Raw genomic sequence first — 54,584 nt, forward strand, 5'->3', positions numbered from 1 at the left:
CTGGGTTTCCATCCAGCTATTCTCACGTCACTGGAGCTAAATAGATACCCCTTATAAAAACACAGCATCCAGGGTGCCACTGGAGCTAAGTGGATACCCCTTATATTTATACAGTTATGTCTCGCACCTTCACGGACAAGTCCGACATCCCCGCGCCGCCCGAAGAGGTCCGCATTCCGCTGCAGGCCATCCGTGGCCGGGGCGCGGCCACGGCCCTGGCTCACCGGTTTGCGCGCGATGTGCGCGAGGCGGCCGACGACGGCTGGGGCCAACTGCCGGGGGGTAACGATGCGGGCGACGATGCATCCGCCGCCCCTGCCGCCACCCGCGTGCATCTCGAAACCGCGCGCAGCGCCATCTGCGCCAACGACTCGCCAGACATCTTTTTTGAACTCTCGGTGAACCCCTACCGGGGCTGCGAACACGGCTGCATCTACTGCTACGCCCGGCCCACGCACAGCTACCTCAACTTCTCGCCGGGGCTGGACTTTGAGACGCAGATCGTGGCCAAACACAACATCGCCAGCGTGCTGCGGCACGAGCTGGCCCAGCCGCGTTATGTGCCGCGCCTGTTGAACATCGGCTCCGCCACCGATTGCTACCAGCCCGTGGAGCGCGAGCTGAAGCTCACCCGCAGCCTCATCGAGGTGATGCGCGACGCGCGCCACCCGTTTTCGCTCATCACCAAATCCAGCGGTGTGGAGCGTGACCTGGATTTGCTGGCTCCGCTCGCAGCGCAACGCCTAGCGGCGGTGTACGTCACCATCACCACGCTCGATGCCACGCTGGCCCGCCGCATGGAGCCCCGCGCCGCAGCGCCCCACCGGCGCCTGCGCACCATCCGCGCGCTGGCCGAGGCGGGTGTGCCCGTGGGCGTGAGCGTGGCGCCACAGATCCCCTTCATCACCGAAGACATGGAACAGGTGCTGGATGCTGCGCGCAACGCGGGCGCGCGCAGCGCCTTCTACACCGTGCTGCGCCTGCCGTGGGAGCTGGATACGCTCTTCCGCGAATGGCTGCAGGTGCACTACCCCCAGCGCGCCGCGCGCGTGATGGCCCGTGTGCAAGACCTGCACCACCTGAGCGACGCCGAGCGCCGCGCGGGCAAAACCTACAACAGCGACTTCGCCACCCGCATGAAAGGCACCGGCCTGTGGGCCGACCTGGTGCGCCAGCGTTTTGCCACCACCTGCCGTAAGCTGGGCCTGAACCGCGAACGCGTGGAGCTGGACCTGGGCCAGTTCCGCCCCGGGCTGCTGCAGGGGCAAAGCAGCCTGTTCTGACCCGGCTGTGTGGCGCAGTGGGTTGTAATTTGAATAAAAAATGGCCGCTTCCGCGCATCCGGTATGCCTCAATAGCTATCTAAATGATAGCAATTGAAGCAGGCTCTGCAAGCGCACGCCAGGGGCCACGTGTGGGCTGTATGCATCGCCCCCTCACACGGCCCACAGGCTTTGCACCACCTGCGTGTACAGCGGAATGCCCAGCACGATGTTGAGCGGAAACGTCAGCCCCAGCGACAGGCTCACATACAGCGACGGGTCGGCCTCAGGGATGGCATAGCGCACCACCGCAGGTACGGCGATGTAAGAGGCACTGGCCGCCAGCACCATCAGCAGCACCGCATCGCCTGCAGGCACCGCCACCAGCCAGGCCAGGCCCAGCGCCAGCGTGGCGTGGGTGATGGGGCCCAGCACCGCATAGGCCAGCAGCCAGGGCGACTGCTGGCGCACCGCAGGCAGGTTCCGTGCGGTCGATAGGCCCATGTCCAGCAAGAACAGGCACAGCATGCCCTTGAACAGATCACCCGAAAACGGCTGCATGGCCGCCTTGCCCGCATCGCCCGTCAGCAGGCCAATCAGCATCGCGCCCAGCAGCAGCAACTGCGTGCCATCGGTGAACGACTCGTGCAGGATCTTGCCCACCGACAGGTGCGGGCCGCCCTTTCCACTGACGTTGCCCGGGCCATGACCGCCCAGCGTGGCGGCGCCCCCGCCTGTCATCGTCACCACGGGCGGGGCGGCGGTGGCCATGGCCACCGCCTGCTGTTTTTGCCGCAGCGCATTGGCCAGCAGCACTGCGAGGATGATGGCGGGCGACTCCATCAGCGCCATCGCCGCCGCCATGTGGCCGCCGTAGGCGATGTGTTGGGACTCCAGGTACTGCGTGGCCGTCACAAACGTCACCGCGCTCACCGATCCATAGGTGGCTGCCACCGCCGCCGCATTGAAGCCCGACAGCACCCGCCGCAAGAGCGCATAGCCCACCAGCGGCACCACGATGGCCAGCAGCACCGCCAGCCCCAGGCTGGTGGCCACGTTGGACGTAAAGCCCGACGCCGCCAGCGCAAACCCGCCCTTGAGGCCCAGTGCCATCAGCAGGTAGATCGACAAGAACTTCGAGATCGCCGCAGGCATCTCCAGGTTGGACCGCACCAGGCCCGCAAACACACCCAGAGCAAAAAACAGGATCGCAGGGTCCAGCAAGCTTTGCATCATTCAACTCCTTGGGCGCCAATGCTATGCAGTGCAGGGTGCAAAGTAAAATCGATTCGAATGCGCTTATCTATAGATAAAAATCTATGAACATCACCTTTCGCCAGCTGCGCCTTTTTCTGGCGCTGGCCGAAACCGGCAGCGTCAGCGCCGCCGCCCGGGTCATGCACGTCACCCAGCCCACCGCCTCCATGCAGCTGCGCGAGGTGTCTCAGGCCGTGGGCCTGCCGCTGTACGAAGTCATCTCGCGCCGCGTGCACCTCACCGAAGCGGGGCATGCCCTGGCCCGCACCGCGCGCGCCATTGCGGGCGAGTGGGATGCGTTTGAGCAGCGGGTGTCTGGCGCCAAGGGCCTCACCAGCGGACGCCTCAAGGTCGCCGTGGTCAGCACCGCCAAATACTTTGTGCCGCGTCTGCTAGACAGCTTCTGCAAGCTGCACCCACAGATCGACATCTCGCTGGAGGTGCTCAACCGCGACCATGTCATCAACCGGCTGCGCAGCAACCTGGACGACCTCTACGTCATGTCCATGCCGCCGGCCGATTTGCCGCTGGAAGACCACATCCTCATGCCCAACCCGCTCGTCGTCATCGCCGCCGCAGGCCACCCACTCGCCGCGAAAAAGCGCGTCAAGTTCACGCAATTGCAGGCCGAGCGCTTCATCCTGCGCGAAAAAGGCTCCGGTACCCGTATGGCCACCGACGCGCACCTGCGCCAGCTGGGCTTTGTTCCCAGCGCCGTACTGGAGCTGGGCAGCAACGAGGCCATCAAGGAATCGGTGGAAGGCCAGCTGGGCGTCTCCATCGTTTCCCGCCACAGCCTCGGCCCCCACCACGAGGGTCTGGCCGTGCTCAACGTGCAAGGCTTCCCCATCCAGTCGCAATGGCACTTGGTCTGGCCCAAGGGCAAGCAGCTGTCACCGATTGCGGAGGTGTTCCGGGGGCACCTGATGGGCGAGGTGAAGGGGTGGATGGAAGGCCGGTGAGGGCGACGCTTCTGGTTTGAATGGCTGATATCGGCCACCCATGACCCCATCACCGACGTGGAGCCCTCTGCACAGCCGCATTCACTGATGGGCGTTGCAAGCCAGGCTTGGGTTCTGGCAGATCGCGGTCCAGCAGGCAGTCGATGAAAGCCGTCAATGCCGGTGAAGGATGGCGCCGATTGGAGTAGTACAGGAACAGGCCGGGCTTTGCCACCGACCAGTCGGCAAGCACCTGCACCAGCCGCCCCTGGGCAATGTGGTTGTCCACCTGCTCACGGTCAAATGCATAGGCAATGCCCAGGCCCTGCACTGCCGCAGCCACGCCCATGTCCGAGTGGTTGGTCACCAGCGGTCCTTCTGCCGCAATATCCATCCGTTTTCCTTTTTTCTCGAACTCCCAGCGGTAGGTCCGGCCATCCATCTGAAGCCGCCAGTTGATGCACGCGTGGCCGTGCAGGTCGGCGGGCGCCTTTGGCGTGCCGCGCTGCGCCAGGTAGTCGGGCGAGGCCACGGCAATCATCTTCACGTCCGGGGTCAGGCGCACGGCGATCATGTCTTTTTCCAGCCGCCCGCCCACGCGGATGCCCGCATCAAAGCGGCCCGCAACGATGTCGCTCAGCCCGTCGTCCACCACGATGTCCAGCACCACATCCGGGTGGGCCTGGTGGAACCGCCCAAGCCGTGGCGCGATGACCTGTGTGGCGGCCATGCCCAGCGTGTTGATGCGCAGCGTGCCCCCCATCTGGCTGGCCGACGCACTGGCTTCGGCCACTGCGTCGGCCATGTCCCGAAATAGCGGTGCCATGCGCGCATACAGCTGCGCCCCGGTGGCCGTGGGCGCCACACTGCGCGTGGTGCGGTTCAGCAATCGCGCGCCCAAGCGGGCTTCCAGCTGGCGAATCGTCTGGCTCAGCGCCGACGGCGACAGCCCCAGGTGCTCCGCCGCGCGCGCAAAGCTCGCGCGCTCGACCACGGCGGCAAAGGCCTTCAGTTCTGCAAAATCCGATCCGCGCATTCTGTATTTTTTTCTACATAGCTTATTCAAATTCTAGGCCATTCACTAATTGGTTCTGCAGGCGCATCCTGACGACTCCACCAACCCAACGACTAGGGGTGACCTGCATAACCCTCGCGAGGCGGTGGTAGCGCGGATCGGGATGGGGCACAAGGCGTCTTTTCTTGCCAATAGCCGCGCTATTGGCAAGAAAAGCAACGCAGTGGACCGCCCGAGACCGCGCTATCACAGACCGCAGGGAGTTGTGCAGGTCATCCCTAAACCAAGGAGATCGTCACCATGACCCCTTTGAGCCTCCCCGACCCCATTGCCGCCTACTTTGCGGCCGACCAACAAAAGAACGCTGAGGCCATTGCCCGGTGCTTCACTGCACAGGCCGTCGTCAAGGACGAGGGCCGCACCCATTCGGGCATCGACGCCATCAAGGCCTGGAAGGCCGCGGCATCGACAAAGTACACGTACACCACCGAACCCTTTGCGCTGCAGCAGAGCGACGGCCACCAGGTCGTCACCAGCCGCGTCGAGGGCAACTTCCCTGGTAGCCCGGTCGATCTGCGCTACCGCTTTCGCCTTGAGCGTGGCCTGATTGCGTCGCTGGAGATCACGGTATGAGCTTCGACCTAAAACTGCGCGGCCAGCGCGCACTCGTCACGGGCGGCACCAAAGGCGTGGGCGCTGCAGTGGTGCAGGCTTTGGTGGACGCCGGTGTGCAGGTGATGGCTACCGCGCGTTCAGCCCCTGCGCACCCGATTGGCGGCGTGCTGTACGTGCCTGCCGACGTCTCCACCGCAGAGGGCGCTGCAGAGGTTGCGCAGGCGGTGCTCACGCACTGGGGCGGCGTGGACATTCTGGTCAACGTGGTGGGCGGCTCCAGCGCGCCTGGCGGGGGTTTTGCGGCGCTGGACGATGCGCAGTGGTTCAACGAACTGAACCAGAACCTGATGCCCGCCGTGCGCCTGGACCGCGCTCTGTTGCCCGCCATGCTGGCTAAGGGCGCGGGCGTCATCGTCCACGTCAGCTCCATCCAGCGCGTGCTGCCGCTGCCCGAGTCCACCACCGCCTACGCCGCTGCCAAGGCGGCCTTGTCCACCTACAGCAAGGCCTTGTCGAAAGAGGTCACGCCACAAGGCGTTCGCGTGCTGAGCGTCTCGCCCGGCTGGGTCGAAACCGAAGCCGCCGTTGCCCTGGCCGAGCGCGTGGCCACCCAGGCGGGCACGGACTACGAAGGCGGCAAGCAGATCATCATGCAGTCGCTGGGCGGCATCCCGCTGGGCCGCCCCGCCAGACCGCAAGAGGTGGCCGACCTGATCACTTTTTTGGTGTCACCGCGTGCGGGAGCGATATCGGGCTCGGAGCATGTGATTGATGGGGGCACGGTGCCGACGGTTTAGAGGCGCAGCAATGCGGCTTGTCACATCAGCCCTCGTGGAACGCCGCGAACTGACACCCGGTTGAGCTGCGGTCCATCTTTACCGCACCCCTGCCAGGCCCCCGCCGCCGACAGCCCGCGTTATGGGGCAGTTGATGACGATATCGGTGACTTCGAGCGAGACCAGGCCTTTTTCTTCGGCAGCCAATAGCTCCTCCTCCGATGTCAGCTCGGGACCGGGATGGGGTCTCGTTCTCGTCACCAGGACGAGGCGCCACAGTGGGCTGTAGCTTCGGTCCGTGTTCGCAGCGCCTACGGGACGTGGTGCAGATTGAAAGACGCTGATCTGTTCGCCCTGCGAGAATTTGTACACACGCTCCAGCACCGAGGGGCGCGCGGCGATGGCGTCGCGCAGGCGAGGCACATGGTTCACACCGGCGGCCTCTGCCATGGCGCCGTCCGAGATGTCTGTCGTGATGTACTCCACCTGTCGCCCGTCAACCCAGGCACGGTGCAGTGGAAGTACCGTTTCTGTCCGTCCGGCATCAAAACGGGGCCCCGCGCATCCGATGAGCAGAACCACGGATGCAATGGCGATGGTGAGACGAATCAAGTGCGACGCTCCTGGTGAGGCTGAACGTTGATCCTGAGCAGCATGTGGTGGCTATCCGACGTGAGTCGGCTCGTGCGACGGATGGGAGTGCTGGCGCATGGTGCTGCCATTTTGCCCAAGCGACCTCTGACACCAAGAAGCAAAAAAACCCCGGCGAACGGAACCAGTCAGTGGGTTGAGGCTGTCGCGTCCCCGTCATAGGGCCTGCCTAAACCAACACATCCCGAATAGCCACGTCCTTGTCAAACTGTGCCTTGGCAAATGGGCACAGCGGGACCACTTTGGTACCCGTAGCCCGCGCCCACAGCACCAGCGCGCCCAGCAACTCGCGCCCGACACCTTGCCCGCTGAGTGATGGATCTACCTCGGTGTGGTCCACGATGACCATCGTGGCGTTGGTGCGGCTGTAGGTCATCTCGGCCAGGCGCTGGCCGCTGTTCTCGATGGTGAAGGCGCCTTTGGCGTCTTGTTCCTGGTGCTGGATGGTGTGCTGCATAGGGTGGGGAATGAAGCAGATGGAATAGGTGCCGGAGTATGGCGCAGCAGGTATTGCCGCCGCTGACCGACTGATGAATGGGTTGCTTCTTCGGTCGGTCGGCCAGTTCAGGTTTGCTGATGCTTTGGGTGCGAAGGCAGCGCCAAGCAGCATGCCGTCTTCCGCTACGCCTGACCAAATGCCTCCGACAGAAACTCTGCCGTGGCGCGGACGCGGGCGGTGCGCTGCAGGTCGGGGTGCATGACTTGCCAGACCTCGTAATCGGTGGCGCGGCGGCGTTGGGGCCAGATGCGGACCAGGCCTTCGCGCTCGCCCATCCACACCGGCATTTCACCCAGGCCAATGCCCGCTGCCACCGCCTTGCGCACCAGCAGGCTGGAGCGCACGGCCATGGCGATGCGGGCTTGGCGGGCGGGCACACCGGCCATGGTCAGAAACGGGCTGTGCTCCAGGTAGGGGCCATAGGCCACCAGGTGGTGGCCGCGCAGTTCGTCGTCGGGCACGGGTTCGCCAAAGCGCTCGATATAGCCCGCGCTGGCAAACAGGCCCACCGGCCATGACACCACGCGGCGCACGACCAGGTCGGGCGTCTCCGGGCGGACGTTGCGAAACGCTATGTCCACCTGCCTGCGGCTGAGGCTGAGCAACTGGGTGGAGACCTCCAGGTCCACACGGATGTGGGGCCAGTGCCGCTGCAGGCGCTCGACGGCGGGCAGCAGCAGGTCGATGGCGATGGAGTCGGTACTGGTGACGCGCACGATGCCGCCGGGGTTTTCGTCCTGGCCTTCGATTTTGGTGCGCAGGTCGAGGGCTGCGCTTTCCATGCGGCGGGCGGCTGCCAGGGCCGTTTCACCTGCCGGCGTGAGCAGGTATCCATCTTTGGCACGCAGGAACAGCTTGGCGCCCAGCTCGGCCTCCAGTGCATTCAGCCGCCGCCCCACGGTGGCTTGGTCAATGCCCAGGCTGCGCGCGGCGGCGCGCAAGGAGGGGGCTCTTGTCAGCGCGAGAAAGACGCGGGTGTCGTCCCAGTTCATGGTGGTATTCATCGGGTGGGAGTGATGCAATTTTGCATCACTACAGAGCGAAATTGCTGCGTTTGAATTGTGTGTTGGCGCTGTAACCTTGCAGGCCTGAATGACATTTTTGAGGAATGCAACCCATGCCCACCGCTTTGAGTGAACAACATCCCGCCACTGTGCAGACCGCCGTACCACCCACCATGCAGGCCATCGTGTTCGACGACTTCGGTGGGCCTGAGGTGCTGGTGGCCCGGGAGGTCCCGACCCCCGAGGTGCGTCCGCAGGACCTGCTGGTGCGCAACGCCTCCATCGGCGTGAACCGCGCTGATCTGTTGCACCGCAAGGGGGCTTACGGTCGCGCCTACTTCGGCGATGCGGACACCATGGGGCTGGAGATCGCGGGCACGGTGGTCGCGGTGGGCCCGTTGGTGCGCGGCTTTGCCGTGGGTGACCGTGTGATGGGCATTGTGGGCGGCGGGGCCTACGCCGAGCTGTCGCGCATCGACCACCGCATGGCCATGCATGTGCCGGAGGGCCTGGGCCTGGTGGCAGCGGGTGCGGTGGCAGAGGTGTTTGTGACTGCACACGAGGCGCTGTTCCACCTGGCCAACCTGCAGGCGGGCGAGTCGGTGCTGATCCACGCAGCCGCAGGCGGCGTGGGCTCGGCGGCGGTGCAACTGGCGAAAGCGGCGGGCGCACGGGTGTTTGGCACAGCAAGCGGTGACAAGCGCGATGCAGTGCTGGGCTTTGGCGCAGATGTGTTCATTGATTACCGCAGCGAGGACTTTGCGGCCGTGGTGGCGCAGGCAACGGACGGCAAAGGTGTGGACGTGGTGATCGACTTCATTGGTGCGCCATACCTGGAGCGCAACGTGCGGTCGTTGGCCGTGGGCGGGCGCATGGTGGCCGTGGGCTTGCTGGGTGGTGCGCAAGGCGCCACGTTGCCGATGGACGCCGTGCTGTACCGCCATCTGCAGATCTTTGGCACGGTGATGAAGTCGCGCGCGCCCGAGGTCAAGCAGGCCATGGTGCAGCGCTTTGCCGAGCGGTGGCTGCCTGCGCTGGCGGCCGGTGCGATCTGGCCGGTGATTGACAGCACCTACCCGTTGGCAGATGCCGCGCAGGCCCACAGTCGCATGGAATCTGGCGTCAACGTCGGCAAGATTCTGCTGCTGCCAGGGGCGGCGTGAGGCGCGCAGAAGTTCATTGTTGCGGTTGGGGCATGGCGCCCGGGCAGGCCCGACTCCGCGTCAGCCCGCCGCTCTGGCCGCCCCTGCCGCCTGTCGGCAACCTGCAAACATGTCCAGCCCCGCGCTGTACGCCCCGGTCTTCACATCCATCAGCCCCAGCACCGAGTGAAAGTAGTTGTCGTGGGTGATGCGCCGCTCGGCCAGCTCGTGCTGCAGGCAGCCGGTGGCGACCTGGGTGCGCGCCTGCATGGCGGGCGAGAGCCAGGTGATCCACGGCACATGCTTTTGCACGTCGGGCGCAATGGAGTAGGGCAGGCCGTGCAGGTAGAGGTTGTTCTCGCCCAGTGATTCGCCATGGTCTGCTACATAAATCATAGCTGTTTGCACTTTGCTATCCTGCGCTGTGAGCCATTTGAGCACTGAATCGAGGAAAAAGTCCGTCTCCACGACGCTGTTGTCATACGCGTTGACGACCTGCTGGCGCTCGCACTCCTGCAGGGAGGTGGATGTGCATTCGGGGCCAAACTTCTTGTTGTCGGGCGCCGAGCGTTTGTAGTACGCGGGGCCGTGGCTGCCCATCTGGTGCAGCACGACCACGGTGCCGCGCTGGCGCTGTTCCGCGGGCAGGGCGGCGATGCGGGTGTCCAGGTCTTGCAGCATCACGCGGTCCAGGCACTCGCCGCCGGGGCACAGGGCAGGGTCGGGCGTCGGGCTTTTTGGCGCGCTGGTGAGGGTCTCGCCAATGCGGTCGCACACGCCTTTGCAGCCGGACTGGTTGTCCACCCACAGCACGGCCAGGCCTGCGTGGTGCAGCACGTCAATGAGGCTTTCAAAGTTGGCAGCGCGCGCTTCATAGCCCGTGCGGCCCAGGTGCGAGAACATGCAGGGCACCGATGCTGCGGTGCTGGTGCCGCACGACCACGCATTGCGGGCGCTGACGAGGTCTGTGCGGGCCGCGAGCAGCGGTGTGGTGTTGCGCTCATAGCCGTTGATGCCGAAGTTGCCGCTGCGGCCGGTTTCGCCCAGCACCAGCACCAGCAGCGGGGGCTTGGCCTGGCCCGCATAGCTGGAGCCCAGCTGTGCATCGCGCCCCAGGGGCAGCAGCTTGCTGGTGTCCATGCGCAGGGGCTTGGTGGCGATGTTACCCAGCGCGTACACGCTGTTGAGCGGGTTGATCAGGTAGCGCAGCTTGGTGTGGTTGCGCATGGTCGATGCAAAGTCCTGGAACACCAGCAGCAGGCACACCACGATGACGGCGATGGCGCCCGCCAGCAGCAGCCCGTTGTGCGCCGCGTGGCGCAGGGTGCTCAGCCGCAACACGGGGCGGCGCAGCAGCCACCACAGCGGTGGCACGGCCAGCGCCAGTACGGTGGCCAGCATGCGCCAGTTGAGCAGGTCACCCGCCTCTTTGACGTCGGTTTGCAGCACGTTGGTGAGCATGCTGGCGTCAATGGCCACGCCGTAGGCCAGCATGAAATACGCGCCAAACGCAGCCATCACCACCAGCACGGTGGCGGCGGGCTTGAGCGTCCAGCGCCAGGCCAGCAGGCTCAGCAGTGCGGCATTGCCCGCTGCCACGATGAGCGCAAACGCGATGGCAAAGCCCCAGCCGCGCAGGCTGCCCTGGCCCGGCAACTGCGCCACCTCGCGCCACAGCGGCACATTGCAGGCCGTGGCCAGCCAGGTGCTGATGAGCACCACCACCCAGGCGGGGTGCAGGTGGCGTGTTGCGGTGGAAACGGGCCGGGGCGCGGTGCCCGTGGCCAGGTGGGGAAGCAGCAGGCGCTGCAGTATCAAAGGCATGGGGCGCACTGTGGCGCCCGAGGCTTAAGGCCGCATTAACGTTCGGATTGCGGCAGCAGGTTTCTGGCGTGGTGCGCCAGGTGGTCGGCCATGAAGGTCTGGATGAAGTAGTAGCCGTGGTCGTAGCCCGCGTGGCGGCGCAGGCTGAGCGGCTGGCCGATGGCCTGGCACGCAGCTTCGAACAGGTGTGGGTGCAGTTGGTCGGCCAGAAACTTGTCGGACAGGCCTTGGTCGATGAGGACGCCCGTAGGGTAAGGCGCGACCGGCTGGTGCTGCATGAGCACCGTGGCGTCGTGCTCGATCCAGCCCGTGCGGTCTGCACCTAGGTAGCCCGTGAAGGCTTTCTCACCCCATGGGCACTGGGTGGGCGCGCAGATGGGGGCAAAGGCCGACAGGCTCTGGAACCGGCCCGGATGGCGCAGCGCCAGCGTGAGCGCGCCATGCCCGCCCATCGAGTGGCCGGTGATGCCCAGGCGGGTGCCGTCGATGGGCAACTGGGCTGAGACCAGCGGCAGCAGCTCTTTCAGGAGGTAGCTCTCCATGCGCCAGTGGGTGTGCCAGGGCGCTTGGGTTGCGTCCAGATAAAAGCCTGCGCCCACGCCAAAGTCCCAGCTATCGGCCTCACCCAGCGCATTGGCCCCGCGCGGGCTGGTGTCGGGCGCAATGAGAGCCAGGCCCAGCTCGGCCGCCAGGCGCTGGGCGCCGGCCTTGACCATGAAGGTTTCTTCGGTGCAGGTCAGCCCCGCCAGGAAGAGCAGGGCGGGCACGGGCCCTTGCTGCGCCTGCGGGGGCAGGAACACCGAGAACTTCATGGGCAGCCCGATCTCGGAGGAGGCGTGCTGGTAGAAGCGCTGCTCGCCGCCAAAGCAGGCGTGGGTGCTGAGGAGTTCCAGGGAGGTGGTCATGGTGGATGCTCTGAAAATAATAGCTGCTAGCGCTTGATGGATAAGCGCTGGAGGTCTTTTTTGCTTGAATTGAAAATTGACCTTAGACCGAGCCCGTTTGCCCTGAGCCTGTCGAAGGGTTGGTGGTAAGGCGTGCCATGGCTTCGACAGGCTCAGCCCGAACGGGTAACGGGGCGTTCGGGCGTCTCAAACGCTGGCTGCTCTGCAGGGCTCAGGCCACTGCGTATTTAACGACGGAGCGTATCGACTTGCCTTCGTGCATCAAATCAAACGCTTCGTTGATGTCCTTGAGGCCCATGGTGTGCGTGACAAACGGCGCGAGCTGGATCTTGCCCGCCATCGCGTCTTCGACCATGCCGGGCAGCTCGCTGCGGCCCTTGACGCCGCCGAACGCCGTGCCCATCCACTTGCGGCCGGTGACGAGCTGGAAGGGGCGGGTGCTGATCTCCTGCCCCGCGCCTGCCACGCCGATGATGACCGACTGGCCCCAGCCGCGGTGCGCGCATTCGAGGGCGGCGCGCATCACGTTGACGTTGCCGATGCACTCAAAGCTGTGGTCCACGCCCCAGGTTGTCATCTCCACAATGACTTGCTGGATAGGCTTGTCATGGTCCTTGGGGTTCACGCAGTCGGTGGCGCCAAAGGTGCGGGCCAGATCGAATTTGGACGGGTTGGTGTCCACGGCGATGATGCGCCCGGCCTTGGCCAGCTTGGCGCCTTGAATGACCGCCAGGCCGATGCCGCCCAGGCCGAATACGGCGACCGTATCGCCCTCTTGCACCTTTGCGGTGTTCTTGACGGCGCCCAGGCCCGTGGTCACGCCGCAGCCCAGCAGGCAGACCTGCTCGGGGTTGGCGTTGGAGTTGACCTTGGCGAGCGACACCTCGGCCACCACGGTGTATTCGCTGAAGGTGCTGCAGCCCATGTAGTGGTAGATGGGCTGGCCGTTGTAGCTGAAGCGCGTGGTGCCGTCGGGCATCACACCCTTACCCTGTGTGGCGCGCACGCTCACGCACAGGTTGGTCTTGCCGCTCTTGCAGAACAGGCACTCCCCACATTCGGCGGTGTAGAGCGGGATCACATGGTCGCCGGGCTTCACGCTGGTCACGCCTTCGCCCACTTCCACCACGATGCCAGCGCCTTCATGGCCCAGCACCACGGGGAACAGGCCTTCGGGGTCGTCACCGCTCAGGGTGAACGCGTCGGTGTGGCACACGCCGGTGTCGGTGATCTTGATGAGCACTTCGCCCTTCTTGGGCGGGGCCACGTCGATCTCGACGATCTGCAGGGGTTCTCCGGCTTTGAAGGCGACGGCGGCACGGGATTTCATGGGGTGTTCCTTTCGGTCAATCGGATGGGGACGGTCTATTTGAGGTAGGAGCGAAGCAACGCCAGTGTTTCGTCAATGGCCTGCTGTGACGGTGCTGGTTTTTCCGCCAGCGTCTCGCGCACATGGCTGTCGAGCAGGTCGGCCATCAGTCCGTGCACGGCGCCACGCATGGCCGCCAGCTGCTGCAGGATGGGGGCACAGTCGCTGCCCGCCTCCACCGCGCGCTCCAGCGCCTCGGCCTGGCCCTTGATGCGGCGCAGTCGGGTGATGGCGCGTTGCTTGTCTTCGGGGGTGTGGGGCATGGGCTGCGGGGGGTATGGTGCGGGGGCTGCCTTTGTACTGGGTGGCAGTATAAAAGATAGCCCCATACTGGTCGCGCGGTAGGCCGTCAAAAAACCTTTTAACTAGGGGGGAGTATGTGCATCCGGCACGGCTTGGCCTGTGTGGGGCGCCCATGAAAAAAGCCCGCAGGCACTGCCAGCGGGCTTCGGGAGGGGGTGGACGGCGCGCGGGGCGCCGTACCGGTCAACGCTTGGCCAGTGGTGGCACGTCGCGGCGCTCGGAGCCGGTGAACAGCTGGCGGGGGCGGCCGATCTTGTACTCGGGGTCGCCGATCATTTCGTTCAGCTGGGCGATCCAGCCCACGGTGCGGGCCAGGCTGAAGATGCCGGTGAACAGGTTCACAGGAATGCCGATGGCGCGCTGCACGATGCCGGAGTAGAAGTCCACGTTCGGGTAGAGCTTGCGCTGCACGAAGTAGTCGTCTTCCAGGGCGATCTTTTCCAGTTCCTTGGCCAGCTTGAACAGCGGGTCGTTTTCCAGGCCCAGCTCGGCCAGCACTTCATTGCAAGTCTCTTGCATGAGCTTGGCGCGGGGGTCGTAGTTCTTGTACACGCGGTGGCCAAAGCCCATGAGCTTGACGCCGGAGTTCTTGTCCTTGACCTGCTTGATGAAGTCGCCGATCTTTTCCACGCCGCCTTGGGCCTGGATGTCGTACAGCATGTTCAGGGCAGCTTCGTTGGCGCCACCGTGGGCAGGGCCCCACAGGCAGGCCACGCCCGCAGCGATGGCAGCGAACGGGTTGGTGCCCGACGAGCCGCACAGGCGCACGGTGGAGGTCGAGGCGTTCTGCTCGTGGTCGGCGTGCAGGATGAAGATGCGGTCCAGCGCGCGTTCCAGCACGGGGTTGACCTTGTACTCTTCGCAGGGCGTGCCGAACATCATGCGCAGGAAGTTGCCTGCATACGAGAGGTTGTTCTGCGGGTACATGTAGGGCTGGCCCATGCCGTACTTGTAGGCCATGGCGACCAGCGTGGGCATCTTGGCGATCAGGCGGATGGCGGCGATCTCACGGTGCTGCGGATTGTTGATGTCCGTGCTGTCGTGGTAGAAGGCCGACAGGGCGCCCACCAGGCCGGTCAGTACGGCCATGGGGTGCGCGTCACGGCGGAAGCCACGCAGGAAGAACTGCATCTGCTCATTGACCATGGTGTGGTTGGTCACGCGGCTCGTGAAGTCGGTCTTCTGCGCTGCGTTGGGCAGGTCGCCGTACAGCAGCAGGTGGCAGGTTTCCAGGAAGTCGCAGTTTTCAGCCAGCTGCTCAATGGGGTAGCCGCGGTACAGCAGTTCGCCCTTGTCGCCGTCGATGTAGGTGATGGCCGACTGGGTGGCTGCCGTTGACAGGAAGCCTGGGTCATAGGTGAACATGCCCGTCTGCGCATACAGCTTGCGGATGTCGATGACATCCGGGCCAATGGTGCCCTGGTAGACCGGCAGGTCCACGCTGGGACCGCCGTTACTGAACGACAGGGTGGCTTTGTTGTCAGCTAGCTTCATTGTTACTTTCCTTAGGTTTGCCGATGATCATCCGGTCTGGTGGGGCTGGGATCTTTTCAGAGCGAGAAAACCCGCTCGTCAGGTGCCCAGCACGGGGGTGCCGCCGCTTTCCCGCAGCATGCCCAGCACTTCATGCACCTCGGGCGCATCCAGCGTCTCACTGGGTTCCTTGCGGCAAAGCAGCAGGTCCAGGAGGTCGTTGTCGGCGAGGTCCATCAGGGCCGCAAGGCCCTGGGCGTGGCGCTGGTTCAGCTCAGGCTCGAAACGGGTGAAGAACTGTTCGATGAACAGATCGTTTTCCAGCAGGCCGCGCCGGCAGCGCCAGTGCAGCTTGCTGAGTTCGCGTTCCGTCAGCAGCGGCGAGGCTGCCGAGGGGGCGGTGGTGGCGGTTGCACCCATGGCGGTCCTGGGCCCCGGTCAGATGGCGCGACGCACCATCAGTTCCTTGATCTTGCCGATGGCCTTCGTGGGGTTCAGGCCCTTGGGGCAGACGTCCACGCAGTTCATGATGGTGTGGCAACGGAACAGGCGGTACGGGTCTTCGAGGTTATCGAGGCGCTGGCCGGTGGCGTCATCGCGGCTGTCGGCGATGAAGCGGTAGGCCTGCAGCAGTCCGGCAGGGCCCACGAACTTGTCGGGGTTCCACCAGAAGCTGGGGCAGCTCGTGGAGCAGCTGGCACACAGGATGCACTCGTACAGGCCGTTGAGCTCTTCGCGCTCTTCGGGAGACTGCAGGCGCTCGCGGTCGGGTGGAATCTGCTCGTTGATCAGGTAGGGCTTGATCGAGTTGTACTGCTTGAAGAACTGCGTCATGTCCACGATCAGGTCGCGGATCACGGGCAGGCCGGGCAGGGGCTTGAGAACAATCGTGCCCTTCAGGGTATTCATGTTCGTCAGGCACGCCAGGCCGTTCTTGCCATTGATGTTCATCGCGTCGGAGCCACAGACGCCTTCGCGGCACGAACGGCGGAACGACAGCGTGGGGTCCTGCTCCTTGAGCTTCATCAGGGCGTCCAGCAGCATGCGTTCATGGCCGTCGAGTTCGATCTCGATGGTCTGCATGTAAGGCTTGGCGTCCTTGTCCGGGTCGTAGCGGTAGATTTGGAATGTGCGCTTTTGCATGGTTCTTCTCTCGTGGGGCTACTGTTTAGAACGTACGGACCTTGGGGGGCACGCTGTCCACCGTCAGGGGCTTGAGGTTGACCGGCTTGTAGGCGAGGCGGTTGCCTTCGCTGTACCACAGGGTGTGCTTCATCCACTCTTGGTCATTGCGGCCCAGGGGGAACTCGGCGTGGTCGGCAGGGTGCTCGTAGTCGTACACGGTGTGGGCGCCACGGCATTCCTTGCGGGCGGCGGCCGACACCATGGTGGCCTGCGCCACTTCGATCAGGTTGTCCACTTCCAGCGCTTCGATGCGGGCGGTGTTGAACACCTTGGACTTGTCCTTCAGCGTCACGTTGGCCACGCGGCTGCGGATCTCGGCGATCTTCTTGACGCCTTCGTCCATGCTGGCCTGGGTGCGGAACACGCCGGCATGCTGCTGCATGGTGGAGCGGATGTCACCTGCCAGGTTTTGCGCGTAGATGCCTTCGTTCGACTTGTCGAGCTGGTTCAAGCGTTCCAAGGTGCGGTCGGCCGCATCCTTGGGCAGGGGCTTGTGCTCCTTGTTCTTGTTGTTGAACTCGACGATGTGGCGGCCAGCGGCCTTGCCGAACACCAGCAGGTCCAGCAGCGAGTTGGTGCCCAGGCGGTTGGCGCCGTGCACCGACACGCAGGCGCACTCGCCCACGGCGTACAGGCCGTTGACCACTTCGTTGTTGATGCCGTTGGCTTGTGCAACCACCTGGCCGTTGATGTTGGTAGGCACGCCACCCATCTGGTAGTGGATGGTGGGCACCACAGGAATAGGTTCCTTGGTGATGTCCACGTTGGCGAAGTTGACGCCGATTTCGTACACCGAAGGCAGGCGTTTATGGATGGTGTCTGCACCCAGGTGGTCGAGCTTGAGCAGGATGTAGTCCTTGTTGGGACCGCAGCCGCGACCTTCCTTGATTTCCTGGTCCATGCAGCGGGACACGAAGTCGCGCGGGGCCAGGTCCTTCATGGTGGGCGCATAACGCTCCATGAAGCGCTCGCCGTTGCTGTTGAGCAAAATAGCGCCTTCGCCACGGCAGCCTTCGGTCAGCAGCACGCCGGCGCCGGCCACGCCCGTGGGGTGGAACTGCCAGAACTCCATGTCCTGCAGCGCAATGCCGGCACGTGCCGCCATGCCCAGGCCGTCACCGGTGTTGATGAAGGCGTTGGTCGATGCCGCAAAGATGCGACCTGCACCGCCGGTGGCCAGCAGCACGGTCTTGGCTTCCAGGATGTACAGGTCGCCGGTTTCCATTTCCAGGGCGGTTACGCCCACCACGTCGCCGTCGGCGTCGCGGACCAGGTCCAGCGCCATCCATTCGACGAAGAAGTTGGTCTTGGCCTTCACGTTCTGCTGGTACAGCGTGTGCAGCATGGCGTGGCCAGTGCGGTCGGCAGCGGCGCAGGCGCGTTGCACGGGCTTTTCGCCATAGTTGGCGGTGTGGCCGCCAAAGGGGCGCTGGTAGATGGTGCCGTCGGGGTTGCGGTCGAACGGCATGCCGAAGTGTTCCAGCTCATACACCACCTTGGGTGCTTCGCGGCACATGAACTCGATGGCGTCCTGGTCGCCCAGCCAGTCGGAGCCCTTGATGGTGTCGTAGAAGTGGTAGTGCCAGTTGTCTTCGGACATGTTGCCCAGCGATGCGCTCACGCCGCCTTGTGCAGCCACGGTGTGCGAACGGGTGGGGAAAACCTTGGACAGCGAGGCCACGTTCAGGCCTGCGCGGGAGAGTTCAAGCGCGGCACGCATGCCGGAGCCGCCTGCGCCGACGATGACGACATCGAACTTGCGGCGGGTGATGTTAGCGTTGGTGTAGCTCATTATTTTTGCCTTCAGTCGCGGGGATCAATCAGAGACGCCACAAAACCTGGATACCCCAGCCGGCACAGCCGACCAGCCAGACGATGCTGAACACCTGCAGTGCCAGGCGCAGGCCCACGGGCTTGATGTAGTCCATCAAGACTTCACGCAGGCCGATCCAGGCGTGCCAAGCCAGTGCAACGATCACGGAGAAGGTCAGCACCTTCATCCACTGGGCCGAGAAGATACCGGCCCATTTGTCGTAGCCGATGGGGCCTTTGGAGAAGATCACCTGGGCCAGCAGTGCCAGGGTGAACAGGGCCATCAGGACTGCCGTGACGCGCTGGCTGAGCCAGTCGCGCAGGCCATAGTGGGCGCCGACGACGACGCGCTTGGAACCGTAATTGACGGACATGGGAATTTCCTCTCGTTCTTCGGCGGGCACTGCCTGGCAGCAGCCGCCGCTTTTTGGGGTTGATCGATCAGTACAGGCCGAAAAGCTTGGCGCCCAGCACCAGGGTCAGCGTGATGCTGATGGCCAGGACGGCAAAGGCCGAGGACTTGCCGAATTCCTTGTTCACGGCGCTGTGGCTCACGTCCATCCACAGGTGGCGCAGGCCGGCGGTGAAGTGGTGCAGGTAGGCCCAGATCAGTGCCAGGGCCACCAGTTTGATGAACCAGCCGGGCACGAAGCCAATGCCGATGTTGAAAGCCGCCGAGAACCGGGCGAACGAGATTTCAGACGACACCGAGGTGTCGAACATCCAGATGATGAAAGGCAGCAGCAGGAACATGATCAGCCCGCTGCCGCGGTGCAGGATCGAAACCCACGCTGCAGGTGTCATGCGGTAGGTGGTCAGGTCCTTGAAGGCATTGATGTTGCGGAATTCAGGCCGTTTTTTGGCGAGTTCTGTCATGTTGTGTGCTTTCGTGGATGTAACTGCTTTGTAATTTGAAGATGCAAAGAACGCAAAATTCTATTGCAACGCAACAAGAAGGGTTTGCTCCAGCCCGAATGTTCTACGTTTCCGCTCAGTTGCCAGGGTGGTGTCAGCTCAGTTCGTTACGGTAATGGTGCGTGTCGGTCAGGTACAGGCCGCGCCGTAACTCCATCGGAACGTCGTTGTAGGTGTAGGCGATGCGCTCCACGCTCAGCAGCGGCGTGGCCTGTGGGATCTGCAGCATCGCCGCCTGGTCGGCATCGGGCAGTACGGCACGTATTTTCTCCTCGGCACGTACCATGCGTACGCCGAAGTCGAGTTCAAACATGGCGTAAGTAGGGCCTTGGTAGTTGGCCAATTGTTCGGCCGTCAGCCCTTTGAAAGCCTGGCCGGGCAGCCAGATGTCTTCCAGGATGGTGGGTACGCCTGCGAATGACAGGACTCGTCGTGCCTGGACCACCGGATCGGCGCTGCGCAGTGCCAGTGCGCGCGCCACGTCAGCGCTGGCACGCACACGCCGACAATCGATCACCTTGCGCTGTGCAGGGCCCTCCACGCGGACGTCTCCCGTGTCGGGCATGAGCTTGAGAAAACGGTACTGCACATGCTGCTCGGCATGGGTGGCCACAAAGGTACCCTTGCCCTGGCGCCGCATCACGAGGTTTTCGGCCGCCAGCTCGTCAATGGCCTTGCGCACCGTGCCCTGGCTCACGCGAAAGCGTGCAGCCAGCTCCATCTCGCTGGGGATGGATTCGCCCGGTTTCCACTCGCCCTGTTGCAGACTTTGCAGGATGAGCCCTTTGATCTGCTGGTACAGCGGGCTGAACGCGGGCGTGGCAGAGCCCGTGCCTGCCAAAGGCTGCGCAGGGTTGTCGGCGTTGAGCGGAAGCGAGGACATGGCGATCGGGAGAAGGGCGGGCCGCACACGAAGTGATACGCGGGCTGTGTCGGGGTGTAATCATATCTTATATAAGACATAAGACAAATTGACCGAGGTGTCCAATCAGCGGTACACTCCAAGGCTGTTTTGCGGGGCACGGGCTGCTGGTAACAGGCGCTGGTGCTTGCGTTGCACTCACACCTGTTTTCCTCACTTCCCTGGAGTTTTCACCATGAGCAAGAAGCCTGTTCGCGTCGCCGTCACCGGTGCCGCTGGTCAAATTGGTTACGCCCTGCTGTTCCGCATCGCCTCCGGCGAAATGCTGGGCAAGGACCAGCCCGTCATCCTGCAATTGCTCGAAGTGCCTGTCGAAGGCCCCCAGAAGGCGCTCAAGGGCGTGATGATGGAACTGGACGATTGCGCGTTCCCCCTGCTGGTGGGCATGGAAGCCCACAGCGACCCCATGACCGCTTTCAAGGACGCCGACTACGCCTTGTTGGTCGGTTCGCGCCCCCGCGGCCCGGGCATGGAACGCGCCGAGCTGCTGGCTGTCAACGGCGCCATCTTCACGGCACAGGGCAAGGCCCTGAATGCCGTGGCTTCGCGCAACGTGAAGGTGCTGGTCGTCGGCAACCCTGCCAACACCAACGCCTACATCGCCATGAAGTCGGCCCCCGACCTGCCACGCAAGAACTTCACCGCCATGCTGCGCCTGGACCACAACCGCGCTGCCAGCCAGATCGCTGCCAAGACCGGCAAGGCCGTGGCGGACATCGAAAAGCTGACCGTCTGGGGCAACCATTCGCCCACGATGTACGCCGACTACCGCTTCGCGACCATCAACGGTGAAAGCGTCGCCAAGATGATCAACGACCAGGAATGGAACGCCAACACTTTCCTGCCCACCGTGGGCAAGCGCGGCGCTGCCATCATCGAAGCGCGTGGCCTGTCGTCGGCTGCTTCGGCTGCCAACGCCGCCATCGACCACATGCGTGACTGGGCCCTGGGCACCAACGGCAAGTGGGTCACCATGGGCATTCCTTCGGACGGCCAGTACGGCATCCCCAAGGACACCATGTTCGGTTTCCCCGTGACGTGCGAAAACGGCGAGTACAAGATCGTTGAAGGTCTGGAAATCGACGCGTTCTCGCAAGAGCGCATCAACATCACGCTGGCTGAGCTGCAAGGCGAGCAAGACGGCGTCAAGCACCTGCTGTAAACCAGGTGAGCGCCATGCAGCCGACGCCACAGGCATCGGGCCTTCGGGCCGCCCGGGTCCCCGCGCAGGGGCAGGGCGCTGCGCCATCCCATCCACGCGATGTGTTGCTGGGCGCCCAGGCGCAGACAGGCTTCCTGCCGGTCTGTGACCACTACAGCGGCGTCGAAGCGCGCATGCGCAAGAGCCTGCAGCTGCAGGCCGAGATGACGCAGGAGTTCGGTACCTGCGTCTTTGATGTCACCCTCGATTGCGAAGACGGCGCCCCCGTCGGCCTTGAAGCCGACCACGCCCGGCTGGTTGCCCGTCTGGCCCTGGGCGCTGCACCCGGTGCCCGCGTGGCCGCCCGGGTCCACGCGGTGGACCACCCGGCATTCGCCAACGATGTCGCCACGATAGCGGGCGAAGCAGGCCATCGGCTCAGCCACATCATGGTTCCCAAGGTGGAATCTGTGGACGACGTACTGGCAGCGGAGCGGGCGCTGGAGAAAGCCTCTGCCGCCCCGGTACCGATCCATGTCCTCATCGAATCCCCTGCTGCGGTGCACCGTGCTTTTGAAATCGCAGCCCACCCGCGCGTGCAGAGCCTGAGTTTTGGCCTCATGGATTTTGTGTCGGCCCATGGTGGCGCCATCCCTGCGCATGGCATGACTTCGGCGGGGCAGTTTTCGCACCCACTGGTGGTGCGTGCCAAGCTGGAGATTGCCGCTGCCTGCCATGCCCACGGCAAGGTGCCATCGCACTGTGTGGTGACGGAGTTCGCCGATACGGTGGCCATGCAAGGCGCCGCCAGCCGTGCCGCGCGCGAGCTGGGCTATACCCGCATGTGGAGCATCCATCCCGCACAGATCCGACCCATCCTGCAGGCGTTTGCGCCTCAGCAGGATGACATCGAAGTTGCTTCAAAAATAATAGCTGCTGCCGCAGATTCTGATTGGGCTCCCATCAGCTTTGAAGGCACGTTGCACGACCGCGCCAGTTATCGCTTTTACTGGCAGGTGCTGGAGCGCGCCCACCGTACCGGGCGCACACTTCCTCTTGCCGTGCGCCATTGGTTTGGCGCGTCGGCCTCCGTTCCGTTGTGAACATTCCTGAATTTTTCCACGCAGGACCTCCCATGAAATCCTTTATCGCCTCTGCCCTGATGCTGCTGGCTCCAGCCCTCGTCCTGGCGCAAACCCCTGCCAAGACCGAAGCCAAACCCGAGACCAAGGCTGCCGCCAAACCTGCAGCAAAGCCCGCTGCCAAGTCCGATACGAAGTCTGCCAAGGCTGCGGACAAGGCGCCTGCCGCCAAGAAATCTTCGGTAGCCAAAACCGAAGGCACCAGCAGCCGCAGCCAGCTCAAGAGCGCGGCGAACCAGGTGGCCACCGGCATCATTGCTGCCGAAGCCGCGCTGTCCCCCGAAGAACTGGCCATTGCCGAACGTGTGCACGTGGGCCGCATTCCCTGCGAACTCGGTGCCTTTGTCACCGTGACCGCCGAGCCCGCGAGCCCAGGCCACTTCCATGTGGAAGGCAAGGGCTTCAAGTACTTCATGGCCCCCGTCGCTACCACCACGGGCACGGTGCGCCTGGAAGACCAGAAGGGTGGCGCCGTCTGGCTGCAGATCGCCAACAAGTCCATGCTGATGAACCAGAAGCTGGGTCAACGCCTGGCCGACGAATGCATGAGCCCGCAGCAGGTGGTGGTGGCCGAGGCCATCAAGAAAAACCCGCCCGTGAGTGTGCTGGAACCCCTGAAGTAAGCCCTTCACCAGCGCAGCGCCACAGAGCAGAAAACCGCACGACCCCGCGCATGCAGGCGCCCTGGCTATCGAAAAACGCCGCCGCGCTGCACGCCGCCCCACTTTAGAACGCAACCGGAGAAAAATGATGTTGAAAGCCTACCGTGACCACGTGGCCGAGCGCGCCGCCCTCGGCATCCCGCCCCTGCCGCTGACCGCCAAGCAGACGGGCGAGCTGATCGAGCTGCTCAAGAACCCCCCTGCGGGCGAAGAAGCCACGCTGGTGGACCTGATCACGCACCGCGTGCCTGCCGGTGTGGACGACGCCGCCAAGGTCAAGGCCAGCTACCTGGCTGCCGTGGCGCACGGTACGGAGGTGTGCACGCTGATTGGCCGCGAGCGCGCCACGCAGCTTTTGGGCACCATGCTGGGCGGCTACAACCTCACCCCCCTGATCGACCTGCTGGACGACGCTGCGGTGGCCTCCGTCGCCGCCGAAGCGCTCAAGAAGACGCTGCTCATGTTCGATCAGTTCCATGACGTCAAGGAAAAGGCCGACAAGGGCAACACCTTCGCCAAGGCCGTGCTGCAAAGCTGGGCCGATGCCGAGTGGTTCACCAGCCGCCCGGAAGTGCCCCAGAGCATCAAGCTCACCGTGCTCAAGGTCACTGGCGAAACCAATACCGACGACCTGTCGCCCGCACCGGACGCGTGGAGCCGCCCCGACATCCCGCTGCACGCGTTGGCCATGCTCAAGAACAAGCGCGACGGCATCACGCCCGAAGAAGACGGCAAGCGCGGCCCGGTGAAGTTCATCGAAGACCTGCGCGCGCGTGGCAACCTGGTGGCCTACGTGGGCGACGTGGTCGGCACGGGTTCGAGCCGCAAGTCCGCCACCAACAGCGTGCTGTGGTTCACGGGCGAAGACATCCCGTTCGTGCCCAACAAGCGCTTCGGCGGCGTGTGCCTGGGCAGCAAGATTGCGCCCATCTTCTACAACACCATGGAAGACGCTGGTGCACTGCCCATCGAACTGGACGTGAGCCAGATGCACATGGGCGACGAGATCGAACTGCTGCCCTACGCTGGCAAGGCGCTCAAGGACGGTAACGTGATTGCCGAATTCGAAGTCAAGAGCGAAGTCCTGTTCGACGAAGTGCGTGCCGGTGGCCGCATTCCGCTGATCATTGGCCGTGGCCTGACTGCCAAGGCCCGCGAAGCCCTGGGCCTGCCGCCTTCCACGCTGTTCCGCCTGCCGCAAGTGCCTGCCGCCACCGGCAAGGGTTTCACGCTGGCCCAGAAGATGGTCGGCCGCGCCTGCGGACTGCCCGAAGGCCTGGGTGTGGTGCCCGGCACCTACTGCGAACCCCGTATGACCTCGGTGGGCTCGCAGGACACCACCGGACCCATGACCCGCGACGAACTCAAGGACCTGGCCTGCCTGGGCTTCAGCTCCGATCTGGTGATGCAGTCCTTCTGCCACACGGCTGCGTACCCCAAGCCTGTGGACGTGAAGATGCACCACGAGCTGCCTGACTTCATCAGCACGCGCGGCGGCATCTCGCTCAAGCCTGGCGACGGCATCATCCACAGCTGGCTCAACCGCATGCTGCTGCCCGACACCGTGGGAACAGGCGGCGACTCGCATACGCGTTTCCCTATCGGCATCAGCTTCCCTGCAGGTTCTGGCCTGGTGGCGTTCGCCGCAGCCACGGGCGTGATGCCCCTGGACATGCCTGAGTCGGTGCTGGTGCGCTTCAAGGGCCAGATGCAGCCCGGCGTCACGCTGCGTGACCTGGTGCACGCGATTCCGCTGTACGCCATCAAGCAAGGCCTGCTCACAGTGGCCAAGCAGGGCAAGAAGAACATCTTCTCGGGCCGCATCCTGGAAATCGAAGGCCTGCCTGACATGAAGGTCGAGCAAGCGTTCGAACTGTCTGACGCCTCGGCCGAGCGCTCTGCCGCTGGCTGCACGGTGCGCCTGAACAAGGAACCCGTGATCGAGTACATCAACTCGAACATCGTGCTGCTCAAGAACATGATCGCCCAGGGCTATGCCGACGCGCGCACCATCGGCCGCCGCATCAAGGCCATGGAAGCCTGGCTGGCCAACCCCCAGCTGCTGGCACCTGATGAAGATGCCGAGTACGCGGCCGTCATCGAGATCGACCTGGCCGAGATCACCGAACCCATCGTGTGCTGCCCCAACGATCCCGACGACGCCAAGACGCTGTCGGACGTGGCGGGTGCTGCCATCGACGAAGTGTTCATCGGCTCGTGCATGACCAACATCGGCCACTTCCGTGCAGCCTCCAAGCTGCTCGAAGGCAAGAAGGACATCCCCGTCAAGCTGTGGATGGCCCCGCCCACGAAGATGGATGCGCACCAGCTCACCGAAGAAGGCCACTACGGCGTGTTCGGCGCGGCCGGTGCCCGCATGGAAATGCCCGGCTGCTCGCTGTGCATGGGCAACCAGGCGCAGGTGAAGGAAGGCGCTACCGTGATGTCCACCAGCACGCGCAATTTCCCCAATCGTCTGGGCAAGAACACCAACGTGTACCTGGGCTCGGCCGAACTCTCGGCCATCTGCTCCAAGCTGGGTCGCATTCCTTCCAAGGAAGAGTACTTGGCAGACATCGGTGTCATCAACCAGAACGGCGAAAAGATCTACAAGTACATGAACTTCGACCAGATCGCCGAGTTCAAGGAAGTGGCAGACGGCGTGACCGCCTGATCCTTCCCCTCGGGGATGGATGGACCAGCAAAAAGCGGCTCTTCGGAGCCGCTTTTTTTTTGGCGCTGGATGTTTGTTGCAAACCACGCAATCGCCAAGCCATGCCACGGCGTGTCACGCAATGGACGTGTTTTTGTCACGCAAATGTCATGATTTCGTCGCTATGCTCCAGCCATAAAAACAAAACGAAATGGGGGGACATCCATGGCAAGAGAGAAAAACAATGCCGACAAGACCAGCAGCGTAGGGGCACGCCTCGCGGCGCTGCTGATCAGCGCGGTCTTCGCTCTGGGGTTTGGGTTGGGCGGCTACCACGCCGGGCTCAAGCCCCTCGCCCGTACGCTCGATACTGCCCTGCAGGTGCGTGGCTGGCAGCCTGTGCAGGCCGAAGTCCTGTCGGCTGAACTCAAGACGCACCACAGCAGCGATGGCGCCACCTACGAAGTGCAGGCCCGCTACCGCTATCAGGTGGCGGGCAAGGCTTACGAAGGCACCCGCGTCGGCCTGGACGCGCGGGGCAACAGCGACAACATCGACGACTGGCCACGGCAGTGGGCGGGGCGTCTTCAGAGCGCGCAGGCACGGGGGCAGGGCATCACGGTCCTGGTCAATCCCCACGATCCGTCGCAGTCGCTTATCGATCCCTCCATCCGCTGGTCGCTGCAGATTTTCCGCATTCCGTTTGCCCTGGTTTTTACCTTGGTGGGGCTGGTGGCGGCCTGGTTCTTTCTGCACACCCTGCTGGGTCTGGCCAGGGCCGGTGGGGCATCGCCGGAAGCTGGCAGGGGTGGCCTGCAGCCGGGCTCGTCGCCCACCAGCTTGTTCGCGAAGGGCGCTTCCGGCACTTCGGTGGGTGCCATCTGGTTTTTCACCATCTTCTGGTGCGGTATTGCGTTCCCTATGGCGGCCTTGCTGTGGACCCAATCCAGCGCCCCCTGGTTTGCCAAGGCCTTCATCTCCCTCTTCGTGATGATCGGCCTGGGGCTGGTGGCCCTGTCGGTGCGCCATACCCACAGGGCCTGGCGCTACGCGGGCGCAGAGCTGACCGCACTGCCCACAGTCCCGCGTGCGGGCCACCCGGTCGAGATGACACTGCTCCTGCCCGAGCGTGCCGCCGCCTACCAGCAGGGCCAGCAGCTGCAGCTGCGCCTGGCCCAGTACCGGGTGGATGAATCGAGCTCCGGTTCGCCGGAGCGTTGTGTGGAGTCTTTCTCTGAAACCGCGCGTGTGCAGCCCACGGACGATGGCGGGCTGCGGCTGACGGCACGTTTTGACCTGCCACCCGACGCGCCCCCGCACGGCGCGCAGCGCTCTGGTGAACGTGTGGACTGGCGGCTGGAGTTGCTGCGCACCCCGGGCGGGGACGTAGAGCTGACCTACGACGTGCCCGTGCAGGCGGCCCCACAGGCGTTTGGCCACGAGCAGGCCGATCGCTTTGACCGGCGCGCTATCTGGAAGAAAGTGACCCCCATCGCGCCCGCTGATCCGGCCCACGGAGAAGGAGAAGCGGGCCTGGATGGTGAGGGCGCCTTGCTCCTGCCCGCTTCCGTTACGCTGCTGGAGACCCCGCGTGCGTGGCAGTTTGAATTCAGCCGTCGCGGCTGGCGCTGGGCTGCAGGCCTGGTGCTGGCGGGTCTTGTAGTGGAGGCCTTTCTGAACGGCCGTTTCGGCTCTGGCGGCATCGCATTGCCACCATTCTTTGTGGCCACCGGCGCCTGGTGGCTGCTGGTCGCCTTTGTCCTGCAGGCTGCCACCTGCCGCTGGACTCTGTCTGTGCGGGATGAGGGCCTCACCGTGCGCCGCTACTCTGCGCTGTGGTCGCGGGCAGACGCCCTGCCTGGGCAGGCCAGCCAGAGTCTGGTGCACAAGCTGCTGTATTCCACCGGCAGCGGCGCCAGCGAGACCCCTTACTTCGCTGTCTATGCGCACGAGCGCGATGGCACCCTGGTTCGATTGACCCCCGGCGTCAGTGGCGAAGGGGCTGCCACTGCGCTGGGCCAATCCATCGCGCGGGCCTGGTCGCACCGCCGGGGCCATTTCAGCCCTGGCGCACAGCGGCCTGCCCGCGCCGTGCATTCGCGCCCCGCCTGGGGATTCCTGCTGCTGGCAGTTGCTCTGGCCTGGTGGATCTGGGGGGCGTCCCTTGTCGGCCTGGTGCGCCCGGCTCTGCCCGGGCCATCGGCTGCGCCCGTCGCCGCCGCCGTACAGCCACCTGCGTCGTATTCTGCAGCGGACGACGCGCTGCTCGACGCGCAGGACGCCGGTGATGCCCGGGCCCTGGGCGCAGCCCTGGCAGCAGGCGCCAACCCCAACCTGCTCGCGCCCAGCGGCTCGTCCGTGCTCATGCTGGCGGCCCACCGGGGGCAGCTGGAACACATCGAGCTGCTGTTGCAGGCTGGCGCCCAGCCCGACCTTCGCCAGACACACAAAGACAGCGAGCGTGGAGACACTGCGTTGTTGCGCGCCTTCTATGGCGGCCACCTCGCTGCCGCCCAACGCCTGGTGCAGGCCGGGGCCAGCCTGGCGGCCCGCAACCGGTGGGACTGGGGCCCGGCGCATATGGCGGCGCAAAGTGGTTGTGTGCCTTGTTTGCAGTGGCTGGCCGAACAGGGGCAGCCCCTGGACGAGCCTGCGCCCGCAAGCCGGGGCGAGACGCCTGCGATGCTGGCTGCTGCCAAAGGGCACATCCAGGCGCTGGAGTGGTTGGAGGTGCGGGGTGTGGACCTTTGGCGCAAATACCCGCATGGCAAGAATGCGCTGGATTGGGCGCGGTTTGGAAAGCAGCAAGAGGCGGAGCACTGGCTGGTGCAGCGCCAGCGCTGATGTGAGGCCAGGCCTCAGGCGCAAAGGGTGTCTATGGATGGGCCGAGGCGGTTGATGGCTGTCTTCATGAGTTTTGTTATAAAAAATATAGCTAACAATGAGGCCCTTTAAGCGCTAGTGGCCAATTTTCTTGAAATATTGAGCCCTGGTTCCGGCGCCCGCCTAACGAACTTGTTTCTTCTCCAGCTTGCGGGTCAGGGTGCGGCGGTGCATGCCCAGGCGCCTTGCCGCTTCCGAGAGATTGAAGCCGGTTTCTGCCAGCACCTCATTGATGCGCTCCCATTCCAGCGTCTTGATGGAACTGGAGCGGTTGGTCAGCTCCACTTCGGTGTTGCCCGCCTTCAGGCCAAAAGCGGCCTCGATGTCGTCGGTATTGGACGGCTTGGCGAGGTAGTGGCAGGCGCCCAGTTTCACGGCCTCCACGGCGGTGGCAATGCTGGCAAAGCCGGTCAGCACCACGATCAGCATGTCTTCGCTTGCGGCATGCAGCTTTTGCACGCAGGCCAGGCCCGAGGCTTCGCCCTTGAGCTTGAGGTCCACCACCGCAAAGCCGGGCGTGTGTTGTGCGAGCAGGGTTTCGACCTCGGGCAGGCTGGCAGCCTGCAGCACGCGGTAGCCGCGCCGTTCGAAAGAACGGGCGAGCGTGCGGGCAAAGGCCTCGTCATCTTCCACGATGAGCAGCAGTGGTTGCGCTTGTTCTCGTTCTTCGTCGTCGGTAGGGCTCATGGCTTCAGGCTTTGGCTTCAGGCAGTGCGATCGCCGCCAGTGGCAGTTCGATGGTTACTTCGGCACCCCCTTCGGGGCGGTTGCGTGCCGCCACGCTGCCACCCAGCGTGCGTGCCACGTTGAGCACAAGGTACAGGCCCAGCCCACCGCCGGGGCGGTTTTTGGAGGACTGGTAGGGCGTGCCCAGCTTGGCCAGCATGTCGGGGGCAAAGCCCGGCCCTGCGTCGGTCACCGTGATGCGCAGTGCATCGGCGTTGCGGGTGACGGCCAGGCGCACCCAGCCAGGCGAGGCGTCGCGTGCATTGTCCAGCACATTGAAAACCATCTGCTGGAGCGTGGTGTCAGACACCATGGGCGTATCCGCGCCGAAGTCGTTGTCGTAGATGAACTGCGGCATCGACCGGGTGCTGCGCCATTCTTCTGCCAGGGCATCCACAAAAGTGCGCACGGTGGTCTGCATGGAGGCTTCGCCGCGTGTCTCTCCGGCCGAAAGCAGGATGCCGCTCACGATGCTCTTGCAGCGCTGCACCTGGGCCTGCATTTCGTCGATGTCTTCCTTCAGCGCTGGGTAGGCCGCCAGCTGCTTGTCGTGCTGCCAGTCCCCCAGGATCACGGCCAGCGTGGACAGCGGCGTGCCCAGCTCGTGGGCCGCGCCTGAGGCCAGCAGGCCCATGCGCACGATGTGCTCTTCTTCCACGCGGCGGCGGCGTGCTGCGGCCAGGCGCGCATCGCGTTCACGCAGGTTCAGGTTGATGCGGGTGATGAAGACCACCACCAGCGTGGCGTTGAGCACAAAGCACACCAGCAACCCGATCACGTAAAGGCTCGACAGGCCCTGGTGCAGGTCCTGCGGCAACTCCAGGGGCAGGTGGTGTGTGGCCAGCACGCCAAAACACAGCAGCGTGATGATCACGATGGACCAGATGTAGGCGCCGCGCAGCAGCACGGCCCCCAGCGTGATCTGCAGCAGGTACAGGAAGACGAATGGGTTGCTGGTGCCCCCGCTCAGGTACAGCTGCACTGTGAGCACGGCCACATCGATCAGCAGGGCCAGAAAAAGCTCCACATTGCGCACCATCACACCGGTGCGCAGCCGCAGCAGGCTCACCACGTTGAACACCGCCAGGCAGCCCACCACCAGCAGCATCTCGCGCACAGGCAGCGTGAGGTTCAGGCTGTAGTGCGCCATCTCGATGGTGAACACCTGGCCGACCACGGCAATCCAGCGCAGCTCGATCAGCTGCTGCAGGTTCTTGATGCCTGCGGCGGCATCGGCCGAGCGTGCGTTGCGCTGCGGCGCGGCGGTCGCAGTATCAGGACGAAGAGGTGTCATCAGGGGCGAAGGTGGTGGCAGGGCGCGCAAAGCCGCGCAGGCGGCGCTCGTAGCGTGCCACATACCAGCCAGCACCCGCAACCATGAGGGCCAGACCGTACCAGGTCAGTGCGTAGACCAGGTGGCTGTTATGGAAACGGATCACCGTCATGTTAGCGCGCGGCCAACTGGTGTCCGCTGCCGGGGGCGCAGCGGCGCCTGGTGCGGGAGGCAACCCCGCATCGATGAAGAAGGGGGCAGTCTCGGGCAACTGCAGCCAATGGCCGATGGCCGCAATGTCGCGCGAGTACCAGCGCTGCTCAGCCGGGGCATTGGTGCGCAGAAAACCACCGTCAGGCTCGCTCATGCGCAGCAGGCCCTGGACAGTCGCGGTGGTGGAGGTAGGGGGGATGGAGGCGGGCATAGGCTTTGCCAGCCATTGGGCGCGCTGCTCCTGCGGCACAAAACCCCGGTTCACCAGCACCTGCGCGCCATCATCCAGCTGCAAGGGCGTCATCACCCAGAAGCCCGAGCCGAGCTCGGTCAGGGCCTGGGTAAGCACGGTTTTCTCGGGCAGCCACCGGCCCTGCGCGGTGACGGGCAGGTATTCGTGGCTGGCCGCACTCACCTGGGGCCACTCTGGGCGGGAGGGCAGGGGTACAGGAGCAGCGTGCACGCGTTGATCGACGCGCTCGATCAACGCGAGCTTCCATGCGCGGCGCTGCACCTGCCAGGTACCCAGCGCGATAAAGCCCAAAAACAAGGCGATGCCCACAACTGCGAGCACCGCCTGGCGAAGCCGCCGGGACTGGGGGACCGGGGCTGTGGGGTGGAATGGCATCAGGGCGTCGAGTGGCCCGGCGCCTCATGCGTTGCGGGCGTGGGGGTGGGATGCTCGGGCATCATGTTCGCGTTCATGTGGAACATGACCCACAGCGTGCCCGCAATGGCAATGGCTACGAACACCACGGTGAAGATGGTGGACAGCATGGTCCAGCCGCCTTCGACCTTGCCGTTCATGTGCAGGAAATACACCATGTGCACCAGGATCTGGATCACGGCGAAGCCGCCCAGCACCAGCACGGCGGTGTTGCGGTCGGCGATGACCTTGGCCATGACGAGCCAGAAGGGAATGGCCGTGAGGATGACCGAGAGCACGAAGCCGATCGTGTAGTCGCGCAGGCTGCTGTGCGGTTCCGCGTCGCCGTGGTGGTCGTGGCCGCCATGGTCATGCGCGCCGTGTGCGTGTGTTGTGTGTTGTGCGCTCATAGTTACAGCACTCCCATCAGGTACACAAAGGTGAAGACGCCAATCCAGACCACGTCCAGAAAGTGCCAGAACATCGACAGGCACATCAGGCGGCGGGTGTTGGCAGGGATCAGGCCGTGTTTGCCGATCTGCACCATCAGCACCACCAGCCAGATCAGACCAAAGGTCACGTGCAGGCCGTGGGTGCCCACCAGCGTGAAGAAGGCCGACAGGAAGGCGCTGCGCTGGGGCGTGGCACCCTGGTGGATCAGGTGGGCAAACTCATAGAGTTCGAGGCCCAGGAAGCACAGGCCGAAGAAGCCCGTGACGGCCAGCCACAGCAGCGTGCCTTTCACATCCTTTTGCTGCTTGCGCAGCATGGCAAAACCGAAGGTGATGGACGACAGCAGCAGGAAGGCCGTGTTGATGGCCACCAGCGTCAGGTCGAACAGCTGCGCACCGGTGGGGCCGGCCGCATAGCTGCGGCCCAGCACGCCATAGGTGGCAAACAGGGCGGCAAAGATGAGGCAGTCGCTCATCAGGTAGAGCCAGAAGCCCAGTGCGGTGCCGTTTTCAGGATGGGGCTCGTGCGCAAGGTGATAGTCGCGCGGGGCCAGGGCGCCTGCGGCGGCGCCAGCGTTGAGGCGGAGTTCAGACATGGCGTGCCAGTTGGAGTGTGCGGGCTTCTTCGGTGGCGGCGACTTGGGACGCCGGGATGTAGAAGTCACGCTTGTAGTTGAACGTGTGGATGATCGAAGCCAGCAGCAGCGCCGCGAACGAAACGCCCGCAAGCAGCCACATGTGCCAGATCAGCGCGAAGCCAAAGACCAGCGACAAGGCCGAGATGACCGCGCCCGAGCCGGTGTTGGCAGGCATGTGGATGGGCGCAAAGCCGGCGAGCGGGCGCTGGTATCCATGCTTCTTCATGTCCCACCACGCATCGATTTCATGCACGACGGGGGTGAAGGCAAAGTTGTAGTCGGGCGGGGGCGACGAGGTGGCCCATTCGAGCGTGCGCGCATCCCACGGGTCGCCCGTGTGGTCGCGCAGCTGGTCGCGCTTGAGGTAGCTCACCACGATCTGGATCAGGAAGCAGGCGATGCCCGCAGCAATCATTGCGGCGCCGATGGCGGCGATCACGAACCAGATCTGCAGCGACGGGTCTTCAAAATGGTTGGCGCGGCGCGTGACACCCATCAGACCGAGCACATACAGCGGGCCGAACGCCACCCAGAAGCCCACCACCCACAGCCAGAAGGAGCGCACGCCCCAGGTGCGGTCGAGCTTGTAGCCAAAGGCCTTGGGATACCAGTAGTTGATGCCAGCGAACAGCCCGAACAGCACACCACCGATGATCACGTTGTGGAAGTGGGCGATCAGGAACAGGCTGTTGTGCAGCACGAAGTCGGCCGGGGGCACGGCCAGCAGCACGCCGGTCATGCCGCCAATGGCAAAGGTCACCATGAAGGCCACGGTCCACATCATGGGCAGCTCGAAGCGGATGCGGCCCTTGTACATGGTGAACAGCCAGTTGAAGATCTTCGCGCCCGTGGGGATCGAGATGATCATCGTGGTGATGCCAAAGAAGGTATTCACGCTCGCACCCGAGCCCATGGTGAAGAAGTGGTGCAGCCACACCAGGTACGACAGGATGGTGATCACCACCGTGGCGTAGACCATGGAGGTGTAGCCGAACAGCCGCTTCTTGCAGAACGTGGCCACCACTTCAGAGAAGATGCCAAAGCACGGCAGGATCAGGATGTAGACCTCGGGGTGGCCCCAGATCCAGATCAGGTTCACGTACAGCATGGCGTTGCCGCCCAGGTCGTTCGTGAAGAAGTTGGTGCCGACATAGCGGTCCAGCGACATCAGTACGAGCGCTGCCGTCAGCACCGGGAACGAGGCCACGATCAGCGCGTTGGTGCACAGGGCAGTCCAGGTGAAGACGGGCATGCGCATCAGGTTCATGCCGGGGGCGCGCATCTTGATGATGGTGACGATCAGGTTGATGCCCGAGAGCGTGGTGCCCACCCCCGCAATCTGCAGGGCCCAGATGTAGTAGTCGAGCCCCACGCCGGGGTCCTGCGCCCCCAAGTTGGACAGTGCCAGCCAGCCGGATGTGGAGAACTCGCCCAGGAACAGCGACACCATCACCAGGATCGCGCCTGCCGTGGTCATCCAGAAGCTGAAGTTGTTGAGGAACGGGAACGATACGTCGCGCGCGCCGATCTGCAGCGGCACGAGGTAGTTCATGAGGCCCGTGACCAGTGGCATCGCCACGAAGAAGATCATGATCACGCCGTGGGCGGTGAAGATCTGGTCATAGTGGTGCGGCGGCAGGTAGCCCATGTTGTCGCCAAAGGCCATGGCCTGCTGCAGGCGCATCATCACGGCGTCGGCAAAGCCGCGCAGCAGCATCACGAGGCCGAGGATCATGTACATGATGCCGATGCGCTTGTGGTCGATGCTGCAGATCCAGTCGCGCCACAGCGTGCCCCACAGGCGGAATTTGGTGATGGCGGCCATCACGGCCAGGCCACCCAGCACGGTGGCGACAAAGGTCCAGAGCACGATGGGCTCGTGCGCCATCGGTATGGAATCCCAGGTGATTCGGCCCAGGGCCCAATGGGATGCGGTATCAGGTGCGGAGGACATAAAGGTCTTTGGAAGATGCCAACACCCGCTTGGCACGGGCGCCGACATGGCAAATCAAGGGCGGATCATTGGGCGGAGTTGGCGCGCGGTGCGTGGCGGGCTTCCAGGCTGGCCACCACCTGGGCGGCGTTCTGCGAGGTGCATACGTCCTGCGGCAGATTCAGGCCCACGGCGCGCACATAGGCGTCACCGCCGTTCTCGTCGATGGCCATCATGTGGTGCATGCACATCTTGCCGTCTTCGACACAGCGGTTCAGTACCTTGTCATACAGGCCTTCTTCCACGCTGGCAAAGCGCTGCACGGGGTCGCGCTCGCTTGGCTTGGCCAGGTCCATGTAGGCCTGGCGTGTAAGTGGCTTGCCTTCGGACTTGGTCTTGGCCACCCACTGCGCGAAGTCGCTCTCGCTCAGGCCATGGAACTTGAACGTCATGCCCGAGAAGCCAGCGCCGCTGTAGTGCGAGGACATGCCCTTGTACACGCCCGGTTGGTTGATCACGGCGTTCAGCTCGGTCTGCATGCCGGGCATCGCGTAGATCATGCCGGCGAGGTCGGGCACGTAAAACGCGTTCATCGTGGACGTGGCCGTGAGCTTGAACAGGATGGGGCGGTCCACCGGCGCAGCCAGTTCATTCACGGTGGCAATGCCCAGCTCAGGGTAGAAGAACAGCCACTTCCAGTCCATGGCCACCACCTGCACTTCCATGGGGGTGGATTGGGCGTCCAGCGGTTTGCTGGCCGAGATGCGGTCCAGCGGGCGGTAGGGGTCGAGCTTGTGGGTGCCGATCCAGGTCAGGGCGCCGAGGGCGATGACGATCAAGAGCGGCACGGTCCAGATCACCAGCTCCAGCGTGGTGGAGTGGTGCCAGTCGGGATCGTAGTCGGCCTCGGTGTTGGCAGTGTTGTTCTGGCGGTACTTCCAGGCAAACCACAGGGTGAGGGCAATCACCGGAACGATGATGATCAGCATCAGCAGCGTGGCCTGGATGACCATGTGGCCTTGCTGGGCCGCAATGTCGCCGGCGGGGTTGAGGACGACCGCCTTGCTGCAGCCAGCCAGGCTGCCCAGGGCGGCCATGGCGGCGAGCCAGACAGGCACGCGAGGTAAAGGTAGTTTGGACATGTGACAGGCGCAACCAAGGCGTTTAAGGGTAAACGCGGATAACGAAGTGCCGTCGAATGTAATAGTCCTAGCTTTTTTGTACATTGGACATTTTGTCCAAGGTCAAAGTAATGCGCCCCACTTTGGTGCATTTCCGGCCCCTGCGGTGTTGTCCTGCACACGGCATAGTGAAACCGCACTTGTCCCAGATCAAACTTGCGTGTAGAACCAGAATGTCTTATCCAAACAACGACAAGGAGCCCTGTTCATGAGCAGCCCCGCCTCTGCCACTTACCCTGCGGCCGGCTTTGAAGAAAGCCCCGCCTCTCTCTCGCGGGCTGATACGCATGAAGACGTGACCCCCAGCGAAATTGCTGTGGGCGTGATCATCGGACGCTCGTCCGAGTATTTCGACTTCTTCGTTTTCGGGATCGCCTGCGTTCTCGTCTTCCCGTCCTTCCTCTTTCCATTCCTCTCGCGCCTGGATGGCACGCTGATGGCGTTTGCGCTGCTGGCGGTCGCTTTTGTCGTGCGCCCGGTGGGCACGGCCATTTCCATGGCCATCCAGCGGCGCTGGGGCCGGGGCACCAAGCTGACCATTGCACTGTTCCTGCTGGGCGTGTGCACGGTGGGGATGGCGTTCTTGCCGGGCTACAAGGACGCGGGCCTGACTGCGGTGGTGGCGCTGCTGATCCTGCGCATTGGCCAGGGTCTGGCGCTCGGCGGTTCGTGGGACGGCCTGCCGTCGCTGCTGGCCATGTCGGCGCCCAAGGAACGGCGGGGCTGGTTTGCCATGATCGGGCAATTGGGCGCGCCTGTCGGGTTTGTGCTGGCGGCGGGTCTGTTTGCCTATCTGTACAGCAGCCTCAGCGTGCAGGAATTTCTGGCCTGGGGCTGGCGTTATCCCTTCTTCGTGGCCTTTGCCGTGAACGTGGTGGCCCTGTTTGCCCGCCTGCGCCTGGTGGTGGGGCAGTCATACGCCGAGCTGCTGCAAGAGCGTGAACTGCAGCCCGTGCCTGTGAGCCGTGTGATACGTGACGAAGGCAGCAATGTGGTGCTGGGTGCTTTTGCCGCGCTGGCGAGCTTTGCGCTGTTCCACCTGGTCACGGTGTTCCCGCTGTCTTGGATCACGCTGTATTCGGACCAGCCGGTGACCCAGATTCTGGGCGTGCAGATCGTAGGCGCCTTTCTGGCAGCGGGGGCCATCATGGTGTCTGGCTGGCTGTCGGACCACCTGGGCCGCCGCAAGCTGCTGGGCGGCATGGCGGTGTTGATCGGTGTGTTCAGCTTCATGGCCCCCGTGCTGCTCAACTCGGGCGAGGTGGGCAGCACCATGTTCCTGCTACTGGGTTTTGTGCTGCTGGGCTTGTCGTATGGCCAGGCGTCGGGCACGGTCACGGCCAATTTTTCGCCCCAGTACCGCTACACGGGCGCCGCTCTCTCGGCAGACCTTGCCTGGATCATTGGCGCCGCGTTTGCACCGCTGGTGGCCCTGTACCTGTCGGCCCAGTTCGGGCTGCTGGCGGTCACGGTGTATTTACTGTCGGGCGTGGCCTGCACGCTGGGCGCGCTGAACCTGAATCGGCGCATGGAGCGCCGGGACCGGTAAGGGGCAGAGATTTGCTATTGTTTGTATAGCTGTTTGCGCTTGTCTACAAAGCGCTAGAGGCTAAAAATGCTCTAAAAAAAGAGCGCCCGGTACTACCGGGCGCTTTTTTTTGTGGAGGCTCAGTCCTGTGGCCTGAAGCCAATGGTCAATGAAGGCGGCACGCGGCCATCCACATCGCGCGGCAGGGTCTCGGTCTTATCCAGGGCGCGGAGCACTGCGTCATCCCAGGCCTTGTTGCCGCTGGACTGCACCAGGCGTTTGCCCACGATGGTGCCATCGGGCGAAAGGCGGACTTCCACCTCGGCGCGCGGGTTGCCTGAGATCGCGTCGGGGTACACGATGTTGGGCTTGACCTTGGCTGCAACCTTGCCGCCATAGCTGCCCGACGGACCAGCGCTGCGCTGGGCTGTGCCTGTGGCGTTCTCGCCGCCCGTGGCCCTCGCCAGGCCCTGGAGGCGGCGCAGGTTGGCTTCCCGCTGTTCTGCCAGCTGTTTAGCCTCCGCGTCGGCCTTGCGCTTGGCGGCTTCGTCCGCCTTGCGCTTGTCTTCGGCCAGCTTCTTTTGCTTGTCCTGCTCGGCCTTCTTCTGCTCAGCCAGCTGCTTTTCGCGCTGTTCCTTTTCTTTTTCCTTCTCCTTTTGCAGGCGTTCCTTCTTTTCCTGCTCCAGGCGGTCGCGGCGTTCGTCTTCCTTGCGCTCACGGTCGCGCTTTTCACGTTCCAACTGCTGCTCGCGCGCCTTCTTCTCCTGCTCCAGGCGCTTTTTTTCGCGTTCAATGGCGATGTCCGCCTCGCGCGTGTCGGGCGGCTCCACGGCGCGGGGGGGCGGTGGTGGTGGTGGCGGAGCGGGCGGACGCACTTCCGGGGGAGCGGGTGGCGGCGGCGGGGGCTCCACGGCGCGTGGTGCGGCATGCTGGGGCACCGCAGCCCACAGTTCGGCCTCCACCGCAGGCTGGTCGGCGCTGTTCTTCCAGTTCACGCCCCAGGTGAGCGCACCGATGAGCACGACATGCACCAGCACCGCCAGTGAAATGGCGCGCAAGCGTGCCGGGGGGCGGGGCGGGGAAAACTGGTCGCGGTCGTTGTGGGCGTGCATGGGCTTCAGAGCGGCGGGCGTGCGTTCGGTTCAACCACCCTGTTTGACGGAAAGACCCACGCGTTGCACGCCCGCCTTTTGCAAGGCATCCATGGCTTTCACCACGTTTTCGTACTGCACGCCCTTGTCGGCGCTGATGACCACGGCACTGGCGCTATCAGCACCCTGGGCCTTCTGCCAGCGGCTGGCCGCGTCGCCGATCTCTCGCTGGTTCAGACTGCGTGTGGCTTCGGGCGTCTTGAACTGCAGCGTGCCGTCCTTGTTGACGATGACCTGGGCCACCACCTTGGGCATGTTCTTGCCTTTGCCCACGCTGGGCACATCAACAACGCCCGGCGTCAACATGGGCGCCGTCACCATAAAGATGATGAGCAGCACCAGCATGACGTCGATGAACGGGACCATGTTGATCTCGTTGATGGTGCGGCGGCCTCGACCGCGGGATGCCATGGCGGGCATGTGGGCCTCCGTGCTCAGTGGCCCGAGGCCGTATGGCCTGCGGGTGCGGGCTGGGCGCCCAGATTGCGCTGCAGGATGTTGGAGAACTCTTCGATGAAGGTCTCCTGGTGCGTGGCCACGCGGTCGATGTCGCGGGCAAAGCGGTTGTAGGCGATCACAGCGGGGATGGCGGCAAACAGGCCGATGGCGGTGGCCACCAGGGCTTCGGCAATGCCAGGCGCCACGGTGGCCAGCGTGACCTGCTCCATGCCCGCAAAGCCGGTGAACGCGTGCATGATGCCCCACACGGTGCCAAACAGGCCCACGTACGGCGACACGGAGCCGACCGACGCCAGGAATGACAGGCTCGATTCGACCACGTCCATCTCGCGCTGGAAGCTCGCGCGCATGGCGCGGCGTGCGCCGTCGAGCAGGGTGCCGGGGTCCACGATGCGGCGCTCACGCAGCTTCTGGTATTCACGCATGCCGCTGGCAAAAATACGTTCCATGGGACCGGCCTGCTTGGCGTTTTGTGCGGCACTGGCGTACAGGTCGTTCAGGCTGGTGCCCGACCAGAACTCGCGCTCGAAATCCTCATTGAGCGCTTTCACGCGCTTGAGCGAAAACAGCTTTCGGAAGATGGCTGCCCAACTGGCGACGGAGACGCCCAGCAACAGCAGCATCACGAGTTGCACCACCCAGCTGGCGTGCAGCACCAGGGTGATGATGGACATGTCTTGGGAGTTCATGGTGAGAGTTGTTCCAGCAGGGTGTTCGGAATTCTTGCGGGGCGCATGGTGGCAGCATCAACCCATCCGATGCGGATGGTGCCTTCGCTCAGCAACAAAGGGGCTTGTTCGGTCATCTGCTCTGGTTTCAGGAGCGCGCGCTGCACTATTGTCAACGATGCGCGGCCCGAGGCCTGCAGGGCGGCGGTAACAATCAGTTCATCGTCCAGCCGTGCAGGCCGGTGGTAGCGAAGCTGGGCATCGGTTACGACAAACATGCCCCCGGTTTGTTCCCGCAATCGCTGCTGACCCACGCCCAGCGACCGCAGCCATTCGGTGCGAGCGCGCTCGAAGAACTTGAGGTAGTTGGCATAGAACACGATGCCGCCGGCATCGGTGTCCTCCCAATACACGCGGATGGGGAACTCGAATGCCATCGCGCGTTACCCCAGCACGCTGCGCAGCCGCGCCACAGACTCTTGGAGTTGCGCCATGGAGTTGGCGGTGGAAAAGCGCACAAACCGTTCTGGCTCGGCCGTGCCGAAGTCACGCCCTGGCGTCACGGCGATGTGCGCACGGCGCATCAGCTCAAAAGCAAAGTCCCAGCTGCCGCTGACACCCAGGCGCTCGGCGGCCTGCGTGCAGTCCGCCCAGGCGTAGAAGGCACCGTCGGGCATCACCGGCACCGAAAGGCCCATGGACTGCAGGGCGGGGATAAAGAAGTCGCGCCGGGCCTTGAACTCGGCGCGGCGGCGTTCGTATTCAGCAATGCTCTCTGCCTCGAAGCAGGCCAGCGCCGCGTGTTGCGACACGGTGCTGGCGCAGATGAACAGGTTCTGCGCCAGGCGTTCGACCACCGGCACCATGGCTTCGGGCACTACCATCCAGCCCAGGCGCCAGCCGGTCATGTTGAAGTATTTGCTGAAGCTGTTGATGCTGATGATGTTGTCGTCGATGGCCAGTGCGGTGTGGCCAAACTCTTCCTCGTACGACAGGCCCAGGTAGATCTCGTCGATCATCGTGATGCCGTCATGCGCGTGGACCACTTCGTGGATTCGGCGCAGCTCACCGGGCGCGATGGAAGTGCCGGTGGGGTTGGACGGCGATGCGAGCAGCACACCCCGCGTCTTGTCCGTCCAGGCCGCACGCACCTTGTCGGCGCTCAGCTGGTAGCGTTCTGCGGCCGTGGTGGGCAGCAGCACGGCCTTGCCCTCGGCGGCGCTCACGAAGTGGCGGTTGCAGGGGTAGCTGGGGTCGGGCATCAGGATCTCGTCGCCCGACTCGATCAGCGCCAGGCACGCCAGCTGCAGCGCGGCCGAAGCACCGGCCGTGACCACGATGCGGCGTGCAGGCACATTGACGCCAAAGCGGCTCTGATACCAGCCGCTGATGCGCTCGCGCAGCGCATCCAGCCCCAGCGCGTTGGTGTACTGCGTAGCGCCGCTGTGCACGGCGCGCGCGGCGGCCTCTTGCACCAGGGGCGGCGCGGTGAAGTCCGGCTCGCCGATGTTCAGGAAGATCATCGGCGAGCGCGTGCCCGCCACCTCGCGGGCCAGGGCCTGCGCGGCCTTGGCGACCTCCATCACATAGAACGGTTCGATGCGCTCAGCGCGCGTGGAAAACTTCATGGGAAGGTGTCCTGCCCGTGCGGGTCGGGTGTTGCTCGGAAACTCAAGAAAGAAGGCCCCGTGCGTGGCAGTGGGTTGCACGCGCGGGAGCCTTTCGGCGGGGGGGCGCTCAGGCTTCGTCGGCGGGCGCGCCAGGCATTGCGCCCGGGGCCTTGTCGGCCGCCACTTCCAGCGCACGCAGCTTGGGGGCCAGGCCGTTGAGCACGGCGTTCACGTACTTGTGGCCATCGGTGCCGCCAAACTCTTTGGCAAGCTCAATGCACTCGTTGAGCACCACACGCCATGGCACGTCCAGGCAGTGCTGAAACTCGTACACGCCGATCCACATCACGGCGTGCTCGATGGGCGAGATCTCGGCCATCTTGCGGTCCAGCAGCGGGGTGATCAGCGCGTCCAGGTCGGCGGCGGTGTTGATGCAGCCGTGCAGCAGTGCGTCGTAGTGCACCGAATCGGCCTTGTGAAAGCCCGCCAGGTCGCGGGTGAACGCGTCGATGGCGTGCGCATCGTTCCCGCCCACCAGGTGCTGGTACAGCGCCTGTAGCGCGAATTCGCGCGCGCGGCTGCGGTTGGACTTGGAGGCTGCCTTGCGCGTGCCCGTGCTCTTGAGCCCGGTGCGGGCCTGCTTGGGCGGGCGTGCCGAGGACGGCGTGGGGGTGTTTTCGCTCATGACAGCTCGTCCAGCAGGTTGGCCATTTCCACCGCAACGCGGGCGGCATCGGTGCCTTTTTCGGTCTGGCGGGCGATGGCCTGCTCGACGTTTTCGGTGGTGATGATGGCGTTGGCAATCGGGATCTGGTAGTCCAGCGACAGGCGCGTGACGCCCGCGCCGGATTCGTTGGCCACCAGTTCGAAGTGGTAGGTCTCGCCACGGATGATGCAGCCCAGCGCAATCAGCGCGTCGAATTCATCGCTTTCGGCCATGGCCTGCAAGGCCACGGGCACCTCCAGCGCGCCGGGCACCAGCACGTGCTTGATGTGCTTTTCTTGCACGCCCAGCGCCAGCAACTCGGCGCGGCAGGCGGCCGCCAGCGTGTTGGTGATGCTCTCGTTGAAGCGGGCCTGCACGATGCCGATGTGCAATTTCTTGCCGTCCAGCTTGTCCGCTGTTCCTTTGTCTGCGCCAAACATGTTCTTTATTCCTTGGGGATGAAGCCGGTGATTTCGAGGCCGTAGCCGGCCATGCTGGGCATGCGGCGGGGCTGGCCCATCAGAGCCATCTTGTGCACGCCACATTCGCGCAGGATCTGCGCGCCCACGCCATAGGTGCGCAGGTCCATGCGGCCGCGTTCAGGCGCTTGGGCTGCGCGGGCGGTGCCTTCAAACTGCGCCAGCAGCTGGGCGGCGCTTTCACCGCAGTTCAGCAGCACGGCCACGCCCTTGCCTTGCTTGACGAGGTATTGCAGGCTGGTATCTAGGCCCCACGAGTGCATGGAGCGGTTGACTTCGAGCGCGTCGAACACCGACAGGGGCTCGTGCACGCGCACAGGTACCACGTCGTCGGCGCTCCACTGGCCCTTGACCAGCGCCAGGTGCACGGCCTGGCTGGGTTTGTCGCGGAAAGCGTGGGTGGTAAATTCGCCGTAGGCGGTCTGCAGCGTGCGCGTGCCGACCTTTTCGACCAGCGACTCGTTGCGGCTGCGGTATTCGATGAGGTCGGCAATGGTGCCGATCTTCAGGCCGTGCTCGGCCGCAAACAACTGCAGGTCGGGCAGGCGGGCCATGGTGCCGTCGTCCTTCATGATCTCGCAGATCACCGATGCGGGGCTGCAGCCTGCCATGGCGGCCAGGTCGCAACCGGCTTCGGTATGGCCTGCGCGCATGAGCACGCCGCCATCCACGGCCTGCAGCGGGAAGATGTGGCCAGGCTGCACCAGGTCGGTGGGCTTGGAGTTGCGGTCCACCGCCACCTGCACGGTGCGGGCACGGTCGGCCGCCGAGATGCCGGTGGTCACACCCTCGGCCGCCTCGATGGAGACGGTGAACGCCGTGCTGTACACCGTGCCATTGCGCGCGGCCATGGGGGGCAGCTTGAGGAACTCGCAGCGCTCACGGCTCAATGTCAGGCAGATCAGGCCCCGGCCGAAGCGGGCCATGAAGTTGATGGCCTCGGGCGTCACGTGGTCGGCGGCCAGGACGAGGTCGCCTTCGTTTTCGCGGTCTTCTTCATCCACCAGGATGACGATGCGCCCGGCGCGCATCTCGGCCACGATGTCCTCGACGGGGGAGATCGGCACGGGGGTGAGGGGGGAAGTCATGGAAGGGCGGGCTTTCGGTGGGCCGCGCGGGTGGCGCGCACCGCACGCTGTCCGGCCACGACCCGGGAGGGTCGATTCCAAAGAGCGGGCAGTGCGGGGCTGGCCGCACGGTGCGGGAGCGCTCTGCGCCCCGAAAGCCGGGATTTTAGTTCACTTGGGGCGCGGCCAAGGCGGATCACGCAGTCGAGCGGCCGCCGTCATGCCCGGCCAGCGCGCCGGCCACGATCAAGCCGACCAGCAGCATCAGGGACAGCATCTTGACGCCGCTGGCCACCGTCAGCACTGTGGGCCAGTGGGCGAGGTGCATGTGCAGCGTGGCAAAGTTTTCCACGAGGTCCGACACCACGAGCGTGCCCATCGCCCAGTGTGCATGGCGCGAAAGGCCACCCAGGGCCCGGCCCGGCGGCACGGCCCGTGCGACCAGCCGCCGCACGGCCCACGCCACCGGGTAGGCCAGCCACAGGGTGTAGCAGGCGAGCAGGGCCCAATCCAAGGCGATGACGCGGCGCACGCCCTCGGCGTTGCACATCACCTCCCAGCTGGCATGCCAGTGGGCCGACAGCTGAAAGCCCGTGGGCAGGATCTGCAGCCACAACGGCGCGGTATCCAGGTCGCAGGCGCGGTAGCCAGCGAGGGTGGTGATGGCGTACAGCACGGCCGTGGCGGCTGCCAGCGCTATGCCCATCCAGCGCCAGGGTTGCGTGCGCGGCACGGTGCTGGCGGGCACGGCGCCGTCCACCGGGCGGGCCGTGGGGTCGATGAAGTCGCTGGTCTCACGGCCACGGGCGTTCAGGCCGGTCCAGACCCAGTAGGGGCAGTCATACGCCTGGTCGTGCATGGCGGTGAGCGGGTCGCCGGGCTGCAGCCGGCTCTTGTCCACCCGCAAGCCCTGGGCAGCGGCTTCGTCCACCATCCAGGCCAGCGTGATGTTGGACAGCCCGTCGCGCGCGTACGAGCCGCCCACGTCGCTGTGCACGCCGCGGAACCAGCGCTGGTCGTAGCTGCGCCAGGACTGCTCCTCGGCGGTGAAGTGCGGGTCTTCGTAGCGGCGGGGCGTGTACTTGCTGCGCGATTCATACAGCGACATGGCATGGCGCACGTGGGCAAAGCGCTTGCAGTCGAAGTCGGTGGAGTTGCTGATCTTGATGCTGCCCAGTCCGCCCAGGCCGATGGCCTCCACCGTGTCCCACACGCCCACGAAGTGCACCAGCGGCGTGCGGCCCAGCGAGAAGTTGTTGATCACGTCCTCCGCAAATTTCTCCCGGTCTTTGGTGCCAGCCTGGTTTTTGTGGCCGCGCGGCGCAAAGTAGGTGCGCACCAGCGTTTCGATGAGCGGCAGCCCCTCGGTGTGGATCAGGCCGTACATGTTGATCATCCCGGCCACCGACCGCGCCGTGAATGCGCCGCGCGAGAAGCCGAACAGGTAGATCCGGTCGCCCCGCTGGTAGGTATTGACGAGGAACCGGTAGGCCTCTGCGATGTTGGGGAACACACCGTTGCCCAGTGCCAGCCCTGCCAGTTGCCGCAGCTGGTTCTTGGCCTCGGACACGATCCCGTCCGCCGGGAACTCGTTGGTCGTGCCCACGCCGGGGTCGTAGTAAACGAGCTGGGTGGGCTCCTTGCCCGATGGGTCGTGGCCCTTGCCGAGCATGCGCAGCAGTTTGACCACATTGGTGTCCTGCTGGTTGCCCAGAATGTTGCTGGTGCCGTCGAACAGCAGCACCAGGTTACGGCCAGGCTTTTCGGCCCATTGCGCGTCCGCCGCGATGCACTGGGTCAGGATGTCCTCGCGGGTGGGGGGACGGTAGGCGGCGCGCGGTGGATTCGTGGCTACTGCGGCCGGTGTGGCAAATGCGTTCATGAAGTCCCCCCTCGCTCTGCAATCAATCATGACTGACGCAAACAGTGCTCAGGCAAGCGACACGCCCACGGCAAAGCCGGTTGCTGCATCCCGATTGGCGTAAGTCCTCAATGTATGTGCCGCAGATTCTGGGTGACTACTGCCGGGCATGGCAAGCAGGAAAGCGCCATTCGGGGGGGCGAGCCGGGGCAGGGGGCAGGCCCCTTCAGCCAACGTCAGATGCTTTGCGCTTGCAACCGCACGTCGCTTGCCGGGTAGGCCACACAGGGCAGCACGCAGCCCTCTGCCTTTTCTTCGGCGGACAGGCCGGGCCACTCGATGGCATAACGCACTTCGCCTTCGATCAGCATGCCGAGGCAGGTGCGGCAGGTGCCGTTGCGGCAGGAGCTGGGCCAGTCGATGCCGCCTTGCTCCAGCGACAACAGCAAGGGCTGCTCGGGCCAGGCGTCGCATTGCTGGCCGTCGGGCTCGACCTTGGCGGTGAAAAACGGGGCTGCGGTGGGTGTGTTCATGGGGTGCGTTTCTTCAAGCGTTGCGGGAGGCGTGTGTCCAAACCAGCAGCAGGTTGTTGGCGGGCATCGCATGCCGTGCGGCCAGTTGCAGGTCGGCCCGGGCGGCGACGGCGGCCACGTCTTCGATGCGGCGGATGCCCCAGTCGCCGTCTTGTGCGCGCAGGCTGGCGTCGAAAGACAAGTTGCCAGGCGCGGTGGGCACGCCATCTTCCAGGTACGGGCCGTAGGTGACGAGGTGGCCGCCCGGCGTCAGGTGGCGGGCGGCGCCTTGCATCAGCCCCGTGCAGCAGGCCCAGGGCGCGATGTGCAGCATGTTGGCGCAGTAGACCAGGTCGAACGACGCGGCGCCGAACGCCGGGCCTTCGCTGGGCCAGCGGTCATGCAGCACGTCCAGTCGCTGTGGCGCCCGCACGTTGCGGGCACCTGCCTGCTCGGCCCAGGCGGTGATCGATGCGAAGTGGGTGTTGTGCAGGTCTGTGGGCTGCCAGGTCCAGCCGGGCAGGGCGGTTGCAAAGTGCGCGGCGTGCTGGCCGGTGCCGCTGGCAATCTCCAGCGCGGCGCCGGTAGGTGGCAACAGGGCCAACAGCTTCGCCAGGATGGGGCCCTGGTTGCGTTCGGCGGCGGGGCTGTGCTGGAGGGGGGCGGTGGTCACTGAGTATTTTGGTATTTTTAGCCTCTAGCGCTTATCTGGTAAGCGCTAGAAGCTATGAAATAAAGAGCGCTTCGAAGAAGCCGACGGGGACTGTACCCCAGATGCTTTGTCCCGGCTGCACTGCCTGTTTTTTAGGCGGGATAAGAAGTTTCCTTGTAAATCAATGACTTAAAACTGTCATACAAGGCTTGTTCAGAGTTATCCACAAGATTGTCCAGTCTGGGAAGGGATAACCGGGGGTTTTGGGGCCATTTGAGGGCGACAGCAGCGGGGGCGGATCGGGTTTTGTAATTGCCTGTTTTTTGAGCGTCACAAGGATATTCTTTGTAAATCAATCACTTAAGGCGTCCATACAAGGCTTATCCAAGGTTATCCACACCATTGTCCAGTGCAGAACGGGATAACCATCGCAATGCTGTTCTGCATTGCCCAAAAATGAGGCAGTGCAGGGTGGTTCTTTACAAATCAAGCACTTGGCGTTGTCATACAGGGCTTGTCAAAACTTATCCACATGATTGTCCAGTGCTGACAGGGATAACCCGCAGGTGGTGGGCTGCGGGGTGTTCAGGGGGTGACCTTCACGCCCTTCCAGAACGCCACGCGGCCTTTGATTTCTTCGGCTTCGGGCTTGGGGTCGGCGTAGAACCAAGCGGCGTCGGTGTTCATTTCGCCGTTGACCAGCAGCGACAGGTAGCTGGCCTGGCCCTTCCAGGCGCAGGTGGTCTTGTGGTTGCTGAAGGTGAAGTAGTCGCGGTGGAGTGCGCTTTCGGGGAAGTAGTGGTTGCCCTCCACCACCACGGTGTCGTCGCTTTCGGCAACTACTACGCCATTCCAGACTGCTTTCATGGGAAATCCTTGGTAAAAATGGCCGCTGGCGCTTGATTTATAAGCGCTGTTAGCTATGAAATTGTGAGTAATGGGGTGCCGCTGCAGCTGCAAGCCCCCGGAACGGGATTGCGAGGCCGATTATTCCCAATGCGCCGCAGCTGTGCACGGGCCTCTGCGAACGCAGGGTTTTAGACGGATATGCCTTCATTTATTCAGTCGCCTGCGCAACCGGCGGCCAGCGCCGCGTGGCTTACAGTGCAGCGCGCGGTGCCCGCACATTGGGGCTGGGCGCCAGAGGCGGTTTAGAGAGATGTGTTTCGTTTCTATTCCACTGATTGATGGACCAACCAAGACAACAGGACAGGAGAACCTTCACCATGGGTATTGATTTCAAAGGCCGTGTGGCCATCGTGACGGGCGCAGGCGGTGGCCTGGGCCGCCAGCATGCATTGGCTTTGGCAGCGCGCGGCGCCAAGGTGCTGGTCAACGATCTGGGCGGCGCGGTGGACGGCAGCGGCGGTACAGTGAGTGCGGCGCAGGCCGTGGTCGATGAGATCCGTGCTGCGGGCGGCGAGGCGCTGGCCAACGGCGCATCCGTCACCGACTTTGCCGCAGTCGAGGCCATGGTGCAGCAGGCCATCGACGCCTGGGGCCGGGTGGATGTGCTGGTCAACAACGCAGGCATCCTGCGCGACAAGTCATTTTCCAAGATGAGCATGGACGACTTCCGCCTGGTGGTGGATGTGCACCTGATGGGCGCCGCCAACTGCTGCAAGGCCGTGTGGCCGCACATGGTGGCCCAGCAATATGGCCGCATCGTGATGACCACGTCGTCCACCGGCCTGTACGGCAACTTCGGCCAGGCCAACTATGGCGCGGCCAAGCTGGCCCAGGTGGGGCTGATGCAGACCCTGGCCATCGAAGGCGCCAAGTACAACATCCACGTGAACGCCCTGGCCCCCACGGCCGCCACGCGCATGACCGAGGGCCTGATGCCCCAGGAAGTGCTGGACGCCCTGAAGCCCGAGGCCGTGGTGCCCGCCATGCTGGTACTGGCGCACGAAAGCGCACCCACGCGCACCATCCTGTGTGCGGGCGCGGGCACGTTCGAGGCCGCCCACATCACCCTGACGCAGGGCGTTCATCTGGGCATTGGCCCCGATGTGCCCGAGCAACTGGCGGCCCACCTGGCCCAGGTGACGGACCGTGCCGGCGAGCAAGTACCACAAAGTGGCGCAGCCCAAGGAACCAACGAAGTTGGAAAGGCCTTGGCCGCAAGGGCTTGATTTCCCCAGAGGCGGGCCAGCGCTCAACGTGCTAAGTTCCGGGCCGACAGAAGTTGGATCGGTATAAACATATGAGCACACTGCACGAGAGACTGGCCGCCTACCCGGCGGACGCCCTGGGGGGGATTCGCCGCGGCATCGAAAAGGAAGGGCTGCGCGTGCTGCCCACCGGCGGCCTGGCCCTCACACCCCACCCGCTGGCCCTGGGCTCTGCCCTCACGCACCCGCTGATCACGACCGATTACAGCGAGTCGCAGCTGGAGCTGATCACCGGCGCCCACAAGGGCGTGCAGCAGTGCCTGGATGAGCTGACCGAGGTGCATCAGTTTGTGCACCACACCCTCAAGGACAGCGGCGGCGAGCTGCTGTGGGCCTCCAGCATGCCCTGCGGCCTGCCCACCGACGAGACGATTCCGATTGGTCGCTATGGCAGCTCCAATGTGGGCCGCGCCAAGAGCGTGTACCGCATGGGCCTGGGCCACCGCTATGGCCGCCGCATGCAGACCATCTCGGGCATTCACTACAACTGGTCGCTGCCGGGCGTGGACAGCGAGCAGTATTTCGCACTCATCCGCAACTTCCGCCGCCACGCGTTTGTGCTGCTGTACCTGTTCGGCGCGTCGCCCGCCTTGTGCCCCTGTTTTGTGGAAGGGCGCGAGCACCGCCTGGAGCGCATGGAGGGCGGCAGCGCGCTGTACCTGCCCCACGCCACGTCGCTGCGCATGGGCCGCCTGGGCTACCAGAGCGACGCGCAGGCCACGCTGGCCGTGAGCTACAACGGCCTGACGGGCTACGCCAACTCGCTGCACGAGGCGTTGACCAAGCCGTACCCCGCCTACGAAACCGTGGGCGTGCGCAACCCCGGTGGCGACTACAACCAGCTGGGCACCAGCCTGCTGCAGATCGAAAATGAGTTCTACGGCACCATCCGCCCCAAGCGCACCGTGCGCACCGGTGAGCGCCCGCTGCACGCGCTGCGCGAGCGGGGTGTGGAATACGTCGAAGTGCGCCTGATGGACCTGGACCCGTTTGTGCCCGTGGGCATCACCGCGCCCACCATGCGCCTGCTGGACGTGTTCCTGCTGCACTGCCTGCTGTCCGACAGCCCGCCCGACACACCGGCCGAAATTGCCGAACTCAAGCAGAACCAGCACCTCACCGCAGAGCGGGGCCGCGAGCCCGGTTTGCACCTGTCGCGCAACGGCCAGAGTGTGCCGCTGACCGAATGGGGTGCCGAGGTGCTGGCCGCCTGCGAGCCGCTGGCTGCCGCGCTGGATGCCACCCATGGCACCGACGACTACAGCACCGCGCTGCGCGATGCCCGCGCGCTGATGGCTGCGCCCGAGCGCACACCATCGGCCCGCGTTCTCGACAGCATCGTGCAGAGTCACCACAACAGCTTTGAATCCTTTGCCCGCCAGCAGTCCATCGCTGCGCGCGATGCGTTGCTGGGCCTGCCGTGGACGCCTGAACAGCAGGCGCGCTACCTGGCGATGGCAGATGAATCGATTGCCGCGCAGAAAGCCATCGAGGCGGCAGACACGCTGCCGTTTGAAGAATGGCGCGAGCAGTACATGGCGGTGAAGGAGCTCGGGTGATGGGGCGCGCAGGCGTCAGGAAACTCCTGATTTGATAGCTGTCTGCGCTTATCCATCAAGCGCTAGAGGCTATTTAGACGCTAATTTCAGCCTTGCAGCTGCAGCAGCGCCTCTTGCCGCCAGTATTCGGCCGCGTCCAGAAAGCCCTCCCATACGCAGCCATTGCACCCGCGCCCACAGCAGGTCGTTGGCTCGGGCGGCGGGGTGCGCAGCGCAATGCCCATGTCTGCAGCGCGTTGCTGCAGCGACTGGAACATCTGCTGCGCGGTCGCGCCGTCTACAGCGCGGGCCGGGGTTGCCATGGCGAGTGAAGTCACGGCTTGTGGCGCCCGGACTTGGCGCGGCGCACGGCGTACTGCACCCCAAACGCAATGCCCAGCACCAGCGCAAACCAGCCCACCAGGGCCGCCTGGCTCATCAGATCGCGCACGCTGGCAGAGCGGGCGACGTACGGCGCCAGCAGGATGACCAGACCAATCAGGGCCAAGGTCACGCTCTTGAACAGCAGATCCTTGTGGGCCTTGGCGGCGGTGGCTTTGCGCGGTGTGTCGAGAGGGGCTGGCATGCGGGTTTACAACGCTGTGGCGTGGGTAAGTGAGGTCCGCGATTATCCTTGCCACCCTCAGACAGTATTGAAAACACCAGAAAGTACCCCCGCATGGCCATCCAGTGGTTCCCCGGTCACATGCACCTGACCCGTAAAGCCATCACCGAACGCATCAAGGACATTGACGTGGTGATCGAGGTGCTGGACGCCCGCCTGCCCGGCTCCAGCGCCAACCCGCTGCTGGCCGAGATCACCGGCCACAAGCCCACGCTCAAGGTGCTCAACAAGCAGGACGTGGCCGACCCCGAGCGCACGGCGCAGTGGGTGGACTGGTACAACGCCCAGAGCGACACGCGCGCCTTGCCACTCGATGCGTCCGACCCGGCCCCCACGCGCAAGCTGATTGACGCGTGCCACCTGCTGTCGCCCAACCGGGGCGGCATGGCCAAGCCCATGCGGGTGCTGATCTGCGGCGTGCCCAACGTGGGCAAGTCCACGCTCATCAACACGCTCAGCAACAAGCGCCAGGCCAAGACGGGCGACGAGGCCGGCATCACCAAGCTGGAACAGCGCATCACCCTGGCCGACGACTTCTACCTGTGGGACACGCCCGGCATGCTGTGGCCGCGCATTGTGGTGCCCGAAAGCGGCTACAACCTGGCCGCCAGCGGCGCGGTGGGCCGCAATGCCTACGACGAGGAGCTGGTGGCCCTGGAGCTGCTGCGCCGCCTGCAGAAAAACTACGCCCCACTGTTGGAGGCTCGCTACAAACTGGGCCTGCCCGAGGGGGCCGTGGCAACGATGCACGACGAGGAACTGCTCGAAGCCATTGGCCGCAAACGCGGTGCCATGCTGGGTGGCGGCAAGGTCAACCTGCAAAAGACGGCCGAGATCGTGATGACGGATTTCCGCACCGCCATCCTGGGCCGCATCACACTGGAGACGCCCACCGAGTTTGAAGCCTGGCGCGCTGCGGGCCTGGCCGAAGACGCCAAGCGCCAGGCCAAGAAGGATGCGCGCGCCAAGTCCAAAGGCAAGGGCTCGGGTGTGCGCGAGCCTGCACCGGGCAGCGACGACGGCACGGACTGACCGGGTTCCCGGCGCATCCCAGCGGGCGCGCAGGATGCCCGCCGTCGGCGTTGCGTGGCCACCGCTGCTGGCGTTTTGCAGGCAGCCGATCCGTAAGAACTTGAACAGGTTCTAAGGCTGCGGTTACGATGGCCTTCCCCCTGCTACCCCCGTCGCCATGGCCGAAGCCCCCGCTGTTCCGCTGCCCGACCACGAAGACGCCACCACACGCCATCTGGTGCGTGTGGCAGGGTGGGCCGTGATGCTGCTCGGTGGCGTCATCGGCGTGCTGCTGATGTTTGACGACCCCGTGCAGCCTGCGCGTGTGGCGCTCAATCTGGTGGCGGGCCTGGTGGGGGGCTCAGCGCTGTGGCTGGCGCGCCAGCAGCGCTGGACGCAGGCGGCCCACCTGCTGGTGTGGGGCGTGTGGGTATCGGTGTCGTTGGTGGCGGCCCGCAATGGCGGTGTGAACGGCCCCAACCTGCTCAACTACCCGGTGATCATCGTACTGGCCGGCTGGCTGCTGGGGGCCAGGGCCACCCTGACGCTGGTGGGGCTCACGGCGCTGCTGTTCCTGGGGTTCATCTGGGCCGACATCCAGGGCATGTTCAAGCCGGTGCAGGTGGCCAACCGGGTGGCCGGTGCGGTGTACCTGGCAGGCATTCTGGTGCTGACGGCAGCGGCCACGCTGCTGTCGCGCCGCAACTACATGAGCCGGGTGCAGGAGGCGCAGCAGACCGCTACCAACCTGGCTGCCAGCGAGGCTGCACTGCGCAAGCTGCTGCGGGCGGTGGAGCAGAGCCCCGAGAGCATCGTCATCACCGATCTGAAGGAAGACATCGAGTACGTGAATGACGCCTTCGTGCGCCGCACGGGTTATGAGCGCGATGAAGTGGTGGGCAAGGCATCGGCCGACTATTCCAGCAATGGCCTGGCGCCCGCGCAGCGGGACGGCCTGCGCGCCACCCTGGCACGCGGCGAGAGCTGGGCGGGCGAGCAGGTCAACCGCCGCAAGGACGGCGCCGAGATTGCCGAGGCCGTGGTGGTGGCCCCCATCCGCCAGCCTGACGGCCACATCAGCCACTATGTAGAGCTCAAGCAGGACGTCACCGAGCGCAAGCGCGCAGCGCAGGAAATTCATCGCCTGGCGCATTTCGACAGCCTCACCAGCCTGCCCAACCGCTTCACGCTGATGGAGCGGCTGTCTGCGCTGCAGGGCCGCGCGGGCCGCCCGCCCACCACGCAACACGCGCTGCTGCTGCTGGACCTGGACCGCTTCACCACCTTCAACGATGCACGCGGCAGCGAGATGGGCGACCGCCTGCTGTGCGCCGTGGCGCTGCGCCTGTCCGAGATACTGCCCCCCCAGGGCCTGCTGGTGCGTGTGGCGGGCGACGAGTTTGCCGTGGTGCTCCACGGCCTGGGCGCAGACGCCTCGCTGGCGGGCCGGCGTGCCCTGGCCTTTGCCGAAAAGCTGCAGACAGCGTTGCTGCGGCCGCTGCACCTGCAAGACAACGACACCGAAGAAGCCCAGCTGGGTGCTAGCGTGGGCATCACGCTCTATCCGCAAAGCGCCAACGATGTTGCGCACGACGCCCTGCGCCGTGCAGGCACGGCGCTGCACCGCGCCAAGCAGGCCGGTGGTGGGCGGGCGGCCTTCTTCGAGCAGGGCATGGGCGAGGCTGCCGAGCAGCGCTTTCGCGTGGAGCGCGAGCTGCGCCAGGCCATCGGCGCGGGCGAGCTGCGGCTGTACCTGCAGTCGCAGGTAGACGTGTTGGGCCAGATCACCGGGGCTGAGGTGCTGGTGCGCTGGCAGCATCCGCGCGACGGCTTGGTGGCGCCGGGGGTGTTTATCCCCGTGGCGGAAGAGTCGGACCTGATCGTGAGCCTGGGCGGCTGGGTACTCTCCCATGCCTGCGCGCTGCTGGCGCAGCCATTGTTTCAGGAGCGGCGACTGCGGCTGTCGGTCAACCTGAGTGCCCGGCAGTTCCGGCAGGCGGGTTTTGTGCCGCAGCTGCGCGCCATGCTGGCTGCCAGCGGCGCCGACCCGCGCCTGCTCACCCTGGAGGTGACCGAAGGCCTGGTGATCGACGATTTTGACGACGCCGTGGCCAAGATGGGCGAGCTGGCGGCGCTGGGGGTGGACATGTCGCTGGACGACTTTGGCACGGGCTATTCGTCGCTGGCCTATCTCAAGCGCCTGCCGATCCAGGAGATCAAGATCGATCGCTCCTTTGTGCGCGACGCCCCCACCAATGCCGACGATGGCGTGCTGGTGGAAGGCATCCTGTCGGTGGCCCGCCACTTCGGCCTGCGCGTGGTGGCGGAAGGGGTCGAGACCCGCGACCAGGCGGATTTCCTGAGCCAACGCGCACCCGATATCGTGTACCAGGGCTACCTCTTCGGGCGCCCCGAGCCCGACACCGACTGGCTGGCCCGTGCAGCGCTGGTGGGCACTGCCTCCGTAGAGGATGAAGGCTGAATTTCAAGCAAGAATAGCTGCCAGCGCTTATTGGTAAAGCGCGGGCAGCTATTTTTATGATAGCAAGCGGCTTGTCGGCGCATGCGCGCCTCAGCGCCACGGCCTGCGGGTGCTGGGTGACTTACTTGTTCTTCTCTTTGCCACGCGGGATGACGGCGGTCACCGGTGGCATGGGGCGGTCAGAGCCGCCGCTTTCCTTGGGCAGCGAAGTGTCCTTCTTGGGTTTCTTTGCCATCTTGTTGCTGCGTTGTTCGCCTTTGGCCATGGTGCCTCCTGTAAAGGTCTCGGAATGGGACCGTGCCGGGATGGTACGTCACAAACCGGCCCCTTTCAGCGCACGGCGGGCTGCGCCGCAGCGGGGTTCGCCGCGGCAGGCTGCGCTCGCAGAGCCAGGCGCTGGTCATGCGCCAGTGCCAGCGCGTTGAGCACCGCGATGCCTCCACCCAGCGCACAGGTGGCGCCCCAGCCGCCCCATAGCCAGGCCACGGACCCGAGCGCCGACCCGCTGGCCGCGCCCGTGAAGTAGCTGGTCATGTACACCGCGTTGATGCGCGCACGGGCCGTGGGGTCCAGCCGGTAGATCACGTTCTGATTGCTGATGTGCACGCCCTGCAGCGCCAGGTCCACCACCAGCATGCCCACTACAAA

Annotated in this window: 54 protein-coding genes (1 of these 54 running past the window's edge); 15 read left to right on the forward strand and 39 right to left on the reverse strand. The window is 64.6% G+C overall.

Going from position 1 to position 54,584, the window contains the following annotated elements; translation table 11 throughout:
* The first annotated feature begins 116 nt into the window (after window positions 1-116).
* A complete protein-coding gene (locus ACODS0_RS19175) occupies window positions 117-1,283 on the forward strand; it encodes a PA0069 family radical SAM protein (RefSeq protein ID WP_488836520.1) in 1,167 nt (388 codons plus the stop codon).
* 153 nt (window positions 1,284-1,436) lie between these two features.
* On the opposite strand, the gene ACODS0_RS19180 is transcribed toward ACODS0_RS19175, so the two are convergent.
* On the reverse strand, window positions 1,437-2,495 hold the full coding sequence (locus tag ACODS0_RS19180) for a sodium-dependent bicarbonate transport family permease (protein WP_488836522.1): 1,059 nt from the start codon (window positions 2,493-2,495) through the stop codon (window positions 1,437-1,439).
* A gap of 86 nt (window positions 2,496-2,581) precedes the next feature.
* Between ACODS0_RS19180 and ACODS0_RS19185 the strand changes: the two genes are divergently transcribed.
* Window positions 2,582-3,481 carry a LysR family transcriptional regulator gene (locus ACODS0_RS19185; protein WP_488836524.1) on the forward strand — a complete coding sequence of 300 codons (900 nt, stop codon included), beginning with the start codon at window positions 2,582-2,584 and terminating at the stop codon, window positions 3,479-3,481.
* Window positions 3,482-3,530: 49 nt separating this feature from the next.
* Here the strand turns inward: ACODS0_RS19185 and ACODS0_RS19190 are convergent, their stop codons facing one another.
* Window positions 3,531-4,496 carry a LysR family transcriptional regulator gene (locus ACODS0_RS19190; RefSeq protein ID WP_488836526.1) on the reverse strand — a complete coding sequence of 322 codons (966 nt, stop codon included), beginning with the start codon at window positions 4,494-4,496 and terminating at the stop codon, window positions 3,531-3,533.
* 279 nt (window positions 4,497-4,775) lie between these two features.
* Between ACODS0_RS19190 and ACODS0_RS19195 the strand changes: the two genes are divergently transcribed.
* Complete coding sequence (locus tag ACODS0_RS19195; RefSeq protein ID WP_431152381.1) at window positions 4,776-5,108, forward strand: nuclear transport factor 2 family protein; 333 nt, start codon at window positions 4,776-4,778, stop codon at window positions 5,106-5,108.
* Window positions 5,105-5,887: an SDR family oxidoreductase gene (locus ACODS0_RS19200; protein ID WP_488836528.1), complete on the forward strand. Its 783-nt coding sequence runs from the start codon at window positions 5,105-5,107 to the stop codon at window positions 5,885-5,887. The genes ACODS0_RS19195 and ACODS0_RS19200 overlap by 4 nt, the downstream gene beginning before the upstream one ends.
* Window positions 5,888-5,965: 78 nt before the next feature.
* On the opposite strand, the gene ACODS0_RS19205 is transcribed toward ACODS0_RS19200, so the two are convergent.
* The 3 genes from ACODS0_RS19205 to ACODS0_RS19215 all read right to left on the reverse strand — a co-directional run bounded on the left by ACODS0_RS19205 (window position 5,966) and on the right by ACODS0_RS19215 (window position 8,008).
* On the reverse strand, window positions 5,966-6,478 hold the full coding sequence (locus ACODS0_RS19205) for a DUF7482 domain-containing protein (protein ID WP_488836530.1): 513 nt from the start codon (window positions 6,476-6,478) through the stop codon (window positions 5,966-5,968).
* A gap of 208 nt (window positions 6,479-6,686) precedes the next feature.
* On the reverse strand, window positions 6,687-6,974 hold the full coding sequence (locus tag ACODS0_RS19210) for a GNAT family N-acetyltransferase (protein ID WP_488836532.1): 288 nt from the start codon (window positions 6,972-6,974) through the stop codon (window positions 6,687-6,689).
* A 164-nt stretch (window positions 6,975-7,138) separates the two neighbouring features.
* Complete coding sequence (locus tag ACODS0_RS19215) at window positions 7,139-8,008, reverse strand: LysR family transcriptional regulator (RefSeq protein ID WP_121422633.1); 870 nt, start codon at window positions 8,006-8,008, stop codon at window positions 7,139-7,141.
* 185 nt (window positions 8,009-8,193) lie between these two features.
* On the opposite strand from ACODS0_RS19215, the gene ACODS0_RS19220 reads away from it, so the two are divergent.
* Window positions 8,194-9,183, forward strand: coding sequence for an NAD(P)H-quinone oxidoreductase (locus tag ACODS0_RS19220; protein WP_488836679.1), 990 nt, complete (start codon window positions 8,194-8,196; stop codon window positions 9,181-9,183).
* Between the two features lie 60 nt (window positions 9,184-9,243).
* Here ACODS0_RS19220 and ACODS0_RS19225 read toward each other — a convergent pair whose 3' ends face one another.
* The 11 genes from ACODS0_RS19225 to ACODS0_RS19275 form a co-directional block, all read right to left on the reverse strand.
* The gene (locus tag ACODS0_RS19225) at window positions 9,244-10,986 is read right to left on the reverse strand and encodes a phosphoethanolamine transferase (protein ID WP_488836534.1); all 1,743 of its coding nucleotides are present in this window, start codon (window positions 10,984-10,986) and stop codon (window positions 9,244-9,246) included.
* A gap of 35 nt (window positions 10,987-11,021) precedes the next feature.
* Window positions 11,022-11,891 carry an S-formylglutathione hydrolase gene (gene fghA, locus ACODS0_RS19230; protein WP_488836536.1) on the reverse strand — a complete coding sequence of 290 codons (870 nt, stop codon included), beginning with the start codon at window positions 11,889-11,891 and terminating at the stop codon, window positions 11,022-11,024.
* 211 nt (window positions 11,892-12,102) lie between these two features.
* Window positions 12,103-13,221, reverse strand: coding sequence for an S-(hydroxymethyl)glutathione dehydrogenase/class III alcohol dehydrogenase (locus tag ACODS0_RS19235; RefSeq protein ID WP_121419456.1), 1,119 nt, complete (start codon window positions 13,219-13,221; stop codon window positions 12,103-12,105).
* 35 nt (window positions 13,222-13,256) lie between these two features.
* Window positions 13,257-13,523 (reverse strand): metal/formaldehyde-sensitive transcriptional repressor, encoded by a 267-nt coding sequence (locus tag ACODS0_RS19240; RefSeq protein ID WP_055402789.1) that lies wholly within the window; start codon window positions 13,521-13,523, stop codon window positions 13,257-13,259.
* A 223-nt stretch (window positions 13,524-13,746) separates the two neighbouring features.
* Complete coding sequence (locus ACODS0_RS19245) at window positions 13,747-15,057, reverse strand: citrate synthase (protein ID WP_121419457.1); 1,311 nt, start codon at window positions 15,055-15,057, stop codon at window positions 13,747-13,749.
* Window positions 15,058-15,135: 78 nt separating this feature from the next.
* Complete coding sequence (locus ACODS0_RS19250; protein ID WP_055393121.1) at window positions 15,136-15,456, reverse strand: FAD assembly factor SdhE; 321 nt, start codon at window positions 15,454-15,456, stop codon at window positions 15,136-15,138.
* Between the two features lie 18 nt (window positions 15,457-15,474).
* Window positions 15,475-16,179 (reverse strand): succinate dehydrogenase iron-sulfur subunit, encoded by a 705-nt coding sequence (locus ACODS0_RS19255; RefSeq protein ID WP_055393124.1) that lies wholly within the window; start codon window positions 16,177-16,179, stop codon window positions 15,475-15,477.
* Between the two features lie 25 nt (window positions 16,180-16,204).
* Window positions 16,205-18,013, reverse strand: a complete 1,809-nt coding sequence (gene sdhA, locus ACODS0_RS19260; protein ID WP_055393127.1) for a succinate dehydrogenase flavoprotein subunit — start codon at window positions 18,011-18,013, stop codon at window positions 16,205-16,207.
* 28 nt (window positions 18,014-18,041) lie between these two features.
* Complete coding sequence (sdhD, locus tag ACODS0_RS19265; protein WP_055393129.1) at window positions 18,042-18,407, reverse strand: succinate dehydrogenase, hydrophobic membrane anchor protein; 366 nt, start codon at window positions 18,405-18,407, stop codon at window positions 18,042-18,044.
* A gap of 67 nt (window positions 18,408-18,474) precedes the next feature.
* Entirely contained in the window at window positions 18,475-18,909 is a 435-nt protein-coding gene (gene sdhC / locus ACODS0_RS19270) for a succinate dehydrogenase, cytochrome b556 subunit (protein WP_121419458.1), read from the reverse strand.
* A 133-nt stretch (window positions 18,910-19,042) separates the two neighbouring features.
* The gene (locus tag ACODS0_RS19275; protein ID WP_055393133.1) at window positions 19,043-19,831 is read right to left on the reverse strand and encodes a GntR family transcriptional regulator; all 789 of its coding nucleotides are present in this window, start codon (window positions 19,829-19,831) and stop codon (window positions 19,043-19,045) included.
* 214 nt (window positions 19,832-20,045) lie between these two features.
* Between ACODS0_RS19275 and ACODS0_RS19280 the strand changes: the two genes are divergently transcribed.
* From ACODS0_RS19280 to ACODS0_RS19300, 5 genes are all read left to right on the forward strand, one after another.
* Window positions 20,046-21,032: a malate dehydrogenase gene (locus ACODS0_RS19280; RefSeq protein ID WP_055393136.1), complete on the forward strand. Its 987-nt coding sequence runs from the start codon at window positions 20,046-20,048 to the stop codon at window positions 21,030-21,032.
* A gap of 14 nt (window positions 21,033-21,046) precedes the next feature.
* Window positions 21,047-22,114 carry an HpcH/HpaI aldolase/citrate lyase family protein gene (locus ACODS0_RS19285; protein ID WP_255577547.1) on the forward strand — a complete coding sequence of 356 codons (1,068 nt, stop codon included), beginning with the start codon at window positions 21,047-21,049 and terminating at the stop codon, window positions 22,112-22,114.
* A gap of 32 nt (window positions 22,115-22,146) precedes the next feature.
* Window positions 22,147-22,776 (forward strand): hypothetical protein, encoded by a 630-nt coding sequence (locus tag ACODS0_RS19290; protein ID WP_218299225.1) that lies wholly within the window; start codon window positions 22,147-22,149, stop codon window positions 22,774-22,776.
* A 127-nt stretch (window positions 22,777-22,903) separates the two neighbouring features.
* The gene (gene acnB / locus ACODS0_RS19295) at window positions 22,904-25,489 is read left to right on the forward strand and encodes a bifunctional aconitate hydratase 2/2-methylisocitrate dehydratase (RefSeq protein ID WP_488836543.1); all 2,586 of its coding nucleotides are present in this window, start codon (window positions 22,904-22,906) and stop codon (window positions 25,487-25,489) included.
* A gap of 204 nt (window positions 25,490-25,693) precedes the next feature.
* Window positions 25,694-28,312: an ankyrin repeat domain-containing protein gene (locus ACODS0_RS19300; RefSeq protein WP_488836545.1), complete on the forward strand. Its 2,619-nt coding sequence runs from the start codon at window positions 25,694-25,696 to the stop codon at window positions 28,310-28,312.
* Between the two features lie 162 nt (window positions 28,313-28,474).
* Here ACODS0_RS19300 and ACODS0_RS19305 read toward each other — a convergent pair whose 3' ends face one another.
* From ACODS0_RS19305 to cyoA, 7 genes are all read right to left on the reverse strand, one after another.
* Window positions 28,475-29,038 (reverse strand): response regulator transcription factor, encoded by a 564-nt coding sequence (locus tag ACODS0_RS19305; protein ID WP_121507064.1) that lies wholly within the window; start codon window positions 29,036-29,038, stop codon window positions 28,475-28,477.
* Between the two features lie 4 nt (window positions 29,039-29,042).
* Window positions 29,043-30,371 (reverse strand): ATP-binding protein, encoded by a 1,329-nt coding sequence (locus ACODS0_RS19310; RefSeq protein WP_055393148.1) that lies wholly within the window; start codon window positions 30,369-30,371, stop codon window positions 29,043-29,045.
* Window positions 30,352-31,191 (reverse strand): SURF1 family protein, encoded by an 840-nt coding sequence (locus tag ACODS0_RS19315; RefSeq protein WP_488836548.1) that lies wholly within the window; start codon window positions 31,189-31,191, stop codon window positions 30,352-30,354. Before ACODS0_RS19315 ends, ACODS0_RS19310 begins: the two co-directional genes overlap by 20 nt.
* Complete coding sequence (cyoD, locus tag ACODS0_RS19320; protein WP_055402912.1) at window positions 31,191-31,619, reverse strand: cytochrome o ubiquinol oxidase subunit IV; 429 nt, start codon at window positions 31,617-31,619, stop codon at window positions 31,191-31,193. The genes ACODS0_RS19315 and cyoD overlap by 1 nt, the downstream gene beginning before the upstream one ends.
* A gap of 2 nt (window positions 31,620-31,621) precedes the next feature.
* Window positions 31,622-32,257, reverse strand: a complete 636-nt coding sequence (gene cyoC / locus ACODS0_RS19325; protein ID WP_055402914.1) for a cytochrome o ubiquinol oxidase subunit III — start codon at window positions 32,255-32,257, stop codon at window positions 31,622-31,624.
* On the reverse strand, window positions 32,250-34,253 hold the full coding sequence (cyoB, locus tag ACODS0_RS19330; RefSeq protein WP_436131101.1) for a cytochrome o ubiquinol oxidase subunit I: 2,004 nt from the start codon (window positions 34,251-34,253) through the stop codon (window positions 32,250-32,252). Before cyoB ends, cyoC begins: the two co-directional genes overlap by 8 nt.
* A 65-nt stretch (window positions 34,254-34,318) precedes the next feature.
* Complete coding sequence (gene cyoA / locus ACODS0_RS19335) at window positions 34,319-35,374, reverse strand: ubiquinol oxidase subunit II (RefSeq protein WP_121419466.1); 1,056 nt, start codon at window positions 35,372-35,374, stop codon at window positions 34,319-34,321.
* A 247-nt stretch (window positions 35,375-35,621) separates the two neighbouring features.
* On the opposite strand from cyoA, the gene ACODS0_RS19340 reads away from it, so the two are divergent.
* The gene (locus ACODS0_RS19340) at window positions 35,622-36,962 is read left to right on the forward strand and encodes an MFS transporter (protein ID WP_055402920.1); all 1,341 of its coding nucleotides are present in this window, start codon (window positions 35,622-35,624) and stop codon (window positions 36,960-36,962) included.
* A gap of 119 nt (window positions 36,963-37,081) precedes the next feature.
* On the opposite strand, the gene tolA is transcribed toward ACODS0_RS19340, so the two are convergent.
* From tolA to ACODS0_RS19400, 12 genes are all read right to left on the reverse strand, one after another.
* The gene (gene tolA / locus ACODS0_RS19345) at window positions 37,082-38,053 is read right to left on the reverse strand and encodes a cell envelope integrity protein TolA (RefSeq protein WP_488836552.1); all 972 of its coding nucleotides are present in this window, start codon (window positions 38,051-38,053) and stop codon (window positions 37,082-37,084) included.
* Between the two features lie 30 nt (window positions 38,054-38,083).
* Complete coding sequence (locus ACODS0_RS19350) at window positions 38,084-38,512, reverse strand: ExbD/TolR family protein (RefSeq protein ID WP_055398910.1); 429 nt, start codon at window positions 38,510-38,512, stop codon at window positions 38,084-38,086.
* A 14-nt stretch (window positions 38,513-38,526) separates the two neighbouring features.
* Window positions 38,527-39,240, reverse strand: coding sequence for a protein TolQ (gene tolQ / locus ACODS0_RS19355; RefSeq protein WP_055398908.1), 714 nt, complete (start codon window positions 39,238-39,240; stop codon window positions 38,527-38,529).
* Window positions 39,237-39,656 (reverse strand): tol-pal system-associated acyl-CoA thioesterase, encoded by a 420-nt coding sequence (gene ybgC, locus ACODS0_RS19360; RefSeq protein WP_121419468.1) that lies wholly within the window; start codon window positions 39,654-39,656, stop codon window positions 39,237-39,239. Before ybgC ends, tolQ begins: the two co-directional genes overlap by 4 nt.
* A gap of 6 nt (window positions 39,657-39,662) precedes the next feature.
* Window positions 39,663-40,847 (reverse strand): pyridoxal phosphate-dependent aminotransferase, encoded by a 1,185-nt coding sequence (locus tag ACODS0_RS19365; protein WP_488836555.1) that lies wholly within the window; start codon window positions 40,845-40,847, stop codon window positions 39,663-39,665.
* A 109-nt stretch (window positions 40,848-40,956) separates the two neighbouring features.
* A complete protein-coding gene (gene nusB / locus ACODS0_RS19370) occupies window positions 40,957-41,514 on the reverse strand; it encodes a transcription antitermination factor NusB (RefSeq protein ID WP_121419470.1) in 558 nt (185 codons plus the stop codon).
* Window positions 41,511-41,975, reverse strand: a complete 465-nt coding sequence (gene ribH, locus ACODS0_RS19375; RefSeq protein ID WP_055398902.1) for a 6,7-dimethyl-8-ribityllumazine synthase — start codon at window positions 41,973-41,975, stop codon at window positions 41,511-41,513. Before ribH ends, nusB begins: the two co-directional genes overlap by 4 nt.
* A 5-nt stretch (window positions 41,976-41,980) precedes the next feature.
* Window positions 41,981-43,102, reverse strand: coding sequence for a bifunctional 3,4-dihydroxy-2-butanone-4-phosphate synthase/GTP cyclohydrolase II (gene ribBA, locus ACODS0_RS19380; RefSeq protein ID WP_488836558.1), 1,122 nt, complete (start codon window positions 43,100-43,102; stop codon window positions 41,981-41,983).
* Window positions 43,103-43,277: 175 nt separating this feature from the next.
* Entirely contained in the window at window positions 43,278-44,963 is a 1,686-nt protein-coding gene (locus tag ACODS0_RS19385) for a T6SS phospholipase effector Tle1-like catalytic domain-containing protein (protein ID WP_488836560.1), read from the reverse strand.
* Between the two features lie 215 nt (window positions 44,964-45,178).
* Window positions 45,179-45,475 carry a 2Fe-2S iron-sulfur cluster-binding protein gene (locus ACODS0_RS19390; protein ID WP_487262330.1) on the reverse strand — a complete coding sequence of 99 codons (297 nt, stop codon included), beginning with the start codon at window positions 45,473-45,475 and terminating at the stop codon, window positions 45,179-45,181.
* A gap of 13 nt (window positions 45,476-45,488) precedes the next feature.
* Window positions 45,489-46,127, reverse strand: a complete 639-nt coding sequence (locus ACODS0_RS19395; protein ID WP_488836562.1) for a DUF938 domain-containing protein — start codon at window positions 46,125-46,127, stop codon at window positions 45,489-45,491.
* 564 nt (window positions 46,128-46,691) lie between these two features.
* Window positions 46,692-46,973, reverse strand: a complete 282-nt coding sequence (locus ACODS0_RS19400; RefSeq protein ID WP_055398894.1) for a DUF427 domain-containing protein — start codon at window positions 46,971-46,973, stop codon at window positions 46,692-46,694.
* A gap of 359 nt (window positions 46,974-47,332) precedes the next feature.
* Between ACODS0_RS19400 and ACODS0_RS19405 the strand changes: the two genes are divergently transcribed.
* A complete protein-coding gene (locus tag ACODS0_RS19405; protein ID WP_488836564.1) occupies window positions 47,333-48,241 on the forward strand; it encodes an SDR family oxidoreductase in 909 nt (302 codons plus the stop codon).
* 71 nt (window positions 48,242-48,312) lie between these two features.
* Window positions 48,313-49,839: a glutamate--cysteine ligase gene (gene gshA / locus ACODS0_RS19410; protein WP_431152398.1), complete on the forward strand. Its 1,527-nt coding sequence runs from the start codon at window positions 48,313-48,315 to the stop codon at window positions 49,837-49,839.
* Between the two features lie 86 nt (window positions 49,840-49,925).
* Here gshA and ACODS0_RS19415 read toward each other — a convergent pair whose 3' ends face one another.
* Window positions 49,926-50,141: an oxidoreductase-like domain-containing protein gene (locus ACODS0_RS19415; protein ID WP_055398886.1), complete on the reverse strand. Its 216-nt coding sequence runs from the start codon at window positions 50,139-50,141 to the stop codon at window positions 49,926-49,928.
* Between the two features lie 11 nt (window positions 50,142-50,152).
* Entirely contained in the window at window positions 50,153-50,404 is a 252-nt protein-coding gene (locus ACODS0_RS19420; RefSeq protein ID WP_055398885.1) for a hypothetical protein, read from the reverse strand.
* Between the two features lie 93 nt (window positions 50,405-50,497).
* Here ACODS0_RS19420 and ylqF point away from each other — a divergent pair, with 93 nt between their 5' ends.
* Together ylqF and ACODS0_RS19430 are read left to right on the forward strand one after the other, a co-directional pair.
* Window positions 50,498-51,475: a ribosome biogenesis GTPase YlqF gene (gene ylqF / locus ACODS0_RS19425; RefSeq protein ID WP_055398883.1), complete on the forward strand. Its 978-nt coding sequence runs from the start codon at window positions 50,498-50,500 to the stop codon at window positions 51,473-51,475.
* Window positions 51,476-51,632: 157 nt separating this feature from the next.
* The gene (locus tag ACODS0_RS19430) at window positions 51,633-53,936 is read left to right on the forward strand and encodes a putative bifunctional diguanylate cyclase/phosphodiesterase (protein ID WP_488836568.1); all 2,304 of its coding nucleotides are present in this window, start codon (window positions 51,633-51,635) and stop codon (window positions 53,934-53,936) included.
* Between the two features lie 121 nt (window positions 53,937-54,057).
* On the opposite strand, the gene ACODS0_RS19435 is transcribed toward ACODS0_RS19430, so the two are convergent.
* Entirely contained in the window at window positions 54,058-54,201 is a 144-nt protein-coding gene (locus tag ACODS0_RS19435) for a hypothetical protein (RefSeq protein WP_199727021.1), read from the reverse strand.
* A gap of 65 nt (window positions 54,202-54,266) precedes the next feature.
* Window positions 54,267-54,584, reverse strand: the end of a protein-coding gene (locus ACODS0_RS19440; protein WP_488836570.1) for an MFS transporter. Its footprint extends 963 nt past the window's final position; only the last 318 of its 1,281 coding nucleotides appear in the window; its start codon lies off the right edge, out of view; it ends in the stop codon at window positions 54,267-54,269.

This window comes from Acidovorax sp. FG60, from assembly GCF_057808995.1.

What these genes read in the sequence shown, in the direction of transcription:
- ACODS0_RS19180 (WP_488836522.1), bottom strand. Translation starts at nt 2,495, where the DNA reads ATGCAAAGCTTGCTGGACCCTGCGATCCTGTTTTTTGCTCTGGGTGTG.
- ACODS0_RS19415 (WP_055398886.1), bottom strand. Translation starts at nt 50,141, where the DNA reads ATGGCAACCCCGGCCCGCGCTGTAGACGGCGCGACCGCGCAGCAGATG.
- ACODS0_RS19435 (WP_199727021.1), bottom strand. Translation starts at nt 54,201, where the DNA reads ATGGCCAAAGGCGAACAACGCAGCAACAAGATGGCAAAGAAACCCAAG.
- ACODS0_RS19310 (WP_055393148.1), bottom strand. Translation starts at nt 30,371, where the DNA reads ATGACACCTCTTCGTCCTGATACTGCGACCGCCGCGCCGCAGCGCAAC.
- ribBA (WP_488836558.1), bottom strand. Translation starts at nt 43,102, where the DNA reads ATGACTTCCCCCCTCACCCCCGTGCCGATCTCCCCCGTCGAGGACATC.
- ACODS0_RS19225 (WP_488836534.1), bottom strand. Translation starts at nt 10,986, where the DNA reads ATGCCTTTGATACTGCAGCGCCTGCTGCTTCCCCACCTGGCCACGGGC.
- cyoA (WP_121419466.1), bottom strand. Translation starts at nt 35,374, where the DNA reads ATGTCCAAACTACCTTTACCTCGCGTGCCTGTCTGGCTCGCCGCCATG.
- ACODS0_RS19195 (WP_431152381.1), top strand. Translation starts at nt 4,776, where the DNA reads ATGACCCCTTTGAGCCTCCCCGACCCCATTGCCGCCTACTTTGCGGCC.
- ACODS0_RS19400 (WP_055398894.1), bottom strand. Translation starts at nt 46,973, where the DNA reads ATGAAAGCAGTCTGGAATGGCGTAGTAGTTGCCGAAAGCGACGACACC.
- ACODS0_RS19200 (WP_488836528.1), top strand. Translation starts at nt 5,105, where the DNA reads ATGAGCTTCGACCTAAAACTGCGCGGCCAGCGCGCACTCGTCACGGGC.
- sdhD (WP_055393129.1), bottom strand. Translation starts at nt 18,407, where the DNA reads ATGTCCGTCAATTACGGTTCCAAGCGCGTCGTCGTCGGCGCCCACTAT.
- ACODS0_RS19280 (WP_055393136.1), top strand. Translation starts at nt 20,046, where the DNA reads ATGAGCAAGAAGCCTGTTCGCGTCGCCGTCACCGGTGCCGCTGGTCAA.
- sdhA (WP_055393127.1), bottom strand. Translation starts at nt 18,013, where the DNA reads ATGAGCTACACCAACGCTAACATCACCCGCCGCAAGTTCGATGTCGTC.
- ylqF (WP_055398883.1), top strand. Translation starts at nt 50,498, where the DNA reads ATGGCCATCCAGTGGTTCCCCGGTCACATGCACCTGACCCGTAAAGCC.
- ACODS0_RS19275 (WP_055393133.1), bottom strand. Translation starts at nt 19,831, where the DNA reads ATGTCCTCGCTTCCGCTCAACGCCGACAACCCTGCGCAGCCTTTGGCA.
- ACODS0_RS19210 (WP_488836532.1), bottom strand. Translation starts at nt 6,974, where the DNA reads ATGCAGCACACCATCCAGCACCAGGAACAAGACGCCAAAGGCGCCTTC.
- ACODS0_RS19390 (WP_487262330.1), bottom strand. Translation starts at nt 45,475, where the DNA reads ATGAACACACCCACCGCAGCCCCGTTTTTCACCGCCAAGGTCGAGCCC.
- ACODS0_RS19240 (WP_055402789.1), bottom strand. Translation starts at nt 13,523, where the DNA reads ATGCCCCACACCCCCGAAGACAAGCAACGCGCCATCACCCGACTGCGC.
- ACODS0_RS19215 (WP_121422633.1), bottom strand. Translation starts at nt 8,008, where the DNA reads ATGAACTGGGACGACACCCGCGTCTTTCTCGCGCTGACAAGAGCCCCC.
- tolA (WP_488836552.1), bottom strand. Translation starts at nt 38,053, where the DNA reads ATGCACGCCCACAACGACCGCGACCAGTTTTCCCCGCCCCGCCCCCCG.
- ACODS0_RS19365 (WP_488836555.1), bottom strand. Translation starts at nt 40,847, where the DNA reads ATGAAGTTTTCCACGCGCGCTGAGCGCATCGAACCGTTCTATGTGATG.
- ACODS0_RS19255 (WP_055393124.1), bottom strand. Translation starts at nt 16,179, where the DNA reads ATGCAAAAGCGCACATTCCAAATCTACCGCTACGACCCGGACAAGGAC.
- ACODS0_RS19385 (WP_488836560.1), bottom strand. Translation starts at nt 44,963, where the DNA reads ATGAACGCATTTGCCACACCGGCCGCAGTAGCCACGAATCCACCGCGC.
- ybgC (WP_121419468.1), bottom strand. Translation starts at nt 39,656, where the DNA reads ATGGCATTCGAGTTCCCCATCCGCGTGTATTGGGAGGACACCGATGCC.
- ACODS0_RS19250 (WP_055393121.1), bottom strand. Translation starts at nt 15,456, where the DNA reads ATGGGTGCAACCGCCACCACCGCCCCCTCGGCAGCCTCGCCGCTGCTG.
- fghA (WP_488836536.1), bottom strand. Translation starts at nt 11,891, where the DNA reads ATGACCACCTCCCTGGAACTCCTCAGCACCCACGCCTGCTTTGGCGGC.
- ACODS0_RS19405 (WP_488836564.1), top strand. Translation starts at nt 47,333, where the DNA reads ATGGGTATTGATTTCAAAGGCCGTGTGGCCATCGTGACGGGCGCAGGC.
- ACODS0_RS19235 (WP_121419456.1), bottom strand. Translation starts at nt 13,221, where the DNA reads ATGAAATCCCGTGCCGCCGTCGCCTTCAAAGCCGGAGAACCCCTGCAG.
- ACODS0_RS19300 (WP_488836545.1), top strand. Translation starts at nt 25,694, where the DNA reads ATGGCAAGAGAGAAAAACAATGCCGACAAGACCAGCAGCGTAGGGGCA.
- ACODS0_RS19290 (WP_218299225.1), top strand. Translation starts at nt 22,147, where the DNA reads ATGAAATCCTTTATCGCCTCTGCCCTGATGCTGCTGGCTCCAGCCCTC.
- ACODS0_RS19245 (WP_121419457.1), bottom strand. Translation starts at nt 15,057, where the DNA reads ATGAAGCTAGCTGACAACAAAGCCACCCTGTCGTTCAGTAACGGCGGT.
- ACODS0_RS19350 (WP_055398910.1), bottom strand. Translation starts at nt 38,512, where the DNA reads ATGCCCGCCATGGCATCCCGCGGTCGAGGCCGCCGCACCATCAACGAG.
- nusB (WP_121419470.1), bottom strand. Translation starts at nt 41,514, where the DNA reads ATGAGCGAAAACACCCCCACGCCGTCCTCGGCACGCCCGCCCAAGCAG.
- ACODS0_RS19285 (WP_255577547.1), top strand. Translation starts at nt 21,047, where the DNA reads ATGCAGCCGACGCCACAGGCATCGGGCCTTCGGGCCGCCCGGGTCCCC.
- sdhC (WP_121419458.1), bottom strand. Translation starts at nt 18,909, where the DNA reads ATGACAGAACTCGCCAAAAAACGGCCTGAATTCCGCAACATCAATGCC.
- ACODS0_RS19220 (WP_488836679.1), top strand. Translation starts at nt 8,194, where the DNA reads ATGCAGGCCATCGTGTTCGACGACTTCGGTGGGCCTGAGGTGCTGGTG.
- ACODS0_RS19305 (WP_121507064.1), bottom strand. Translation starts at nt 29,038, where the DNA reads ATGAGCCCTACCGACGACGAAGAACGAGAACAAGCGCAACCACTGCTG.
- ACODS0_RS19315 (WP_488836548.1), bottom strand. Translation starts at nt 31,191, where the DNA reads ATGCCATTCCACCCCACAGCCCCGGTCCCCCAGTCCCGGCGGCTTCGC.
- ACODS0_RS19190 (WP_488836526.1), bottom strand. Translation starts at nt 4,496, where the DNA reads ATGCGCGGATCGGATTTTGCAGAACTGAAGGCCTTTGCCGCCGTGGTC.
- acnB (WP_488836543.1), top strand. Translation starts at nt 22,904, where the DNA reads ATGTTGAAAGCCTACCGTGACCACGTGGCCGAGCGCGCCGCCCTCGGC.
- ribH (WP_055398902.1), bottom strand. Translation starts at nt 41,975, where the DNA reads ATGTTTGGCGCAGACAAAGGAACAGCGGACAAGCTGGACGGCAAGAAA.
- ACODS0_RS19185 (WP_488836524.1), top strand. Translation starts at nt 2,582, where the DNA reads ATGAACATCACCTTTCGCCAGCTGCGCCTTTTTCTGGCGCTGGCCGAA.
- ACODS0_RS19340 (WP_055402920.1), top strand. Translation starts at nt 35,622, where the DNA reads ATGAGCAGCCCCGCCTCTGCCACTTACCCTGCGGCCGGCTTTGAAGAA.
- cyoC (WP_055402914.1), bottom strand. Translation starts at nt 32,257, where the DNA reads ATGTCTGAACTCCGCCTCAACGCTGGCGCCGCCGCAGGCGCCCTGGCC.
- ACODS0_RS19430 (WP_488836568.1), top strand. Translation starts at nt 51,633, where the DNA reads ATGGCCGAAGCCCCCGCTGTTCCGCTGCCCGACCACGAAGACGCCACC.
- gshA (WP_431152398.1), top strand. Translation starts at nt 48,313, where the DNA reads ATGAGCACACTGCACGAGAGACTGGCCGCCTACCCGGCGGACGCCCTG.
- tolQ (WP_055398908.1), bottom strand. Translation starts at nt 39,240, where the DNA reads ATGAACTCCCAAGACATGTCCATCATCACCCTGGTGCTGCACGCCAGC.
- cyoD (WP_055402912.1), bottom strand. Translation starts at nt 31,619, where the DNA reads ATGAGCGCACAACACACAACACACGCACACGGCGCGCATGACCATGGC.
- cyoB (WP_436131101.1), bottom strand. Translation starts at nt 34,253, where the DNA reads ATGTCCTCCGCACCTGATACCGCATCCCATTGGGCCCTGGGCCGAATC.
- ACODS0_RS19420 (WP_055398885.1), bottom strand. Translation starts at nt 50,404, where the DNA reads ATGCCAGCCCCTCTCGACACACCGCGCAAAGCCACCGCCGCCAAGGCC.
- ACODS0_RS19175 (WP_488836520.1), top strand. Translation starts at nt 117, where the DNA reads ATGTCTCGCACCTTCACGGACAAGTCCGACATCCCCGCGCCGCCCGAA.